Origin of the sequence: Olavius algarvensis spirochete endosymbiont, from assembly GCA_900608495.1 — a bacterium.
GTDB lineage: Bacteria > Spirochaetota > Spirochaetia > DSM-2461 > DSM-2461 > UBA2779.
In genome coordinates, this window is the sequence record UWYT01000278.1 from 1 (window position 1) to 57,671 (window position 57,671).

At 46.4% G+C, this 57,671-nt stretch carries 55 protein-coding genes, 4 tRNA genes and 1 riboswitch (1 of these 60 running past the window's edge); of the genes, 49 read left to right on the forward strand and 10 right to left on the reverse strand.

The window, feature by feature from the left end:
• Positions 1–104 (reverse strand): SBBP repeat-containing protein (locus S1OALGB6SA_RS10955; protein ID WP_371686055.1); only part of this gene is annotated, 104 nt, incomplete at its 3' end.
• A gap of 1,317 nt (positions 105–1,421) precedes the next feature.
• Between S1OALGB6SA_RS10955 and S1OALGB6SA_RS08340 the strand changes: the two genes are divergently transcribed.
• The 6 genes from S1OALGB6SA_RS08340 to S1OALGB6SA_RS08365 all read left to right on the forward strand — a co-directional run bounded on the left by S1OALGB6SA_RS08340 (position 1,422) and on the right by S1OALGB6SA_RS08365 (position 7,250).
• Entirely contained in the window at positions 1,422–2,534 is a 1,113-nt protein-coding gene (locus tag S1OALGB6SA_RS08340) for a branched-chain amino acid ABC transporter substrate-binding protein (protein ID WP_124033151.1), read from the forward strand.
• Positions 2,535–2,639: 105 nt separating this feature from the next.
• A complete protein-coding gene (locus S1OALGB6SA_RS08345) occupies positions 2,640–3,545 on the forward strand; it encodes a branched-chain amino acid ABC transporter permease (RefSeq protein WP_124033152.1) in 906 nt (301 codons plus the stop codon).
• Positions 3,542–4,753: an ABC transporter permease subunit gene (locus tag S1OALGB6SA_RS08350; RefSeq protein ID WP_230204509.1), complete on the forward strand. Its 1,212-nt coding sequence runs from the start codon at positions 3,542–3,544 to the stop codon at positions 4,751–4,753. The genes S1OALGB6SA_RS08345 and S1OALGB6SA_RS08350 overlap by 4 nt, the downstream gene beginning before the upstream one ends.
• The gene (locus S1OALGB6SA_RS08355; protein WP_124033153.1) at positions 4,750–5,529 is read left to right on the forward strand and encodes an ABC transporter ATP-binding protein; all 780 of its coding nucleotides are present in this window, start codon (positions 4,750–4,752) and stop codon (positions 5,527–5,529) included. Before S1OALGB6SA_RS08350 ends, S1OALGB6SA_RS08355 begins: the two co-directional genes overlap by 4 nt.
• Positions 5,530–5,532: 3 nt before the next feature.
• Positions 5,533–6,240, forward strand: coding sequence for an ABC transporter ATP-binding protein (locus S1OALGB6SA_RS08360; RefSeq protein ID WP_124033154.1), 708 nt, complete (start codon positions 5,533–5,535; stop codon positions 6,238–6,240).
• 53 nt (positions 6,241–6,293) lie between these two features.
• Entirely contained in the window at positions 6,294–7,250 is a 957-nt protein-coding gene (locus S1OALGB6SA_RS08365; RefSeq protein ID WP_124033155.1) for a ribonuclease Z, read from the forward strand.
• 124 nt (positions 7,251–7,374) lie between these two features.
• Here S1OALGB6SA_RS08365 and S1OALGB6SA_RS08370 read toward each other — a convergent pair whose 3' ends face one another.
• Positions 7,375–9,165, reverse strand: coding sequence for an ABC transporter ATP-binding protein (locus tag S1OALGB6SA_RS08370; RefSeq protein WP_124033156.1), 1,791 nt, complete (start codon positions 9,163–9,165; stop codon positions 7,375–7,377).
• Positions 9,162–10,940, reverse strand: coding sequence for an ABC transporter ATP-binding protein (locus tag S1OALGB6SA_RS08375; protein WP_148084057.1), 1,779 nt, complete (start codon positions 10,938–10,940; stop codon positions 9,162–9,164). The genes S1OALGB6SA_RS08370 and S1OALGB6SA_RS08375 overlap by 4 nt, the downstream gene beginning before the upstream one ends.
• A 235-nt stretch (positions 10,941–11,175) precedes the next feature.
• On the opposite strand from S1OALGB6SA_RS08375, the gene S1OALGB6SA_RS08380 reads away from it, so the two are divergent.
• The 26 genes from S1OALGB6SA_RS08380 (at position 11,176) to lepA (ending at position 34,864) form a co-directional block, all read left to right on the forward strand.
• Positions 11,176–11,982, forward strand: coding sequence for a flagellar hook-basal body protein (locus tag S1OALGB6SA_RS08380; RefSeq protein ID WP_124033158.1), 807 nt, complete (start codon positions 11,176–11,178; stop codon positions 11,980–11,982).
• Between the two features lie 78 nt (positions 11,983–12,060).
• Positions 12,061–12,855: a flagellar basal-body rod protein FlgG gene (gene flgG, locus S1OALGB6SA_RS08385; RefSeq protein WP_124033159.1), complete on the forward strand. Its 795-nt coding sequence runs from the start codon at positions 12,061–12,063 to the stop codon at positions 12,853–12,855.
• Positions 12,856–12,866: 11 nt separating this feature from the next.
• Entirely contained in the window at positions 12,867–13,214 is a 348-nt protein-coding gene (locus tag S1OALGB6SA_RS08390; RefSeq protein WP_124033160.1) for a rod-binding protein, read from the forward strand.
• A gap of 223 nt (positions 13,215–13,437) precedes the next feature.
• Positions 13,438–14,283 (forward strand): sigma-70 family RNA polymerase sigma factor, encoded by an 846-nt coding sequence (locus S1OALGB6SA_RS08395; RefSeq protein WP_124033161.1) that lies wholly within the window; start codon positions 13,438–13,440, stop codon positions 14,281–14,283.
• Positions 14,284–14,480: 197 nt separating this feature from the next.
• A complete protein-coding gene (gene tsaD, locus S1OALGB6SA_RS08400) occupies positions 14,481–15,491 on the forward strand; it encodes a tRNA (adenosine(37)-N6)-threonylcarbamoyltransferase complex transferase subunit TsaD (RefSeq protein ID WP_124033162.1) in 1,011 nt (336 codons plus the stop codon).
• 180 nt (positions 15,492–15,671) lie between these two features.
• On the forward strand, positions 15,672–16,211 hold the full coding sequence (locus S1OALGB6SA_RS08405) for an adenine phosphoribosyltransferase (RefSeq protein ID WP_124033163.1): 540 nt from the start codon (positions 15,672–15,674) through the stop codon (positions 16,209–16,211).
• 89 nt (positions 16,212–16,300) lie between these two features.
• Positions 16,301–16,372, forward strand: a tRNA-Gln gene (locus S1OALGB6SA_RS08410).
• An 18-nt stretch (positions 16,373–16,390) separates the two neighbouring features.
• Positions 16,391–16,462 (forward strand) — tRNA-Glu (locus S1OALGB6SA_RS08415).
• Positions 16,463–16,675: 213 nt separating this feature from the next.
• Complete coding sequence (locus S1OALGB6SA_RS08420; RefSeq protein ID WP_124033164.1) at positions 16,676–18,397, forward strand: DUF5312 family protein; 1,722 nt, start codon at positions 16,676–16,678, stop codon at positions 18,395–18,397.
• A complete protein-coding gene (gene argS / locus S1OALGB6SA_RS08425; RefSeq protein WP_230204510.1) occupies positions 18,394–20,136 on the forward strand; it encodes an arginine--tRNA ligase in 1,743 nt (580 codons plus the stop codon). Before S1OALGB6SA_RS08420 ends, argS begins: the two co-directional genes overlap by 4 nt.
• Positions 20,137–20,368: 232 nt before the next feature.
• Positions 20,369–20,755, forward strand: coding sequence for a 50S ribosomal protein L21 (gene rplU, locus S1OALGB6SA_RS08430; protein ID WP_503465890.1), 387 nt, complete (start codon positions 20,369–20,371; stop codon positions 20,753–20,755).
• Between the two features lie 10 nt (positions 20,756–20,765).
• On the forward strand, positions 20,766–21,110 hold the full coding sequence (locus S1OALGB6SA_RS08435) for a ribosomal-processing cysteine protease Prp (protein WP_124033165.1): 345 nt from the start codon (positions 20,766–20,768) through the stop codon (positions 21,108–21,110).
• Positions 21,100–21,354: a 50S ribosomal protein L27 gene (gene rpmA, locus S1OALGB6SA_RS08440; protein ID WP_124033166.1), complete on the forward strand. Its 255-nt coding sequence runs from the start codon at positions 21,100–21,102 to the stop codon at positions 21,352–21,354. Before S1OALGB6SA_RS08435 ends, rpmA begins: the two co-directional genes overlap by 11 nt.
• Before the next feature lie 6 nt (positions 21,355–21,360).
• Positions 21,361–22,356, forward strand: coding sequence for a GTPase ObgE (obgE, locus tag S1OALGB6SA_RS08445; protein ID WP_124033167.1), 996 nt, complete (start codon positions 21,361–21,363; stop codon positions 22,354–22,356).
• The gene (gene nadD, locus S1OALGB6SA_RS08450; RefSeq protein WP_124033168.1) at positions 22,353–22,931 is read left to right on the forward strand and encodes a nicotinate (nicotinamide) nucleotide adenylyltransferase; all 579 of its coding nucleotides are present in this window, start codon (positions 22,353–22,355) and stop codon (positions 22,929–22,931) included. The genes obgE and nadD overlap by 4 nt, the downstream gene beginning before the upstream one ends.
• Positions 22,912–24,090 carry an LCP family protein gene (locus S1OALGB6SA_RS08455; RefSeq protein ID WP_124033169.1) on the forward strand — a complete coding sequence of 393 codons (1,179 nt, stop codon included), beginning with the start codon at positions 22,912–22,914 and terminating at the stop codon, positions 24,088–24,090. Before nadD ends, S1OALGB6SA_RS08455 begins: the two co-directional genes overlap by 20 nt.
• Positions 24,068–24,439 carry a ribosome silencing factor gene (gene rsfS, locus S1OALGB6SA_RS08460; RefSeq protein ID WP_124033170.1) on the forward strand — a complete coding sequence of 124 codons (372 nt, stop codon included), beginning with the start codon at positions 24,068–24,070 and terminating at the stop codon, positions 24,437–24,439. The genes S1OALGB6SA_RS08455 and rsfS overlap by 23 nt, the downstream gene beginning before the upstream one ends.
• A 178-nt stretch (positions 24,440–24,617) precedes the next feature.
• Entirely contained in the window at positions 24,618–24,896 is a 279-nt protein-coding gene (spoVG, locus tag S1OALGB6SA_RS08465; protein ID WP_124033171.1) for a septation regulator SpoVG, read from the forward strand.
• A gap of 35 nt (positions 24,897–24,931) precedes the next feature.
• Positions 24,932–25,003: transfer RNA gene (locus S1OALGB6SA_RS08470), tRNA-Gln, on the forward strand.
• A gap of 32 nt (positions 25,004–25,035) precedes the next feature.
• Positions 25,036–25,668 carry a 50S ribosomal protein L25 gene (locus S1OALGB6SA_RS08475; protein ID WP_195910386.1) on the forward strand — a complete coding sequence of 211 codons (633 nt, stop codon included), beginning with the start codon at positions 25,036–25,038 and terminating at the stop codon, positions 25,666–25,668.
• Positions 25,658–26,248, forward strand: coding sequence for an aminoacyl-tRNA hydrolase (gene pth, locus S1OALGB6SA_RS08480; protein ID WP_124033172.1), 591 nt, complete (start codon positions 25,658–25,660; stop codon positions 26,246–26,248). The genes S1OALGB6SA_RS08475 and pth overlap by 11 nt, the downstream gene beginning before the upstream one ends.
• Positions 26,238–27,518, forward strand: coding sequence for a tRNA lysidine(34) synthetase TilS (gene tilS / locus S1OALGB6SA_RS08485; RefSeq protein ID WP_124033173.1), 1,281 nt, complete (start codon positions 26,238–26,240; stop codon positions 27,516–27,518). The genes pth and tilS overlap by 11 nt, the downstream gene beginning before the upstream one ends.
• A complete protein-coding gene (ftsH, locus tag S1OALGB6SA_RS08490; protein ID WP_124033174.1) occupies positions 27,508–29,400 on the forward strand; it encodes an ATP-dependent zinc metalloprotease FtsH in 1,893 nt (630 codons plus the stop codon). Before tilS ends, ftsH begins: the two co-directional genes overlap by 11 nt.
• Before the next feature lie 49 nt (positions 29,401–29,449).
• Complete coding sequence (locus S1OALGB6SA_RS08495; protein WP_124033175.1) at positions 29,450–31,216, forward strand: hypothetical protein; 1,767 nt, start codon at positions 29,450–29,452, stop codon at positions 31,214–31,216.
• A gap of 54 nt (positions 31,217–31,270) precedes the next feature.
• The gene (locus S1OALGB6SA_RS08500; protein ID WP_195910388.1) at positions 31,271–32,971 is read left to right on the forward strand and encodes a S1C family serine protease; all 1,701 of its coding nucleotides are present in this window, start codon (positions 31,271–31,273) and stop codon (positions 32,969–32,971) included.
• Positions 32,972–33,049: 78 nt separating this feature from the next.
• A complete protein-coding gene (gene lepA, locus S1OALGB6SA_RS08505; protein WP_124033177.1) occupies positions 33,050–34,864 on the forward strand; it encodes a translation elongation factor 4 in 1,815 nt (604 codons plus the stop codon).
• 68 nt (positions 34,865–34,932) lie between these two features.
• On the opposite strand, the gene S1OALGB6SA_RS08510 is transcribed toward lepA, so the two are convergent.
• Positions 34,933–36,486, reverse strand: a complete 1,554-nt coding sequence (locus S1OALGB6SA_RS08510; RefSeq protein WP_230204511.1) for a 6-hydroxymethylpterin diphosphokinase MptE-like protein — start codon at positions 36,484–36,486, stop codon at positions 34,933–34,935.
• Positions 36,487–36,584: 98 nt separating this feature from the next.
• Positions 36,585–37,994, reverse strand: a complete 1,410-nt coding sequence (locus S1OALGB6SA_RS08515) for a peptidylprolyl isomerase (protein WP_195910389.1) — start codon at positions 37,992–37,994, stop codon at positions 36,585–36,587.
• A 295-nt stretch (positions 37,995–38,289) separates the two neighbouring features.
• Here S1OALGB6SA_RS08515 and S1OALGB6SA_RS08520 point away from each other — a divergent pair.
• The 10 genes from S1OALGB6SA_RS08520 to S1OALGB6SA_RS08560 all read left to right on the forward strand — a co-directional run bounded on the left by S1OALGB6SA_RS08520 (position 38,290) and on the right by S1OALGB6SA_RS08560 (position 48,527).
• Positions 38,290–38,361, forward strand: a tRNA-Pro gene (locus S1OALGB6SA_RS08520).
• A gap of 102 nt (positions 38,362–38,463) precedes the next feature.
• Positions 38,464–38,601: a hypothetical protein gene (locus S1OALGB6SA_RS10375; protein ID WP_195910390.1), complete on the forward strand. Its 138-nt coding sequence runs from the start codon at positions 38,464–38,466 to the stop codon at positions 38,599–38,601.
• A gap of 72 nt (positions 38,602–38,673) precedes the next feature.
• A complete protein-coding gene (locus S1OALGB6SA_RS08525; RefSeq protein WP_124033180.1) occupies positions 38,674–39,531 on the forward strand; it encodes a LysM peptidoglycan-binding domain-containing protein in 858 nt (285 codons plus the stop codon).
• A 9-nt stretch (positions 39,532–39,540) separates the two neighbouring features.
• Positions 39,541–40,506 carry a sigma-70 family RNA polymerase sigma factor gene (locus S1OALGB6SA_RS08530; protein WP_124033181.1) on the forward strand — a complete coding sequence of 322 codons (966 nt, stop codon included), beginning with the start codon at positions 39,541–39,543 and terminating at the stop codon, positions 40,504–40,506.
• 558 nt (positions 40,507–41,064) lie between these two features.
• Positions 41,065–42,819 (forward strand): phospho-sugar mutase, encoded by a 1,755-nt coding sequence (locus tag S1OALGB6SA_RS08535; protein ID WP_124033182.1) that lies wholly within the window; start codon positions 41,065–41,067, stop codon positions 42,817–42,819.
• A gap of 2 nt (positions 42,820–42,821) precedes the next feature.
• Positions 42,822–43,289 carry a ribonuclease HI gene (gene rnhA, locus S1OALGB6SA_RS08540; RefSeq protein ID WP_124033183.1) on the forward strand — a complete coding sequence of 156 codons (468 nt, stop codon included), beginning with the start codon at positions 42,822–42,824 and terminating at the stop codon, positions 43,287–43,289.
• 48 nt (positions 43,290–43,337) lie between these two features.
• Complete coding sequence (locus S1OALGB6SA_RS08545; protein ID WP_124033184.1) at positions 43,338–44,861, forward strand: YifB family Mg chelatase-like AAA ATPase; 1,524 nt, start codon at positions 43,338–43,340, stop codon at positions 44,859–44,861.
• A gap of 83 nt (positions 44,862–44,944) precedes the next feature.
• On the forward strand, positions 44,945–46,150 hold the full coding sequence (locus S1OALGB6SA_RS08550) for a S1C family serine protease (RefSeq protein WP_124033185.1): 1,206 nt from the start codon (positions 44,945–44,947) through the stop codon (positions 46,148–46,150).
• Positions 46,150–48,141 carry an excinuclease ABC subunit UvrB gene (uvrB, locus tag S1OALGB6SA_RS08555; protein ID WP_124033211.1) on the forward strand — a complete coding sequence of 664 codons (1,992 nt, stop codon included), beginning with the start codon at positions 46,150–46,152 and terminating at the stop codon, positions 48,139–48,141. Before S1OALGB6SA_RS08550 ends, uvrB begins: the two co-directional genes overlap by 1 nt.
• Positions 48,138–48,527, forward strand: a complete 390-nt coding sequence (locus S1OALGB6SA_RS08560; protein WP_124033186.1) for an SH3 domain-containing protein — start codon at positions 48,138–48,140, stop codon at positions 48,525–48,527. Before uvrB ends, S1OALGB6SA_RS08560 begins: the two co-directional genes overlap by 4 nt.
• Here S1OALGB6SA_RS08560 and S1OALGB6SA_RS08565 read toward each other — a convergent pair.
• Genes S1OALGB6SA_RS08565 through S1OALGB6SA_RS08575 form a run of 3 tightly spaced genes read right to left on the reverse strand, consistent with a single transcriptional unit; the run spans position 48,468 to position 52,257 of the window.
• Entirely contained in the window at positions 48,468–49,601 is a 1,134-nt protein-coding gene (locus tag S1OALGB6SA_RS08565) for an ABC transporter ATP-binding protein (RefSeq protein ID WP_124033187.1), read from the reverse strand. The two genes, S1OALGB6SA_RS08560 and S1OALGB6SA_RS08565, sit on opposite strands and share 60 nt — an antisense overlap.
• A complete protein-coding gene (locus S1OALGB6SA_RS08570) occupies positions 49,598–51,247 on the reverse strand; it encodes an ABC transporter permease (protein ID WP_124033188.1) in 1,650 nt (549 codons plus the stop codon). Before S1OALGB6SA_RS08570 ends, S1OALGB6SA_RS08565 begins: the two co-directional genes overlap by 4 nt.
• Positions 51,244–52,257, reverse strand: a complete 1,014-nt coding sequence (locus S1OALGB6SA_RS08575; RefSeq protein WP_124033189.1) for a thiamine ABC transporter substrate-binding protein — start codon at positions 52,255–52,257, stop codon at positions 51,244–51,246. The genes S1OALGB6SA_RS08570 and S1OALGB6SA_RS08575 overlap by 4 nt, the downstream gene beginning before the upstream one ends.
• 29 nt (positions 52,258–52,286) lie before the next feature.
• A riboswitch (TPP riboswitch) is annotated at positions 52,287–52,378 on the reverse strand.
• Positions 52,379–52,509: 131 nt separating this feature from the next.
• Here S1OALGB6SA_RS08575 and S1OALGB6SA_RS08580 point away from each other — a divergent pair.
• The 3 genes from S1OALGB6SA_RS08580 to S1OALGB6SA_RS08590 are packed head-to-tail and all read left to right on the forward strand — an operon-like array spanning position 52,510 to position 54,564.
• Positions 52,510–53,181: a YggS family pyridoxal phosphate-dependent enzyme gene (locus S1OALGB6SA_RS08580; RefSeq protein ID WP_195910392.1), complete on the forward strand. Its 672-nt coding sequence runs from the start codon at positions 52,510–52,512 to the stop codon at positions 53,179–53,181.
• A gap of 50 nt (positions 53,182–53,231) precedes the next feature.
• On the forward strand, positions 53,232–53,621 hold the full coding sequence (locus S1OALGB6SA_RS08585; protein ID WP_124033191.1) for a DUF8521 domain-containing protein: 390 nt from the start codon (positions 53,232–53,234) through the stop codon (positions 53,619–53,621).
• Entirely contained in the window at positions 53,614–54,564 is a 951-nt protein-coding gene (locus S1OALGB6SA_RS08590) for an RluA family pseudouridine synthase (RefSeq protein ID WP_124033192.1), read from the forward strand. Before S1OALGB6SA_RS08585 ends, S1OALGB6SA_RS08590 begins: the two co-directional genes overlap by 8 nt.
• Here the strand turns inward: S1OALGB6SA_RS08590 and S1OALGB6SA_RS08595 are convergent.
• Together S1OALGB6SA_RS08595 and S1OALGB6SA_RS08600 are read right to left on the reverse strand one after the other, a co-directional pair.
• Entirely contained in the window at positions 54,528–55,124 is a 597-nt protein-coding gene (locus S1OALGB6SA_RS08595; RefSeq protein WP_124033193.1) for an MBL fold metallo-hydrolase, read from the reverse strand. The genes S1OALGB6SA_RS08590 and S1OALGB6SA_RS08595 overlap by 37 nt on opposite strands.
• Positions 55,121–55,714, reverse strand: a complete 594-nt coding sequence (locus S1OALGB6SA_RS08600; protein ID WP_124033194.1) for a pentapeptide repeat-containing protein — start codon at positions 55,712–55,714, stop codon at positions 55,121–55,123. Before S1OALGB6SA_RS08600 ends, S1OALGB6SA_RS08595 begins: the two co-directional genes overlap by 4 nt.
• 225 nt (positions 55,715–55,939) lie before the next feature.
• Between S1OALGB6SA_RS08600 and S1OALGB6SA_RS10380 the strand changes: the two genes are divergently transcribed.
• The 4 genes from S1OALGB6SA_RS10380 to S1OALGB6SA_RS08615 form a co-directional block, all read left to right on the forward strand.
• Positions 55,940–56,080: a hypothetical protein gene (locus tag S1OALGB6SA_RS10380; RefSeq protein WP_230204512.1), complete on the forward strand. Its 141-nt coding sequence runs from the start codon at positions 55,940–55,942 to the stop codon at positions 56,078–56,080.
• Entirely contained in the window at positions 56,073–56,933 is an 861-nt protein-coding gene (gene murI, locus S1OALGB6SA_RS08605; RefSeq protein ID WP_195910394.1) for a glutamate racemase, read from the forward strand. The genes S1OALGB6SA_RS10380 and murI overlap by 8 nt, the downstream gene beginning before the upstream one ends.
• 79 nt (positions 56,934–57,012) lie before the next feature.
• Complete coding sequence (locus tag S1OALGB6SA_RS08610; RefSeq protein ID WP_124033196.1) at positions 57,013–57,621, forward strand: hypothetical protein; 609 nt, start codon at positions 57,013–57,015, stop codon at positions 57,619–57,621.
• A 10-nt stretch (positions 57,622–57,631) separates the two neighbouring features.
• Positions 57,632–57,671: the 5' portion of a hypothetical protein gene (locus S1OALGB6SA_RS08615; RefSeq protein WP_124033197.1), read on the forward strand. Its footprint extends 368 nt past the window's final position; only the first 40 of its 408 coding nucleotides appear in the window; its start codon is at positions 57,632–57,634; its stop codon lies off the right edge, out of view.

Consider the following 57,671-nt stretch of genomic DNA (forward strand, 5'->3'; position numbering starts at 1 on the left):
TGGTTGTTAGCATCTGCCACATAGACATTGCCGGATGAGTCCACAGCCACTCCGGTGGGGTGATTAAACTGCGCCGTGCTGCCGGCGCCACTGCCATCCTTCAATAGCCCCCGTTTTACCGGCAGAAGTTGTTACCCGCTTGAATCTGGAGTCCTTGTGAGAATGCTGATGAAGGAGTATAAGGACTAGAGTCAAGATGATGTAACTGGATGTCTTTTTCGGTAGGTATCCCCAGCACGCTATGTGTCTACACCTTCATGCAATGGGTTGTCGATTATAATCGTTTCGGCCATTCTCCGAAAAAGCAGACAGGTTTTGCTGTCCATGATATCGTAGATTTGCAGAATGAATGAATACCAAGACGCTACAAAGCGGAGATAAATCCTAAGATTACTCGTTTGGTTCGTAAGATTTTGTGAAAATGGACACTGATTATGCGTCAAGCAAAATCGGAGTATCAAAGGAGCTGGAAAAGCGGAAAAGATAAACCCACCATATAACCGGTTCAAGAAAACCTCCCGAGTATATCGTGTGAGCTTCAGCGCAATCTTCTTATCAGAACCTCCTGAAGTACCCCCCGCTGGAAGATTATCCCCTCTGTCACGGATTCACTTTCCTAAGATATTGCGCCGGAAATTCTCATCGATCTGTGGAGAAATCCAGAGCAGCGAGAATCGTTAACGAGCTGGAAAAAACCCCAAAATCCCTCCTCAAAGTGCTTTCGTCTAAGTTGTAACTATAGGATGAAGATGCTGACGCAGTATGGATGCAGTCTTCCAAAACAGATGATGAGGTATTCTGTATCTTTCGACCAGATGCCATTGATTGTCGTAAATCGCAAAGAAACACACTTTAGTGAGAACCTTTGCGTTTTTGCATGAACTTGCGCATCTGATACTTCGATTAAGCGGCCTCTGTGATTTATCCGAAGAAAACACCGCTCGCCCACGCGAATTTGAGGTTTTCTGTAACAAAGTAGCGATACTTGCGCTTGTGGCGGATAAATTGCTACTTCGACTCAGTTCAGTCAACTGCTCCTGAAGATTGGGTCGATGCGATTCTGTCATCAATCGTATAAAGATTTCGGCGTAAGCAGCGAAGTTATCCTGCCAAAGGCGTCTACTGAAGTTGAGCACTACATTGAAGTGTTGAGATGAGTAAAAAACCCCTTAAAAGCGACTAAACGGCGAGCCAGTTTTCCAATACTCGGGAGGCTGGGAGTTCAAAAAGACTTGTGCAAATATTGTTTTCCAAAAAGATGCAGGTAACAACTACGTTTTGCGCGTTAAGAAAACTACCTTTGCAGTTGACATAATTCCAGTTTTTATGTTTATAAAGATATCTTAATCAAGACTTTGATACAATTCGATATAATGAGGAAGATATCAATATAATGAGGAAGATATAAGGAGGAATACTGAATGAGAAAAATAGCCTTGATTTTCACTTTGATTCTTGTGGGCACCGCGCTATTTGCCAATGGTGCAGACGATGGCGAAACAATCAAGATTGCGGTTGTTGGGGTCCATTCGGGCAATCTTGCATCCTATGGCATTCCAACAGTTAAGGCGGCTGAACTCGTTGTTGCCGATTGGAACGCAAAGGGTGGTGTATTAGGAAGGCAGATTGAGCTCATTGTGGAAGATGACGTTTGCAAGGCCGAAATTGCGGCAAATAGCGCCGCCCTGGTTGTGGGGAAGGGTGCAGTAGCTGTCATTGGCCATACCTGCTCTGGGGCAACAAAGAGTGCTCTGGGTATCTACAAAGAGGCCGGCATTCCTGCGATTAGTCCCTCCGCTACTAACCCTCCACTTACTCAGAGCGGAGACTATCCGAATTTCTTTCGCACTATCGCTCCGGACGATGCTCAGGCCTTAACCGTCTCAAGCTTCATAGTTGACCAGCTTGGATTGAAATCGGTTGCTGTACTTCATGACAGGCAGGATTATGGGAAGGGTTTTGCGGATTTCACGGTAAGCTATCTTGAAAAACAGGGAGCAGAGGTAGTGCTTTATGAAGGTATTACTGAAGGAGCCGTGGATTATTCGGCCGTATTGAATAAGGTTGCCAAATCAGACGCCCAGGTACTTGTCTACGGTGGGTATCACCCCGAAGCTTCAAAACTGGTACAGCAGATGAATCGCATGGGCCTGGATATACCTTTTGTTTCCGATGACGGTGTAAAAGACAACACCTTTGTTGAGGTTGCGGGAAAGGACTCCGAAGGCGTCTATGCATCCGGTCCTATGGATACGACGGATAACCCCATGAACCAGGAGGCAGCTGAAAAGCATAGGTCTGAATTTGGAGAGGAGCCAGGCGCATATTTCCCCAATGCATATGCTGCTACCATTGCGCTGCTTACAGCGATAGAAAACGCCAACAGCACTGAAGGGCAGGCCATAATGGACGCACTGCGCGCAAACTATGTTGATACACCGTTCGGCAATATTACTTTCGATGAAAAGGGCGATACAACTGGTATGGGATATTCGATTTATCAGGTTCAAAACGGTGAATATGTAGAACTGTAGAGAAAACCTAACTCAATCAATCCTATTTTGAGGGTGGCGGCCCACTGGAGGGCAGGTTCATTTTTTTTGACGCAGCGTTATGGCGACTGTCCTAGGAGTTGCTAGTTGGAGTACTTTCTACAGCTTGTGCTTGCCGGGCTGACTAAAGGCAGCATCTATGCCCTGATAGCTCTCGGCTATACGATGGTGTATGGCGTCTTTAAACTCATCAACTTTGCTCACGGTGAGATTTATATGATTGGCGCTTTCACCGCGCTTATCGTAGGTGGCGCATTACAAATTACCACAGATTTGGCTCCCTCTATGATTTTTCTCATATCCCTGGTTGCCGCGATATTTTTCTCCGCTGCTCATGGTGCTACAATGGAACGAATCGCTTACCGCCCGCTCAGGCAAGCGCCTAGACTCACTGCTCTGATAAGTGCGATAGGTATGTCGTTGATACTCCAAAACTACGTCCGCCTAGCACAAACATCTGATTTCCTGCCATTTCACTCGATGATTCCGGATATTCCCTGGTTAACTCCAGGGGTTTCACCAATCACGACTACTCAACTGACTATAGTGGTTACAACTGTAGTGGTAATGATTTCGTTAACTCTGTTCATCAAGTTTACCAAGATGGGAAAAGCAATGAGAGCGGCGGCCCAGGATAGGATTATGGCCCAACTGGTTGGAATTGATATGAATCGAGTGGCAACATACACGTTTGTTATTGGTTCGGTGACCGCGGCAATTGGGGGGGTGCTGATTGCAAATCACATGGGACAAATAAACTTCTATATCGGCTTCCTGGCAGGTATCAAGGCCTTTGTAGCGGCTGTGCTTGGTGGGATTGGAAGTATACCTGGAGCAGTACTTGGCAGTTTCGTGCTTGGTATGGCAGAGAGTTTTGGTGCAGGATATATTTCCAGTGCTTATGAAGACGCATTTGCCTTTATAATTCTTATAATTGTTTTGATTTTCAAACCTTCCGGTTTGCTTGGACGTAACGAGGTGGAAAAGGTTTGAAGGCAAGTTTTTTCAAGACACTGAGAACCACACTTCTCAATGCCCTTTGGATGATGCTTATCACCTTTCCAATCATGGTTATTAAGGTGAAGCCAAGGGAATCCCTGGTAAGCTGGCGCTGGATGAATTTGCTCTGGGTTGGTATCGGAACCTTTAGTCTATCATGGATTTGGAGGTATTTGCTATCCCGTCGTGACAAGGGATCGAAATTAAATGCTGGCAGGGGAAGAGAAGTACTCGGTTTGCTGTGGGGGAAGAAGAAAATTAGAGCAGTTTTGCTTGCCGCCTTGACGCTGTTGGTTATCTGGTTTCCATGGATAGTGAATCTTTACCAGGTTGGCATAATCACCAGTGGTCTGATGTTCGTGATTCTAGGACTCGGGTTGAATATCGTTATCGGCTATGGTGGTCTGTTGCACTTGGGTTATGCTGCATTCTATGCCATGGGCGCCTATAACTACGCTCTCATGTATCTGTATTGGGGCATGCAGTTCTGGCTTGCTCTTCCGCTTGGTGCCGTCTCTGGCGCACTTTTTGGCATACTCATTGGTTTCCCCGTTCTACGGCTAAGAGGTGATTATCTTGCTATCGTCACCCTGGCATTTGGGGAAATCATGAGATTGCTGCTTCTGAATTTGTCAGATTTCACCAAAGGGGCCGAGGGTATTGCTCAGATACCGCGCGCGGCTTTTATACGTGCATTATCCCTTCAGGAAGCCACAAATTATTTGTTCTATATTTGCGCGGTGTTGGTGGCTTTCAGCATTTTTATTATCCGGCGCCTTGAGAATTCCAGGATAGGCAGAGCACTGGAGGCCATGAGAGAAGATGAAATTGCAGCTCAGTCGATGGGAATCAACCTTACAAGAAATAAACTGATCACCTTTGCTTTGGGAGCATTTTGGGCTGGACTGGCTGGTGTCATTTTGGCGGCAAAAACCACTTATATCAACCCGGGAAGTTTCACTCTGCTGGAATCTGTAATGATACTTGTTGCTGTGGTACTAGGCGGTATGGGCTCAATTCCCGGTGTAATACTCGGTGCCCTCTTAGTAACTCTGATTCCGGAGTATTTTCGTGCTCTTTCCGACTATAGGATGCTTATGTTCGGCGTTGTCCTTGTAATAATGCCCATATTCAGGCCACGAGGAATCATTCCGAAGCTGAGGAAGCACTACACTGTCAAAGAAGTAGACTGCAGTTCATGAGTGATACCATTCTTGATATAAGGAATTTTTCAATGATTTTTGGTGGACTTCACGCGGTCAATTGCGTGAATATCCACATCGATAAGTGTGAGATAGTCGCTCTTATTGGGCCAAACGGAGCGGGTAAAACAACACTGTTCAACTGTATCACGGGCCTATATACACCTACAGAGGGTGATATAACAGTTTACAATAGTAACAAAAAAACTGTGAGGATTAACGGGCTGAATCCCAACAAAATAACCGAGTTGGGACTAGCTCGCACCTTTCAGAATATTCGCCTCTTCAACAGTATGACTGCTTTGGAAAACGTAATGATAGGTTGCCATACGAGATTGAAGGCAGGAATTTTGGGAGCAATACTGCGTGATGGAAAGACGCGCGCTGAGGAACAGGGTGTTATCGATACAAGCATGGGAATACTGAAAAAGCTCAAACTGGAAAGGTATGCCAATGAAACTGCCTCAAATCTTCCATATGGCCCCCAGCGCCTTCTGGAAATAGCTCGGGCTATGGCAACAGAACCTCAACTTCTGTTGCTGGATGAGCCGGCCGCCGGCATGAATCTCGCCGAGACAAAAAGGCTTGATTACATTATCAGTAAAATCCGCGATGAAGAGCAAATAACAATATTGCTGATTGAGCATGACATGAACTTGGTTATGAGTATTGCCGAACGTATATATGTTCTTGATTATGGGGAATTGATTGCTGAAGGAACTCCTGCCGAAATAAAGGCGAATCCTGCCGTGATAAAGGCATATCTGGGAGAATAGAATATGCTCAAGCTTGACTCAGTTCACACCTATTACGGGAATATCAAGGCTTTGAAAGGAATCAGTCTCAAAGTGAACAAAGGAGAAATAATCTGTCTTATTGGTGCAAACGGCGCTGGCAAGTCCACAACCTTGATGACTATCAGCGGAATCAAGACTCCGCACAGCGGCACTATAGAATTTGACGGGATTGATATCACTGATATGGCACCACATAGAATTGTCGCCATGGGAATGAGCCAAGTACCTGAGGGCAGGCGCATGTTCTCATCTCTTACAGTTGTGGAAAATTTGGATATGGGGGCATATCTTCGTTCCGATAAAAAAGAGCGCAAAGATGATATTGAATACGTGTTCAGTCTCTTTCCAATTCTCTCGAAGCGTAAGAACCAAACGGGCGGCACGCTTTCCGGCGGTGAACAGCAGATGCTGGCGATAAGTCGGGCGCTCATGGCTAGACCGCGGATACTTCTTCTTGATGAGCCGTCGCTTGGACTTGCTCCGCTAATCGTGCAGCAGATTTTTGAAATCATCACCAGGATTAACAAGGAACAAGGAACAACCATCTTCCTTGTTGAGCAGAACGCCAATATGGCATTGAAAATCGCCGACAGGGGATATGTCATCCAAAATGGTAGAATAGTGAAAGCTGATTCGGCGGGGGCTCTTTTGGAAGATGAAGAAGTGAGGGCTGCATATCTTGGAGTTTGAACAGAAATTTCCTTGCTTCCCAATCACTTAAAAAATCGTTACATTCCCTCACAATGGAAAGCTTCATACTTGGCACAGGTGGCATGATGCCCCTCCCTAACAGAAATCTTACCTCCATGCTTTTACGTCGGGAAGGAGAGTTATTCTTATTCGACTGCGGTGAGGCAACTCAGGTCAGCCTCCGCCAGCTCAATTTGAAGTGGAAGAGAATTACGGCAATTCTGATTAGTCACACTCACGCTGATCACGTAACTGGGCTTCCCGGCATCCTGATGCTGAGTTCACAAGTGGAACGCAATGAAGCACTTGTAATAATCGGACCGCCGAAAATACAGGAGTATATCGAAACTAATCGCAGAGTTCTAGATATGCACATCAATTACCCAATCGAAATTAGAGAGATAGCCCGGCCCCATATTCCTCAGGAAGTTTACCGCAGGGAAGGCTACAAAATTCGTTCATTCCCAATGCGTCACTCGAAGATTTGTGTTGGATACTCTTTTGAGGAAGATGCCAGACCAGGTGTATTCCTTCCCGAAAAGGCTGAAGATATCAGAGTGCCCAGAGGTCCTCTATGGGGCAGACTGCAAAGGGGGGAGGACGTACAACTTGAGGACGGAAGGATTATAACCCCGGGTCAGGTAATGGGGGCGCCGCGCGAAGGTCGCAAAGTTTCCTACGTAACTGATACCACCTGGCGCAACTCCATCCCATCGGAAGTTAGTGGTTCAGATTTGCTCATATGCGAGGCGATGTTTGGTGAAGTCCATGCCGACACAGCAGTTGAGAAACGCCATCTTACCGCGCGTCAGGCCGGTCAATTAGCAGTCCGGGCAGGGAATATCCATCGGATGGGTCTTATTCACTATAGTCCGCGTTACACCGACTACGAACTCAAAACACTTCAAAAGGAATGTCGTGATTTTTTCCCCAATGCATTCCTATGCCGCGATCGAATGGTAATCCAAATACCCTACAGCGATAGCAAGAAAAACGCCACCAAGTCTTAGCTCGCAGAATACTTGAAGAAGGTATGAGTAAAAGATTTGGCGGTTCGGATAAGCAATGCCTGGCATTAAATGCAAGCCCCATTTTCGCCTCCGTTTAACAGAAAGCCGGCATCTCAATCTTGCCCTATTCGAGTAGCCTGGTTTCACTCTCCAGTCTAAGCTGCCTTGTATAAAGCTCCCAATAAGCCCCACGGCGCCGAATCAGCGTTTCATGCGGCCCCTCCTCGATTATTCTTCCTTTGGAAAGAAGCACAATCCTGTCTGCTTCTCGAATTGTAGAAAGCCGATGAGCAATTATGAAACTGGTTCTCCTTTCCAATACTCTATGAATAGCCTTCCTAATTGCCTCCTCCGTTTGAGTGTCCACGCTGCTGGTTGCCTCGTCCAATACGAAAACTGCTGGATTTACCAGAATTGCTCTAGCAAAGGAAATCAGTTGTTTTTCGCCCATACTCAGTTTTGCACCTGAGGTTCCTACATCCGACGCATAGCCATCTACCATATTCAGTATGAAATCGTGTCCTCCAACCAGCTTGGCTGCCTCAATCACCTCATCATCGGAGGCCTCCAATCTCCCATAGCGAATATTCTCCATAACAGATCCACTAAACAGGTGGGGAGTTTGGAGAACATAACCCAGTCTAGATTGCAACCAGACTTGAGAGTGCTTCCGATAATCGATGCCATCAATCAGAATACGCCCCCTGGTGGGCTCATAGAAGCGGCAAACCAGATTAACTACAGTGCTTTTCCCGGCTCCGCTTTCCCCTACAAGTGCGAGAATTTCCCCCGCCTGAACCTCTAGATTGAAATCTTGAAGTACCACCTCGCCCTTTCTGTATTGAAAATCAACCGATTCAAACCTAATTGCCCCTTCAATTCCAGGCAATCCTGACTTCAAAAGAGGTTTCGTTCCCTCTTCTCTGATATCCGGCACTTCCTCCAACAGAGAAAGAACTTTCTCCGCCGAAGCCTGTGCGTACTGCAAGTCGGCAAAGACTCGACTTAACTCCATTACAGGCTCGAAAAAGCCGGCTGTAGCAAAAACGAAAGAAACCAATGCACCATAGGTAATCCCCGTTCCGGCTAATAGGGCGCTGCCTCCGCGCCAGAGTGCAAGGGCGGTTCCAACCGCTCCGAAAGTTAAAACCGCTGGCAGATAGAAGGCTGCAACAGTCGCGGTTCGAACGGTGCGTCGCCGCATAGTATTCGTGATTTCTTCGAATTCCCGGGTGTTCCTTTTCTCGCGAACTAGTGTTTTAGTAGTGCGGGCTCCCTCTATGCCTTCATTATATCCGGCAGTAAGACGGGAATTGACGTTTCTAATTTTTCGATAACCTCTCAAGAGCTTCTTCTGAAACCAAAGAGTTATCAGAATTAGGGGTGGGATGACAGAGAGGCTCACCATTGCGAGGCGGAAATTCACAGCGAACATCGTTATCGCCATGATTAGCATATAGGCTAAGCCCCAGGAAATATCGACAAACCCCCAGGTAATAACATCTCCCAATCTAGTTATGTCCGAGGTCATTCTTGTCATAATCCAGCCTGTGGGCGTTCGGTCGTAATACGAGAAACTGAGTTCCTGTAAGCGATTGAAACCCTCTTTGCGAATATCGTAGCAAATACCAACTTCAAGCTTCCCCGCAATCACGATGAGAACGAAGATGTTTGCCGCCTGTATAATTCCCAGCAAGCCAAATACGATAACAAACAGGTACATGTATTCAAAATTCTCAGGTATAATCACTCTATCTATAAGCCAACCGACAATGAACGGTTGAACCACCTCTATAGCCGCAACGATTATCATCAAAACAACCATTGCGGACATATATTTCCTACGCAAGTTAACAAACCGGAATAACTTGCGCCAGGTAAGGAAATCGAAGCGTCGTTTCTTCTGAGAGTTCATATCAAATCCGTTTCCGGAGGCACATTCTGGATATCCCAGATTCGTCTGTATAGATTGTCTCCCCGAATCAGTTCTTCGTGGGAGCCCTCATGACTGATACCGCCATTCTCGAGTATCAGAATGCGATCTACCTCTTTCAATGTGCTCACCTGATGCGTCACTATGAAGATGGTTGTATCGATAAAGCGTTTTCTGATTTCTGCCAGGATATTGGCACCTGTTTGAGTGTCGACAGCGCTAAAGCAATCATCAAGGATAATAACCCTGGGGAGTCGAATAAGGGTTCTTGCTATAGCAACTCTTTGCTTTTGTCCTCCAGAGAGTGTAACACCGCCCTCTCCAACCAGAGTTTCATAACCGTCCTCAAAATTCTCGATTACCTCCCCAAGATATGCGGCCTCCGTGGAGGTTTCAATTAGCCCATCCGCAATCTCGGGCGCGGCTAAGATTATGTTTTCCCTCAGGCTTCGGTTAAACAAGAAAGTCTCCTGCAGAGAAATACACACCTGGCTCCGCAAGCTCTCACTTCGCCAACTGCCAGCATCAACACTGTCGATTAGAACCCGACCTTCGTTGGGCCTGTATAGGCGTGGAAGGAGATGAACCAGCGTACTCTTGCCGGAGCCGGTCGGTCCAAGTATGCCAACAATTTCCCCCGGCCCAACCTTGCAGTTTATGTTTCTCAATACCGGACGTTGGTTCTTGTACTGAAAACTGACGTTCCTGAATTCTATTTCTCCCCGTATTTTTCTCTGATAAGCACCAGTTTCCCGCTCAGGAGGGATGTCAAACACTTCCTGAATGCGTCTGAGAGATACCATTGCCTTGCCCATTTCAGTTAGAGTTCTACCCATTTCCCTAACGGGCCAGAGGAGGCGGCCCACATATGTGAAAAACACGATAGCAGTGCCCAAAGTTATTTTGCCACCAGCTGCCCACCAGCCGCCCACGGCCATGACGATGCCTATTTGAGAAAAGCACATTATTTCCGAAATCGACCAGTACCAGGCCAGAAGCTTAGTTAAATGAAAGGATCTATCTCGATATTCGATGTTCTTCGTATCGAATCCTTCAATCTCATAATCCGCTCTTGCAAAAGCTCTAACTACTCTAATTCCATGAATATTTTTCTGGAGAGTTTCACTCAGGCGAGCCTCGGCTTCATCAGTCGCACTAAAGAGAATTTTAACCTTTGAGAAAAAGATATAGCCAAAAAGAAATAGAATAGGGAATACTGCCATCGAGAAGAAAGTTAGCGGTTTATTCAGCGAAGCCATAAGCACCGCAGTTGTTATCACAAGAAATATGCCACTTCCCACTTCATTGGCCTGTGTCGATAGAAAATTCCTTATCGTATCGACGTCGCTGGTGCATCGCTGAATTAAATCGCCCGTGTTGGATTTTGTATGGTATTCGTAATCAAGATTCTGCAAATGGTTGTAGAGACGTTCTCTTATTCTTTTGGATGTATCCTCGGCGACGATGGCCGACCACCGATATTGAAGATACATGAAAAATCCTGAAATAGCCATCAGTGCTATCGAAAACAGGGCTCCATACAGTATTAAATTTTGAGAGTTGAGCCTGTCAAACTGCGCGGCTAACCAGGGAGCTCCCGTCCATGTCTTTTTCCCGATACCAACATCGATTACTATGCCGACAACCTGAGGTTGCAGCAGACCAAAAAACGAGGCTGCGGCTGCGGCGATGAATGTGGAGAAATAGAGTAGACGCCTACCCCTTAGATGTGTATTTAGCTGCCTAAGTCCGTTCATAACAGGGTGTTTGATTCTATTCAATAAGGCGTCAGCGTCTATTCGTCAATCACTTTGTGAAGAAAACTGACTAACGACGTTTTTTTCGGTTTTGTTCCGCCTGTCTGATAGACGAAAGAATGTGATTAATAATATCAAGAGTCGACATCTCTCTTTCATCTCATTATCAAGTTGGAAGAAGTAATTCCGATGATAAGGTGTAAGGTTCGTTGAATTAAACCTTGGGGATGTGCGGATGATTAGAGGATTGTACACGGGTGCAAGTGGCATGCGTGCCCAGGAGCACCGTTTGAATGCATTATCAAACAACTTGGCTAATGTCGATTTGAATGGATACAAGCGAGATATCTCAGTTCATAAAGCATTTCCCGAACTTCTTATCCGACGTTTTGAGGACGATGGAGTGTTTCGGTTTCCCGCTGGAAGTGTGGATGTGGCGCCGCTTGTAGGAAAATTGGGTACGGGTGTGGAATATAACGAATCCTATACCGTGTTTGAACAAGGTTCCTTGAAGGTTACCGAAAACACCTTCGATTTGGCGCTCGATGATGCGGGATTCTTTGTGATAGACACACCGCAGGGACTCCGTTATACACGCAATGGGTCGTTCTGGCTTGGTAAGGAACAGATTCTGGAAACCAAGGATGGTTTTCCGGTGTTCGGAGAGGGGGGTATTATCCGAATAAGTAAGGATGTTGTTTCGATTGACAAGCTGGGTAGGATTTGGGAGAAGGACGTGGGAGATGACGATGCCGAATTGGTCGACACTATTAGGGTTGTAGGCTTCCCACGGCGACGATACTTGCAGAAGCAGGGTACGAGCTTCTGGACCGATAATGAGAATTCCGGATTCGCCCGAAACTTAGAGGGAGCGGACCGACCGGGTGTTTTGCAGGGCTTCCTTGAGAGCTCTAACGTGAATCCGGTAACTGAAATGGTGAATATGATTGAAGTTAACAGGGCCTATGAAGCGAATCAAAAGGTTGTTTTAACTCATGATTCTTTGCTGAATCGCTTGATAAGCCAGGCGGCACGATACTAGACACTTTTGTGCTTTGCCACGGTTGGAGTGTATGGCGAAGCTGGTGGGGAAAATCTTGCGATTTAGGAGTGACGCGATATGATGAGATCTTTATGGGTGGCTGCTACGGGGATGCATGGACAGCAGTTCAATATTGATACAATTTCTAACAATCTTTCCAATGTGAATACTACCGGCTACAAGCAGATACGCGCAGATTTTGAGGATTTGATTTATCATAACGCTCGCATCGCTGGAACGCCTGCCACAGAACGTACTGTCACTCCCACTGGAATTCAGGTGGGTCATGGCGTTCGAGTTGGCGCCTCTCAGCGGATTTTTACACAGGGCTCATTGAGACAAACCGATGGTGTCGGTGATATGGCTATTGCCGGTGAGGGATTTTTTCGTGTGTTAAATATAGACGGCAGTATCGGATACACTAGGGACGGGTCGTTCAAGATTGACTCTAACGGCCAATTTGTCAACTCGAATGGTTATCGGTTGTTGCCAGAATTAATTCTACCGGAGAACTATTTGCCCGAAAGTTTAGCGGTGAATCAGCAGGGACGGGTTACTGTTAGAATCCCGGAACAGGAGGATCCCATCGCCGTGGGACAGATGATGCTTTTCCGCTTTGTTAACGCAGCCGGATTGGAAGCGATTGGAGAAAACCTTTTTGTAGAAACTGGAGCATCCGGGGATGCTGTTAGAGGGATGCCGGGTGTAGAGGGCATGGGCAAGCTTCATTACAAATTTCTTGAGATGTCGAATGTGTCGGTGGTTAAGGAGATGGTTGGAATGATTGTTGCCCAACGGGCCTATGAGCTTAATTCCAGGGCGATTCAAACTTCCGATTCAATGTTGGGCACCGCGAATGGATTGAAACGATAGGAGGTTTCAGAATGGATATCGGACTACTGCAGAGTGCGGGAGCAATCTATGAAGAGAATAGAATGGCCGGTCGAATAACCAGTTTGAACCGTCGTTCGAATGTCGATAGCCAAGATGAACTTCGGGCGCTTAGTGGGGAGTTCGAAGCCTTATTTGTCGAAGTAGTGCTGGATTCAATGCGCGATACGCTCAACGATGACAGCTTGATTCCAAAAAATGCTGGTGAGAAGCTTTTCGAGGACAAGCTCTATGATGAGTATGCAGAAGCTGTAAGCAAAGTGGCTAATCTGGGTATTGCCGAGATGATATACAAGCAGCTTTCAAACTATATACCTCGCGGGAGTGTTGATATAGGCTAGTTAAAATGAGCTTCCCTGCTAGAATTCTATGGGCTTTGATACGAAGTAGTTAGTTGTGTGGCATTAATAGACTATTTGATGTTATAAAAAAGCATACAATACTTATCTTGAATATAAGCTGCCTATTGCCGTTTTGAATTTAATTTCTTTTGACATAAATAAATATTCTAATTCAAAGTAGAATCCGGATTTTGGCACGCAACTTGCTTCTATATCTGATGTGATGGTAGATAAAGACAAGATGAGTGATGATTCAAACTTTGTGCCCAGCTCCTATTTCAGAGAAATCGGTCGTTTTGCGCTGCTTAATCACGATCAGGAACTGGAATGCTCACGTCGTATCAAAAGGGGTGATGAGGAGGCTTTTACTACCCTTGTCAATGCGAATCTTCGTTTAGTGGTAAGACTTGCAAGGCCCTTTGTCTGTTCCGAGTTGTGCCTTATGGATTTAATTCAGGAAGGTAATACCGGCCTGTTGAAAGCGGCTGAAAAATTCGATTATCGAAGGAATATCAGATTCAGCACTTATGCAGCCTATTGGATTAAACAGGCAATACGTCGCGCTTTGATTAGAAAAAAAGGAACAATTAGGATTCCTCATCGGAAGCAGGCGAAACTGAGTCATATCCAGAAGTGCAGAGAAGATTTTTCACAGCAGTACTGCAGAAAACCTAGCGTAGAGGAACTTTCCGTGCATGCGGATATGGATAAATCTGAGATTATTTCGCTCATTGATTTTACGTATTCTACTGTATCCCTGGATACTGCAGTTAGTAGCAGTAGTAATACTCTGCTTGATATGCTAGAGGATGATTCGTATAATCCGGACAAAGCTCTGGATGACAAAGCTCTTAAGGAAGAAGCTATGCGTGTTCTGAATATGCTAAGAGAACGCGAACGCAAGATTCTAATATATCGATTCGCCATTAATCGTGCGAAGCGACTTTCCTTGAATTCGATTGGCAAAAGAATGGGGATTTCCTCCGAAACCGCTCGGCTGATTGAAATTAAAGCTTTGAAGAAATTAAGAAGAAAAGCCGCGCCGATTCGCGAACTGATGTATAACTAAGGAAGCTGTCCAAGTCCGATGAGCTGGTACCGAGAATTTCTTCATGCCCTTCAGAGCTCACTATTAGTCAGACTTTCGAACTTGCCGAATCTGCCCGGAAGTTGCTCTGCTTTTTTCGGGAAGAATCCTTCCAGTTTTTATACACACTTTGCTAAGCTTCTGAATTTGGCCTTTCCCACTCCCTTAGTGACAATCCGATGAATATACTTGGCATTGAAACAAGTTGCGATGAGTGTTCGGTAGCGGTTGTCGCTGAAGGCAAAACCATACTGTCAAACATTGTTGCGAGTCAGGTGGAACGACATGCGCCGTGGAATGGCGTTGTTCCAGAGATAGCTTCAAGATTACATGTTGAGTGGATTGACGAGGTGACCTCTCAAGCGCTTAAAGCTTCAGGCCTGTCTCTTGAAACAGGAATAAATGGCATTGCCGTTACATACAGACCGGGACTTATTGGCTCTCTGCTAGTGGGACTTTCCTATGCCAAGGGTTTGGCCTGGGCTGCGGATAAGTCCTGGATAGGAGTAGACCACATCATGGCACATCTGTATGCGGCGCATCTGGAAAATGAAATTGCTTATCCCCATTTGGGTTTAATAGTTTCAGGGGGACATACAATACTGTGCAGAGTGGAATCGCTAGACGAAGTAAGCATTTTAGGCGCAACTATCGATGATGCCTGTGGCGAAGCCTTCGACAAGGTGGCGAAACATTATGAAATGGGATATCCCGGCGGAGTCAAACTAGATGCTTTGGCAGAAAATGGCGATTCTGGTGCCTTTAATTTTCCCCAGCCCAGATTGGGCACACGTCGATACGATTTTTCATACTCTGGATTGAAAACCGCCGCCATCAACCAGCTTGAAAAATTCCGCACTAAAAGAACGGAAGCAAGTTCGACGAATATAGCGGCCTCTTTTCGCAAAGCGGCAATCGACATGCTGATAAGCAGACTTAAATTGGCTGCAAAGGATACTGGCATAAATCGCGTAGTCTTCGGAGGCGGCGTTTCGGCTAATCGCTATCTTCGCCGCGTTGTTGATGAGGATTCTTCGCTTGAGGGATATTTCCCATCCTTAGATCTTTGCGTTGACAATGGAGCGATGATAGCTGGGCTTGGATACCACTTGCTCCTTAAAGGGAAGCGATCGCCCCTTAATCTAAATGCTCAGGCTCGGGTCTCTAAATTCAAATGCCCCTATCCATAAGCTACATCTCCTGGTGAGCCTGTCGGTGCGAGAACCGGCCCATAAGATTTAGAATGGAACTTACAATCAGCTTAATCTCAGTTGCTGCCGAATCCGTCGGAATCCTTATTGACTGCCCTTCTTCTTACAGGCATATTGTGCGAGTTTGGTTGTTATGAAAGGCAGTCAAAGGAGATAACTATGGAATCCGAGTTTGATCTTGATAAGGTGATTCGTAAAATCCCGAACTATCCCAAAGGAGGGATACTGTTCTTTGATATCACAAGTATACTGACAAATCCTCAAGCCTTCAGTTACTGCATAGACAGAATGGTGGAGATATATAAGGGCACAGACGTTGCTGCAGTTGCCGGGATTGAATCCCGCGGATTCCTCTTTTCTGCACCACTCGCGGATAGACTTGATATACCTTTGATTCTCGTTCGCAAGGCCGGCAAACTGCCCGGAGACACTTGGAGACAGGATTATCAATTGGAATATGGTATGGAAGCGGTTGAGATTCATAAATCCGATATTCCGCGAGACAAGGAAGTGCTGTTAATTGACGATCTTATTGCAACGGGCGGCACGTTGAGCGCGGCGAAAACCATTCTTGAAAAAGGTGGTGCCACGGTAAAAAACGTATTCGGTGTTATTGGGTTGACTTTCCTAAGCTTTCAGAAAAAGCTCCAGGGAGTGAAAGTTACGACACTGATTAGCTATAGCGACGAAAGCTTGTAGTCTGAAACAGGTTTCAAAGTGTATCGATGATAATGCGAGAACTTGACTAGCCTCTTTCTCTTGAGATAGATTGCTCTCGAAATAGACGGTTCCCGGTAGTGTAATTGGTAACACTGCAGATTCTGGTTCTGCCTTTGGGGGTTCGAGTCCTCCCCGGGAAGTCTGAATCGATATAACAGGGTCCCTTCGTCTAACGGTTAGGACCGGAGATTCTCATTCTTCAAATAGGGGTTCGATTCCCCTAGGGACTATACTTCATTCAATTGGTTCGTCTATTCGAGTGAAGCGCCTATCTTAAACGCTTATAGGTTTGCTGACGGTTATCATGCTCAGTGTCTCTCATATTGTTTTTTTCTGTCGCGTGCATGAAATTTGCCGAATTAGAATGCCTAACGCCATATTTTTCCGAGAGTTTTGTATTAGTTAGAAGCTTCGACAGGGACAACAGTGCTATCCTATAACCTATGGAATCTGTTTTTGATCGGTTGGCTAAGGAAATTTCAGGGAAAGAGAGGCTCGCTCTACTGAAGAGAATTAGCAAATTGTATAAATCGGAGCCCCTGCATAAAGGTATTGCCTCCAGCGATGAGCCATATATACCAGAAAGGCAATTCGCCCGATTATCCATATTCGCACGCCTTCAAATCATTATACTGGGCTTCCTGCTGGGTATAAGCAGAGATAAGGCGATAGAGAGATTTCTTCTTCGCAAAATTCATCGCAAGATAGATTACGTTGCTCCAGGACTGTTAGACCGTAGAAGAGGTTTGATAAATCCAAAGTTATATCAAGTAATAGCAAAGCTGCGTTCAGCTATGAACGTTTTTAAGGAACCCATACTTAAGGCCCTGGAAGATGAGAAGGGTGAGTTCTATGCCTTCCTGGGAAAGCTAGAATTTGAAGATGTTCAAACCCGACTTGAAACACAGTTGCTGCCAAGCAGCAATGACATCCCAAATATTCCTCATTCTAAAATAAAAAAACAATTGTTTTTGAGATTTAACGATATATTGAATGACATCGAACTCACTCAGCGTAAACGGATGAATATTCACACAGAAGTCCTTTTCCAACTAAGATCCTTGGCCAGATTCCCCTACAACCGCATATTGAATCTCTTTCCACCAGGCGAGAATGGTGCAGCAGCGGGTGCGACGATTCGCGTGCTGAGAATACCTCTTCTGGAACTCGGAGATGTACTCTTTGCTTTCCAGACTCCTCCAACTTCCATTTTACTTGAAGCAATTTTCCTGTTCGATTTACAGGACAAGATTAGCGAGGATTCCGAATGGCTTGAGAAAGAACTTCGCGAACGGATGAATCTGGCAGTTCACAGTTTGAATGTTGTACGAAAGGTAAATACCGCCATCCCCTGGGAACTCTTACTCAAGTCTCTGGCAGTAGATATTCACTACACGCCGACTACTGCCTCAGGCGTGGACGACTGGTTCAGAATATTTAAGCTATTCTGGACCAAGCGGCTCAATGCCAGATTTCGAGAATGGTCTAATCAAAAACATGTTCAAGAACTCCTGGAAGGGTTAAAGGAACAATATGAATTGACGGAAATTCCTTCGGTTCCAGGATACAGGGGAACTGAGTTTCCGGATCATTACAAACCTCGATACGAGTTAAGTTTCGCCGTCGTGAAAGTTCTCTTTCTGGAGATATTTCAAGCGAGACTCTATCATGTGCTGAATATCATTAAAATAGATGGTAAGTTCTATAAAAAGACCAATAGGGAGGATTTTGAAGAGGCCTTCAATAGATTCGTAAAAATCCCGGATAAAATTCGTAGTTTTGAAAACAAATTGCGCCCAGATGGTAACTATGGCATTCGGCTTGAAAACCTATGGAAAGAAACCAATTCAGGAACAGACACCTCAAAGCGTTTTTTCGAATTGCTTGGTCAACTCGATCGGGAGAGTCAGATTATAACTGTGCCGTTGATAGGAGACTTGAAAACAATGTCAGATATCCTGGGAGGTGTTTTGAGCGGCAGCGGGGGAACCTATGATTCGCTTTCAAATATGTCAGAGATAGGCGGTCATGGAAACCAGATATTCTTGGAAAACCTAAAGGAAGTTAGAAACATATTTAACCGTAGTGCGGAAAATCTCAAAAAACTATTGGAATTTGAAGAGAAGAGAATTCTTCCGGGACAGAGTAAGGAGACTCGCAATTGACAGGTGTAAAGGAAATCTGGGCTACCAGAATTTTGAATGAATTGCATGAACTTGCAACAAAGGAGGGGGACACTTCAGATAACTTCTCAAACATTATGAGTGTGGGAAGGCCGCCCGAGAGCACAATGGGTGATATCTCTTTTCCTCTTTTTCCCTATGCTAAATATCTCAAACTGAGCCCTGCACTAATTGCTTCAACCATAGCTGACAAGTTAATTGCCGAGGGTATTAGGGCTAATGCGGCAGGTGGCTATCTAAACATACATGTAGACAGGGTGGTTGCCATAACCGAGTTGTTCGATAGCATTTTCACCTTGAAAGAAAGCTGGGGAAATGGCAATGAACTCTGCGGGCAGAAGGTGATGATAGAGTATTCCAGTCCGAACACCAATAAGCCCCTGCATCTTGGTCATCTGAGAAACGACATACTTGGCGAAAGTTGCGCACGGATATTTTCCGCGAGAGGGGCAAAGGTGCTAAGGGTTAATCTAGTAAATGATCGTGGAGTGCATATCTGTAAATCAATGCTCGCATATCAGGAATTCGGCAATGGCGAAACTCCTGAAAATTTGCGTGTGAAAAGCGATAGATTTGTGGGTGATTTCTATGTGAAGTTTGTTGAGTGGGCCAGGACAGATAAATCAGCCGAAGAAAAGGCCCAGAAGATGCTTAGGGATTGGGAATCTGGAGACAAAGAAGTAAGAAAGCTATGGAATACCATGAATAAATGGGCACTCTCTGGAATTGAAGCAACCTACCGAAGGACGGGAATCAGCTTCGATAGAATTTATAGAGAAAGTGAAACCTATTTGCAAGGGCGTGCGCAGGTATTTGAAGGTTTGAAGAAGGGCATATTCCATAAAGACAAGGATGGTTCAATCTGTTTTGACATGGGCGAGATTGGCTTGGATACAAAGGTATTACTTCGTTCCGATGGCACCACGGTGTATATAACGCAGGATTTTGGAACAGCTGTCAGCCGTTATGAAGACTGGCCCTTCGATCAGCTCATCTACGTTGTTGGCAGCGAACAAGAGTATCATTTCAAGGCTCTTTTTCATGTTCTGGATAAACTCGGATATTCGTGGGCAAGTAAGCTCAGACATCTCTCATATGGCATGGTCAATCTTCCGGAAGGAAAGATGAAATCCAGAGAGGGAACAGTGGTTGATGCCGATGAGCTGATCGACAAGCTCTCTATTCTGGCACTTGCCGAAATAAGATTGAAAGGTAGGGAAGGGTTGGTGGAGGATGCACCGGATATCGCTGAGAAAATTGCGCTGGCTGCGCTTCATTATTTCCTTCTTCAGGTATCGCCAACTAAGGATATGATTTTTAATCCCGATGAATCCCTATCTTTCAACGGGAATTCGGGCCCCTACCTCCAATACACAGCTGCTCGTATCAACAGCCTAATTGCGAAGGCTTCCAGTGATGTGTTGGATATGGATGCGGATCCAAAACTACTCAATCGGAACGATGAATGGGAATTATGCCGGAAGCTTGGCGATTTTCCTGATTTGGTTTCAAGGTCCGCAAAAATTCTGGATCCTTCAATTTTAGCTGTAAATCTTCGCGAAATCGCCAGGGATTTTAGTCACTACTACCATGAGGTTCCGATCGCCAAAGCCAGGAACAAGGCGCTTGCCGCAGCCCGTTTAAGCCTCGCCCGTGCGGTATTGACAGTGCTCAAAAACGGTTTTAAACTGCTGAACATTCCCTTTATCGAATCAATGTAGGCCTTCTTCTGATTTTCCGCATCCGGAATCTTACTTCGCACCCGGCTTCCTTGAGAAAAATAGACATACGTTGACGGGCATAACTCTTGTTGTTAATCTTCTGGCTATAGACATCTGGGAAGTATTCTATTAGTATAACATAGTGGATGTTCATCTGTGTTAGGCGGATGAGTAGGCTGATTGGCATGCTGCTGCGTCGTGGTTCCGGATGAAATCCTGACTATGAGCAGCGATGGCGAGGCTAGCGAGATGCCTTGTTGAACTGTCACACACTGGAACGATTTTTGTTAGCGGGGGATTCATGATGTATGCTCTGGTGGAAATTCTGGGGAAGCAATACAAGGCGGAAAGGGGTAGTCTTATAAAAGTTGACTTGCTTGATGGTAAGAAGGCGGGTGACAGTGTGGAATTCGACACTGTGCTGATGATTTCAGACGGTGAGAATACTAGAATTGGTCAGCCCTATGTTGAGGGAATGAAGGTTTTGGGGACTGTTGGTGAATCAGTTCGAGAGGCCAAAATTGGAGTGACAAAGTTCAAGAAACGCAAAGGGTATCATCGTTTTCTTGGCCATAGGCAGAGATATTCTCTTGTTAAGGTGAACGAAATCACCTCCTAGGACTGTAGCGGTGATTGCGGTTGTAGTGGCTCTTGATGGCCAGGGTGCCTTAAATCGGATGAACCTCAGCGGTCATGCGGGATATTGGAGTAGAAAAGGAGATCCGGCCTGTGCGGCTACGACACTGCTGGTGCGTTCGGTTGCTAAGTTGGTGGCATCACTGGATGGTTGGACCGTTAACGGTGGAGCGCGGAAACTTGGCAAGTTAACCATGGAGATAGAAAGTCGCCCAGTGGATTCGGAAGACTGGCTTCGCGGAGTAACCGATACTCTTTTACAAGGCCTTGCCGATATTGCAAGAGAATATCCGAATTCAATAAACCTAAAATTGGAGAAGATAAACGATGGCTCATAAGAAAGGTGGCGGTTCCTCGAAAAATGGCCGTGATTCCAATGCTCAAAGATTGGGTATAAAGCGATATGGAGGTCAGTTTGTGTCTGCGGGTACCATTTTAGTTCGTCAGCGCGGAACCAAGGTGCATCCGGGGGATTTTGTTGGTAGAGGCAAAGACGATACCCTGTTTGCAAAAAATTCGGGAACCGTTTTGTACCATTTCAAGAAAGGTAAGAAGCGGGTGTCAATTATAAGCGATAGCTGACACCTTATGTCTTCCTTCATCGACGAGGCCTTCCTTGAGGTTCGATCAGGCGACGGCGGATCCGGATCTGTCTCGTTTCGCCGTGAGAAATATGTTTCGCGGGGCGGTCCCGACGGAGGTGACGGCGGGAAGGGTGGAGATGTCATATTTGTTTCTCGGCGGAATCTATCGACACTGGCCCATATTCGACGACGAGCTGCTTATGCGGCAAAAAACGGAAAGTCCGGCAGCGGTAGGAGAATGTGCGGCAAAGATGGCGACAATCTCGTCATTTCCGTACCGCCGGGTACCAGAGTGATAGACATAACCATTGGGAAAACACTTCACGATTTCGACAGGAAATCGGAAGGTGAGGAGTGGATATTCCTTACGGGCGGACGCGGGGGATTGGGGAATTGGCATTTTCGAACCTCCGGTAATCAGACTCCAACTCATGCGCAATCTGGTAAATCGGGTTCCTTGCGAGAAATCTCTCTAGAATTGCTGCTCATTGCGGATATCGGCCTGGTAGGAATGCCAAATGCCGGTAAATCCAGCCTCATCAATGCCTTGACATCGGCAAAATCGAGGGTTGCCGACTATCCATTTACCACCAGGGTTCCATGCCTGGGTGTACTTCGGCGAGGCGAACAGGAAAGGATAATTGCCGATATCCCGGGGCTTATTGAGGGAGCCTCAGAAGGTGTTGGACTAGGACATAGATTCCTGCGTCACATTAGTCGATCCGCATATTTGGTGTATATGAGCGATTTAAGCGATGCTGATCCGATTCATACCCTTCGAGTACTCAAGAAAGAGATAGAACTATTCGATTCCAACCTATTGAAGAAACCAAGCATAATCATTGGTTCCAAAGCCGATCTTGATGAATCAGGTGCAAAGCTAGATCTGCTTATTGGAGCATTTCCGGATGATGAAGTTATTGGTGTATCTGTTTTTTCCTCGGAGAAACTGGAACAATTCTGCGATCGACTGTTTAATCTCAGCAATGACAACTTGTGAAAACAGCAATACTTGGAGGATCCTTCAATCCTGTTCACTCTGGCCATTTATCAATAGCTGAAGAAGTCATAAAAAACGGCTATCAGAAAATCCTGTTTATTCCGGTTGCAATTCCACCTCACAAAACTCTGGCCCGTGGAGCTAGCGATGCGGATCGTCTTGCCATGTTGAAGCTGGCCCTTCAGGATTTCTCTTGGGCTGAGCTTTGGAGAGGAGAGATATACCGCAGTGGACCTTCTTACAGTATCGATACTGTCCGGGAACTAAAGGAAAATGGGATACTTGATTCCAGGGCAGCCATTATAATTGGCGATGACCTAGCGGACGATTTTTCGTCATGGAAAGATGTCCCGAGACTATTAGACGAGGTAAATATCATTCTTGCTCGACGAGATGTGAAAAGAGAGGTTGAGTTTCAGTACCCTTGTTTCAGGCTGCCTAATACGCCGGTACCCTATTCATCGAGCGAGATAAGGCAGAGAATCGAAAACGGTTTGAGCATAGGCAGGCTAGTACCGCTTCCCGTTACCGAATACATTGAGAGAAACAGGCTTTATGGTTTTGCGCAAACCTGAAAATCCTTATTGGTTTTTCGCACTAATTGTGATTCTCGTGGCCTTCCTGGTTGTATGGGCGGTTTTGAGCCTGAGAATAGATTTATTTACAGAGGCGATTAAAGAGGGTGTAACGATTAGCATACTTATCGTGATTGACGATAGGAACAAACCTCTAATTTCGGAGGTTCTCTATTACCATCCGAAAACACAGAATGCAGCCTTAACAGCGATACCCATTGAAACCGGCACTCTGCTTTTGGCGGTCGATAAAATAGATAGATTGGAATCCATATACAATAGCGACAATCTGGAACCCTATCGGGATGCAGTCGAGACACTGCTTGGATACCCAGTTTCATTTGTAATTCGCTTTGATTCGGACAATTTCGAGCGCCTGGTGGACCATTTGGGGGGGATAGATGTTTTCATACCCAATGCAATTGACGATACAGTCGATGGAGTAAGATACCTCTTTCCGCCGGGGAGTGTGAAGCTTGACGGGTCCAAAGCGCTTTCTTACGTTGAATACAAACCAACGGGAGAACCAATAACTGAAAGGATGGAGCGAGAACACAGGGTTGTCAAATCCCTGCTGCGCTCCATAAGCGACAGTGGGAATCGCCTTCTCTCATCAGAAGTGTTCCCCTATATTCGAGATATATTCAACTCCAATCTCGATGATCGCAGTCTATCAACTCTCATTGAAACTTTGACTGCGATTGATTCCAAAAGTCTTGTTTTGCAAGGCATTATTGGCGACCAGCGCACGCTTCAAGGTAAGAACATACTCTTCCCCTTTTATGATGGAAATTTGATTAAGGAAACGGTTCAGAAGATTAACAAAACTCTTGCCAAGATTGATGTTCTTGACGACGATGCGCTGTCGATTAACGTGGAAATCTTGAACGGAACTAATCTGTCGGGGCTTGCATCCAGGACGGCGCAGCTATATAAAAGTTTTGGCTTCAAGATTGCCGCTATCGCGAACGCTGAACTTAACGACTATAGCAGAACCATTGTGCTGGACAGAAAGGGAAATCCGGAGGCTGCGAAAAAAGTGGCAGAATTGATTCGCTGTGATCAAATCCATTCGCAGATAGACGAAAATCGGGATGAAACCGTAGATGTAACGGTTATTCTGGGAAGAGATTTTGATGGAAGATACGTTAAGAAGTAAGGCGCGAGAACTCTGCGAGCTACTTACTAAAAGGAAAGCGGGAAACGTAATGGGCTTGGAAATGAGCAAGATATGTTCGTGGACCTCGCACCTCGTTATCGGAACTGTGTCCAGCCGAATACACATGAAGGGACTCGGTGAGGCGGTTACCGATAAAATGCGGGAGCTGGGAATTGAAACTCGTTTCACTGGCAAAAGAGCCAATGAGAGCTCGTGGCGAATAATTGACGGCGGTGATATTGTTGTCAGCCTAATGGACTCAGTATCTAGAGGATTCTATGCGTTAGAGGAAAGATGGTTCGAATCTGAAGTTTTTTACAATGCCAGTAGGACGATACACTTAGGTTAATCATCAGGCAAAATAGACTTGCCGTAAAACGCTGCCTTCGTCATCGCTGTATAGACGACGCCTAGCAAGTTAGTTCCACGGTAGAAGTTCACATGAATCCCAATTTCCACTTGATTACTTGATTGACAATGGTGGCACGGCTTATAATGGAATCGTGCAACCGCTCCAGGAGGACGGTATGGAAATTACTGATATTCGCATCAGAAAAGTTGAAACAGATGGAAAGTTGAAAGCCTATGTCACGCTGACTTTTGATGATTCTTTTGTCGTACACAATGTTAAAATCATTCAGGGTACAAACGGAGTTTTTATTGCCATGCCGAGCCGAAAAACAAAAAATGGTGAATACAAGGACATAGTACACCCTATAAATTCAACATTTCGCACTCGATTGCAGGAGAAAATTCTGGCTGAATATGAAAATATGGGTGATGCTATGGAGCATACTGCGAAGTAGAATTGGGGAAAACCACTAGAACGGTTGCTATAGATTAGGACGTCGGCAAGCGGTAAGCCACCGGGTTTTGATCCCGGCATTCGCAGGTTCGATTCCTGCCGTCCTAGATTCCCCGCACACAGTGGAGGTGAGCAAAATAGTGGAAAGCACACAACTAGTGGCGAAACGACGCGAGACGATAAATAAGGGTTCGACCCGGGCGCTTAGAAGAAGTGGAAGAATTCCTGCCATTCTGTATGGTGACGGCGTTCTAAGAGCTGTTAGCATCGATGCTAAGGAATGGGCGCATAGTTTTCAATATGCCTCAGGCAATAAGGTTATTGGATTAAAGCTGGATAACGATGAATACAAAGTATTGGTAAAGGATACCCAGAGAGACATACTTTCGGGCGGTGTCATGCATATTGACTTCTATGCAATTCGCGCGGGCAAGAAGCTTAGCACCGTAGTGCCGATTCATCTTGAAGGTACCCCTAAGGGTATAATAGAAGGCGGAATTCTTGAGCAGAAAATTGAGGAAATCGAGGTAGTATGCCTGCCTGAAGACATTCCGGATTTTTTTGCAATCGATGTTTCGCAACTCGAGGTTGGCGATTCTTTACATGTTAGCGATATCCCAACGCCCCGGGAAGTTGAGATTCGAACCGACGTTCATTTGACTGTGGTAGTTATAACTCATGCCAAGGCAGTAGAGGAGCCTGTATCGGAGATAGAAGAGGAAGTTGTAGAGGAAATCGCAATCGGGGACGGAAGCGAGGAAGGTGCCGAATAGCGGGAGCCCTATAATAATCTTGGGGTTGGGGAATCCTGGAATTGAATTTGAACGAACTCGACACAATGTTGGCTATCATGTCGTAAACCTCGTTTTGGATGAGAAAAATGGAAGGCTGCGACGAGGATTTCTTCGCAGGTACAGCTATTGTGTATTGACTGTTAAACATCATTCGCTGGTGTTGGCAAGATCGAATTCATATATGAACAGATCTGGGGATGTCGTACCTGAATTGCTTCGACGTTATGGAGTGATGCCTGATCGATTCATTGTCGTGCTTGACAATATGGATCTCGCACCTGGAATATGCCGCATAAAGAAGGGGGGGGGAGATGCTGGACACAATGGTTTGAAATCTGTTATCGGAACCTTGAGGCATGGAGATTTTTACCGATTTTATATCGGTGTAGGCCGCCCTCCATCCGGCGCATCCCAAGTTGATTATGTGCTGAGTGTGCCAGACATGAACGAACTAGCTGATATCAACAGCGCGTGTATGCGTGCCAGCCAGGGAATACTTAAGCTCCCATACAAACCTATCGCTGGAGTGATAGAAGAAATCAACAGCCGTGGAACTTGATGAACGATTCATTGCATCATTACGAAGCTTGGACATCAACGCTGATTCCAGTTGCATCATAGCGCTCTCCGGGGGGGGAGACTCAGTTGCCCTCCTGGATTTAGCAGCCAAGGCCCATCTTAATTGCAGTGCAGCAAGGGTTATCCATCGGATTCGTGATTCAATATCCGAAAAGATAGAGAATACTCTCTGCGAAAGACTCTGCGCGGAACGAAATATCTCTTTTCATGTTCTATCTGCTGAAAATGACACAGTTCACGACATCAGAAGACGATTTGGATGCGGCATTGAGCAGGCGGCTCGGGTGTTGAGGCATAGGCTTTTAAGGGATCACATGCGAGTAAGAAAGGCACAGTACATTTTTTATGGTCATACTTCCGATGATAGTTTGGAGACTATCTTCATGCGCTTACTTTCAGGATCCGGCGCTGAGGGACTTGGCGGTATTCCAGCGCTGCGCGGAGAAACAGTGCGGCCTCTTCTAAGTTTCAAGCGAGCGGAACTGAGGGAATATCTGGTGTCCAACAGTATTGACTGGATAGAAGATGCAAGTAATAGTTCGAAAATACATAGACGGAATCGTATCCGAAATGAATTGATACCTCTCATATCAGACATCTTTCCGGGATGGCCCAAAGCCTTGAGTGTGCTGGGAGAAAGATCGCAAGAGGCAACACTGGCGTTGAAGAAGCTCTGTTATAAGGAACTAAATCCCATTGTCGAGTGTGACAGGTATATGTGGAACGAAGGAGATTGGGATTCTGCAGCAAAGTATTCGAAGGCCCTTGCCCTTTGGAATGCGTTTAACTATCTTGATAACTCCAAAATACCTGACAGACGGATTCCCTGGAGAGCCTTAAAAGAGGCGAGGAAGGCCGCCGATTCACGAAGGGCTTGGAATTCTCATGGTTTTAAGCTAATTCGGAAACCTGGCGTTATTGAGATTAGCCGAGCTTCGCGGGATGCATTGGGGAATTCGGGCGGCAGAATTATCTTGAGCCGAAGCGAAGTTAGAAGAGGTTTTGTTGCGAATATTGGCTCTTATGATATTGTTGTATCGTTGCAAAAACCAAACTATCCTGGAATTGTCTCCTCTTGTCATATAGAAAATTGGCCGCTGGAAATACGCTTCGGCAGTTATGGGATGGAAGTGGGGCCTCTCGCGGAACGCAGGACAAAAACGTCTTTTCCAAAAGGAATAGCTGATTCTGGAAAAGAAATGATTTATATTCTTATTGAGAAGAGTAGAGTGGAACTAGATGTCAGATAAAAAGAATAAAAGCAACGGCAATTTCAAGCTCGAAATGGACGGCAAAACGACTATTGCCCTGATAATAGGTGCCATTCTTCTATTTTTCTTTGTGATATCTCTAGTAAAGGACAATATCACTTCGAGTCTTACTTATTCCCAATTCATTCAGGAACTGGAGTCGGGGAACGTTGAGGAAGTGAAAATCATTGATATGAGGGAGATTCGCGGGAAGCGTTTTGACGAGAATGGTAAACGCGTGAACTTCACTACAATAATCCCGTATTTTGATGACAGTTTGTTAGGGCGTCTGGAACAAGTTGGAGTCTCAGTTATCGGAGATTCCAAGGGTATTTCCTTAGGAGATGTTTTTCTGCAGCTTCTTCCGGTTTTGCTGTTATTCGGAGTAATTGTCTGGATGTATCGCAATATTCAGAACGGCGGAAAGAACGCGCTCTCTTTTGGGCGGAGTAAGGCGAAACAATATGATAATTCAGGGGACAACGTAGTCTTTAAAGATGTGGCAGGCCAGCTGGAGGCTAAGTATGAGCTTCAGGAAGTGGTGGAATTTTTGAGGGATCCGGAAAGATTCACTAGACTGGGCGCTAAAATCCCCAAGGGTGTACTTCTGGTGGGACAACCTGGTACGGGCAAAACCTTGCTGGCCAAGGCCGTAGCAGGGGAAGCGCGTGTTCCATTTTTCCACATGTCCGGGTCCAATTTTGTTGAGATGTTTGTTGGAGTAGGTGCGAGTCGTGTAAGAGATCTTTTCGAGCAGGGTCGAAAAAACGTGCCTTGCATTCTCTTCATTGATGAAATAGATGCCGTGGGACGTACTCGGGGCGCTGGATACGGCGGCGGTCATGATGAGAGAGAACAAACCCTAAATCAGTTGCTCGTGGAAATGGATGGCTTCGATACCGATAAGGGAGTAATTATTATAGCCGCCACAAACCGTCCGGATGTTTTGGATCCCGCTCTATTGCGACCAGGACGATTTGACAGGCAGGTAGTCGTCGCAATGCCTGACGTCAAGGAGCGAGAAGCCATTTTGGCGATTCATGCCCGAAATCTAACTCTCGATTCGGATGTGAAACTGTCGATATTGGCTAGGGCCACGCCTGGCTCCTCGGGTGCGGATATCGCCAATATAGTAAATGAAGCGGCACTTTTTGCTGGCAGAATTGGTAGAGAGTGCGTAAAAATGGTGGATTTCGAAGAGGCTCGGGACAAAATACTCATGGGAATTGCGAGACGCAGCATGGTGATGAGTGAAGAAGATAAGTGGATGACAGCATATCACGAGGCAGGACATGCAATTCTTCACTATACCCAGGAGAAGGCGGACAGAATTCATAAGGTTACCATCATTCCAAGGGGCAGATCTTTAGGTGTTACCTTCAGCTTGCCTGAGAAAGACGAATATAGTCGACGTGTCGGATGGCTGAAAGCACAGTTGGTAATCCTTTATGGGGGTTATGCGGCGGAAGAACTTATATATGACGAGACTACTACAGGGGCTCAGAACGACATTAAACAAGCCACCGAACTAGCGCGTAAAATGGTTTGTGAATGGGGGATGAGTGGTCTTGGACCTGTTGCCCTGGGCGCTGTCGATGAACCAATATTCATCGGAAAGGAAATAGCGCAGCATGCCGATTATTCGGAGGAAACGGCTTTCAGAATTGACAGTGAAATTCGTAATTTGCTCACCGAGGCACTTGATAAGGCTCGCGATACTCTGAGGAGGGAAAGGGGAAAATTGGAATCGCTCTCTAAGGCACTCATTGAAAGAGAGACCCTTGACAATGATGAGATTAGAAAACTCTGGGGACTTGAGTTGCCATCGGAACAGAAATTGCCAGAATTGCCCTCTGATTCTGATGTCGACTCGAAATCTTGAGATGATAACACGCAATCACAGCGAAACCTGTCTGGTGCAGATGCATTAAATGAAACCTCGTATTTGCATTAGATGTGAACGGCTGGGTTGGGTAACTCTGCCCCTACTGATTTTAGCAGCCGCAAACGCCTTTCCGCAGAGTGACAGGGCGGTTTCCAGGATATGGCTTGAAAGGGCTGAAGCCTTGTTGAGATTTGATTCCTTGACTGAGAATCAGCTTGAAGAGGCAGTTCGTGCGTTGAAAATTGCCACCGAATTTGATGAGGCCAGCAGTGATGTACTTTATCTACAAGCCAAACTGCTTCTGGTTGGGTTTAGACCAAAGGCAATGGAACGGGGTGAGTCGCATATCATTGCGGCATATCAGCTTCTAACTGACTCGCTGGATTCCGATGATCGATACCCTGAGCTTATACGATACGAGGAAAGGGCCGTTTTGTGGGCATCCACGGCTCTGCGCTTAAAAGACTATAAGAACTTGCTGGATGGCTACCGGCGAATGTCAAGGGGACAGCGTGAAAATGCCTTGCTGCTTTATGCCACCGCCAGGGCTGCCCTTTATCTGGGGTTTTCGGAGGTGGCCGCCGAGTTGGCTGTTCGCGGTGAGGCACTTGTTAATTCCAGTACGGATATTACTCGACTTGGAGGCAATCTTACAGGGGAGGCCAGACCACATTTCAAAGCTTTGGCGATTGCGGCAGGCCATGAGAATTCTATAAAAACCCTCGATTCAGCTTGGCGTTATTGGGGTTTGGCGCTTGAGGAAGCACTCATTCCCTGGATATTCTATGGCGCTGTCGATATCAGTAGTGCGGGAACGCTTTCAAACTTGTTCAGTCGACAAATGAGGGATGTGCTGTTAGCTGAACAAAGTTATCTTCCTCCTGAATTTCAAAATGATTTGGCATTGCTGAAAAAGATGAGGGCAGTACAGAGTGAATCAGTGAGCATGTATTTGAGAAATTTCAGCGGATTGCTGGAAAATGATTCAAATTATGATGGATACCCGGAAGAGGTGTTGGAACTAGCAGACGGAGAGCCTGTCAGGCGCATCATCGATATGAATCAGGATGGATTGGCAGAATGGCATATCAAATACGATGGACTGCGCCCCGGCAGCATTCTAATCGATGATGGCAGTCTGGAGGTGTTATACCAAACTAACGCATACCCCGTTGTGCTGTCCTTGAAGGAGATAACCGAGAACTCTATAACAGAGATATCGATGAATCCCGGTGCTTTTGTATGGGATATCGAGGGAAATGCGGGATTCTGGGGCAATCCATCTTCGGAGAACTATAACGAAGATAAACTCTGGTACGGTGCCAGAAGAGTGCGTGTATTCAGCAGTGATTTTTCGGATGGCACAAGTGGCGAGGCGATAAGTTCTTTGGTTGATGGATACCCGATTCATGCGGTAGAGAAACGTTATCTCGATGGTAATCTAGAGAAGCTTCTTTGGATTAGGGAGATTGTTTACCAGGATGGAATCCCTGCCGCCGGCAGACGATCGTATCGCATGGACCCAGAGAGTCCGGATAGATATCTTTGGGAATTATATGAACGTTTTGAAGAAGGTGTCATAGTGGGAATCGCGTGGAATCCTGAAATGAGCGGATCCCCGCTATATCTTCGCGATTGGGCCTTGAAAAAATATCTTGAAACCCAAATCTGGGATGTGGATGGATGGATAAAAGTTCAGCGAATTGTCCTTCCTGATAACGAAATTCTGGCTTCCGAACTGCTGATTTCGGAGGCAAATATCTACGATCTCCTTCCCTGGACCATGGATGATTGGACATTCTGGGGAAACTGATTATACTAACAGTAACTTATGCAATGTAAGGTTAATTCTGCTTGCGTTAATGAAATGCTGATTCTTCTTCTTACAATCATCAGTGGTTGTCCCAGTTCTCCCGAACTTATACCGCAGCCAATAAGCGATTTTTCACTCGAGCATATTGATGAACTTATCGAGAATGGGGAGAACTTACGGGCATTGCCGCTGATAGCCAGCCGTGACAGGGACGGCAAATACACCGAGGGACGTTATATGCGTGCACTGGAAGGACTTGGTGATGAATGGGAGGAGGCTCGCAAAGTTAAAGACTGGCGCAAATCGCTAATGTATCTGCGTTCCTTTCGCACCTTGGGAGAAGAGAAGAGAATATCGGAAATAAGCGAACAAGATCTCTTACTTGAGGGCGTATACTCCTATCTGGATGCGAATGCCAGCGGCGCGGCCCTTGCACTTATACAATCTGAGTTGGAACTTGACTCAATTGACGCGAAAGACAGGGAAAATTTGGCCAGGCGATTTGAGCTACTTGGATATAAACAATTTGTATCGGAGTTACGCGGGAAATCAAGGACGGAAGCTCCGGGATTAGAATCCTCTATCGATGGCACTGTTACGGTTTGGGTAAACAGAGGAATCAAACTTGTTGGCAATGTGGGAGTTCCCGATAGGGGAATTGGATCGGGCTTTTTTATTGATCCTGAAGGATATCTGCTTACAAATTATCATGTAATTGAGAGTATGGTGGATCCAACTTATCAGGGATACTCCCGTTTGTTTGTAAAGACTGATGATGAAACCGGTAATAGAATACCGGCCAAGGTGATTGGGTGGGATCGCAATCTCGACTTGGCTCTTTTAAAAACCGAGATGGAGGTGCCATATGTTCTTACTTATTCCAATAAGGAACTTCCCCCGCTCGGTTCAACGGTTTATGCGATTGGCTCTCCAGGAGGGTTAGCCAAAACACTTACTTCAGGCACTGTTTCAGCCTACCCCCGATCGATCCAGCCGATGGCGGGATCCTTGCAAATTGATGTGCCCATCAATCCAGGCAATAGTGGAGGTCCCTTGCTGAATAAGGACGGTGAGGTTATAGGGGTTGTATTTGCCGGGGTTCTCAGCTATGAGGGAGTCAATTTTGCGATTCCCGGAGCCTACATAAAGAAGCTGGTTCCACTGCTGTTCGAGGGCGGTGAGGTCCAATTGCCGTGGCTGGGATTGTCCGCCTGGGATGCAACGGGGAGAATCAAGGTTACCTATGTGGCGCCCGATTCTCCGGCCGCAGATGCGGGTCTCCTACCGGATGATGTAATTGATGTCATAGATGGCTTTCAGTTCTCGGGAATTCGTGAAGTTCAGGAATACTTGCTTTCGCGCACACCCGGAACGCTCATTTCTATTGACTGGCTCAGAATGGGCGAACGTGCCGATGGCATCGCGGCTCTTGGCGTGCGTCCAAGCATTCCTCTGGAAACTGCTCTGATGAATGATGCAAGGGAAAACCTGATTACGCCACTTTTTGGTCTCAAAGTTCAAAGAATCAATGGATACGGTCTAAACAAGAGATATCGAATTACATCAGTACTTCCCGGGTCAGTCGCTGACGAGGCAGGTTTTCGTGCCGGCGACAGTTTCCTGCTCCGGCGCTGGATACACGATGAGGAGGATGATGTCGTTGTCATCCAAATGGTGCTTAAGGGACGAAGAGCCGGTTTCTTGGAATCCGCGATACAAATCGCCACTCATTTGAACATCAATACCATTCTCTGAAAACATCCGTGCATAACCATCTGGAAATTCTAACCACGTTGAATCGACACCGCTTTGCTCCATAGATATAATTGCCCCGTGTCATTTCAGCAGTCACTCATAAGAAATTTTTGCATCATAGCTCATATCGACCATGGGAAATCCACATTGGCTGATCGTTTCCTTCAGCATGCCAAACTGGTTTCAGACAGAGATTTTCATGATCAGATGCTTGATTCTATGGATATTGAACGCGAGCGGGGTATAACCATAAAAAGCCAGGCTGTTACACTGGATTTCGACGCGCGAAATGGCAAAACCTACCGTCTCAACCTGGTGGACACTCCCGGCCACGCTGATTTCTCGTACGAGGTTAGCAGAGCAATCAGTTCCTGCGAGGGCGCGCTTCTCTTAATTGATGCTTCACAGGGAATAGAGGCTCAAACGCTTTCCAATATGTATATGGCCTTTGAGCACAGTCTGGAGATTATTCCGGTGGTTAATAAGATGGATTTGCCCAGTGCCAATTTAGAGATGGTGCTCAATCAGATAGAAAACGATTTAGGTTTAGTCGGCGATATAGCCGTTCCGGTTTCAGCAAAAACAGGTTGGGGTATAACCGAGTTGCTCAATTCACTTGTGGAACATATACCGCCGCCAAAGGGTGATTCAAACGATCCCCTTGAGGCTTTGATATTCGATTCCCATTATGATGCCTATCGAGGCGTAATAGCCCACATTCGGGTTTTTGAGGGTAAGTTAAGGGAGGGAGACTCAGTTTGCTTCATGGCCGGATCGGGCGACTACGAAGTTGGAGAAGTAGGAGAATTCCGTCTCGCGCTCAAGAGGACCGGCGAACTTTCGGCAGGTGAGGTTGGATGGTTCATTGCCGGGATAAAAAACATCAATGATATAAAAGTCGGCGATACAGTTACTCATACCGCGCGCCCAGCGAGTAAAGCTCATGCGGGTTTTCGAGAATTTAAACCAGTTGTGTTCTCGTCCATATATCCAGTTGATGCCGATCAGTACGAAGAGCTGAAAAGCGCATTAGATAAACTCAAACTCAACGACGCATCTTTGATTTGGGAAAAAGATTCCTCGGAGGCCCTTGGCTTTGGCTTTCGATGTGGATTTTTGGGTCTGCTACACCTCGAAGTGATTCAAGAACGTCTCGAACGCGAATTTGGACTCAACATTGTTCTAACCAGCCCATCGGTCCGCTACAGGATGATTCCGAAAAAGGGTGAGCCTTATTTCCTAGATAACCCGAGCCAATTCCCTGAACCTGGAAGCATAGATAAAACCGAAGAACCCTATATCAGAGCATCGATAATAACACCGGTCGAATACCTGGGGGCTCTGATATCTCTTTGTGTAAGTAAAAGAGGTGTTCAAAAAAGTCTAACTTATCTGGATGAGAAGCGAATCGAATTGCTTTACGACATGCCGTTGGCCGAGGTTTTGTTCGATTTCTACGACAAGCTTAAGTCTGTCAGTCGAGGTTATGCCTCCTTCGACTACGAAGTTGCCAATTACCGGGAAAGCGCCCTGGCAAAAATGGAGATTCTGGTAAATTCTGAGCCGGTAGATGCCTTAAGCCTCTTAGTATTTCGTGACAACGCCCAGAAACGCGGCAGACAGATATGCAAAAAACTTCGCGGTAAAATCCCCCGCCAGCAGTTCAAGATTCCCATTCAAGCTCTCGTTGGTGGAGAAATCATTGCCCGGGAGACAATCTCTGCCCTACGCAAAGATGTAACCGCCAGATGCTATGGCGGCGACATTACCCGAAAACGCAAGCTTTTGGAAAAGCAAAAGGAGGGGAAAAAGCGTATGAAAATGATAGGCAACGTGGAGTTGCCACAGTCCGCGTTCCTGTCGGTGCTTAGAAGCGACGATGAATCAGGCTAGTTTGCTGTTAATCTCATAACCTACAATTTTCCAGGCAAGTCTTCGGGTACACACTTTCCGCCGCGCGTCTACTTATTTCCAGCCGCCCGAACACTACTCCTAACCCCCTCAATATAGTCGAGTAGAACACGCGCTCGATTAACTACCCGAACCAGAAATGATTCATTTTCTTTCGACAAAGGATCTGTATCGGGAAAATCCACATATACTTCATCCATCTTTTCAATAACACTGATTAGCTTGGATTTCTCTTTCGTATCTTTCGCATATACCTCCCAGGAATCGATAATTTCTTGCAATCCGTTCAATTGAGCATCAATAAACCTCGCTGTTTCAGCCCTCCAGTTCGGAGCCTCTCCGTTCCGGGTTATTCCCTTCTGATTTTCCAATAGAATAGTCTCGGCATCCTCCAGCAACGGCAAATTCAAATCCGTTCCCGAAGTTGGAAGAACATAGAGGCGTCCAGTTTCGGAGAAGCGTCTGCGTAGAAGCGCTGCATATCCATTTAGAACAGAATCCGTATCTTGTTTTTGGTTTCGAGTCCTAAGCATTAATGTTTCCCAGCCAGGATGCGGGTTTAGACGATTCAGATGCAACATCTGCCATCGGTGATACGCGGTGCCCCTCGCATGAGTTTTTCCATGCGAGTATCCAAAATCCAATCCTGCAAGCAATACCGAACCTTTCCATCGCGCAAGAGCTATTTCTATGGCAACCAAACCCACAGACCCCAAAGGATCGAGGGTGAAATCTCTCACTCCGCAAGCCTCGAGTTTCCTAAGAAATTCCAGTTCGGCAAACGTGGAAGAATATAAGTAACAGGGGCCTCCGATATGAGTTAGAGACGGGGGATAGGAACTCAAATCCGCTACGATGGCAATCCCACTTCCCTCGGTATCATGAAAATCCAGCAAATTCCAGGGTTGAGTTTCTAGAACCACCGCTGCGTCGGGTTTGATACCGTAGGTTAGCAATGCTGAAACAGCGGTATCGGCGGCCATAACCCAAAGTCTTTTCCTATATTTCCGAATGAACGGCAGGGCTTCCTCGAGTGATGGACCGGCCCCCACAATAACAGGCACCCTGTCGATAATAAGGTTATTAACGCTCTGAATATCTAACAAGCCATATGCGAGCTCACAAAGATTGGCATAAACATGTCTTATCCACTGCCTCCCCAGTCTTAAAAGAGTGTTTCGATTACGCCAATAATTTATTAGAGCGTCGATGAGGAAGGTGATTAGTTCATCGTAAAGCTTTGGATTCAATGAAGAACCGGCACCCAAATCCACCCTTCTAACCCTTCTGTAATTCCAAGGTCCAATGGAATTGAAGACTTCGTTTAAGGCAGCGAAGTCCGAAAGTCGAACATGAATCGCGCGATCATTCTTTTCCGCATAAGGAGCGCAAAGATTCATTAGCGACTCGAACACCTCGATGGCGAGGATAAAGGAATCGTTTGGAATTCGCTTGGCAAGAGTATTCAAGCCATACCCAAGTAAAGGTGAAGGGACCACATAAATGCAGCGGTTTTCGATTGGCGCCAGTTCTGCCGCACGCTTCGGCCGCAACATTGGTTCGTATTTCGAGTAGAGATATCTATTTTCGAAGAAAACAGTCAAACCTCTACCCGTATTCTCCAAGCGGGGGTTGGTGGTCGGCGAAGCGATATTGGGTGAAAGTGGTGTTGTGTGTTGGCTAAATTGTCGAAACCTCGTCATCACTGCTCTGGGAAGATTTGTTTGTAAGCGCTGCTAAATCGATCGTCGAAGAGTTTTGATTCATCTAAAATGGCGGTGCTGAACTCGTTCTGCCTCGATCGTGCGATTTCGGATTTAACTCTCTCTTCCCAGAAGTCATCTTTTTCCTTGCTATTTAAAGATGTCAGGGCAAATATACCCACCGCATTGTTCAGCACAACTGGTTGGGATATAGCCCCCACTTTGGTTAATCCCACGATACTCTTCCAAAATTCATCAGATGAAGCCGTACCGTTCAAGGCCGCATCATCAGAGTCCTCGGGGCTTCCGCCAAGCAATGAATCTGCGGCATAATTAATGGGGAACGAATGAGATTTCTTAACTTCAAATCCTTCCTCTAGCATGGTGGATAGAAAAGAGTTGGCGTTGTTTGCATTGGCTCGCAACTCACTTGCCTTTTCCAGAATCGCATCTTCTACAATGCCCAGCTCATTTTCCATCATGTATGTTCGGATATCCTGGCCTCGCCCAGTAAGACTCAATGGAGATACTGAGCCATCCGCACGAAAGATAATCCAGCCGTATTCACTCTCAAAGGGTCCGGCAATTTCCCCTTCTTCCAACTTGTAAACACTCTCGGCGTTTTCTCTGCCGATTAATTCGTCGATAAGGTAGAAGTCTGTTTCGCCTATACTGCCACCTTCCTCCGCATAGGAATCCTGAGAAATTTCTCGGGCAAGAAGAGCGAAGGATTCGGGTGTTTTTTCCTTTTCTCCATATCTATCTATCAATCTCTTTGCTTCCTCCTCGCTCTCCACTGTTATTCGACTGAGCGGAAGTGTTGTGAAGAGGTAAGAATTCTCTTGTCCATATTTGATTACTTCCTGTTCTGGAAAATCGCTGAAGGGTATAATCACATAATCATAGCTGTTCTCTTGGGTGGCCATATCCCAGAGGAAGTTCAGCTGGGCTTTTGAATGATATTGTGAATCGAGAATATCTCCCGCCCAAATGGACATACTAAGCTGATCTCTTGCAAGTTCCCTATCGTTGTCTTTTACTTCGGATGATACGGAGCGATAGCGTCTTTCGTCAAATTTACCATCAGTTTGATAGCGGCTATGTTCTATTATTCGCCGGTCGACCGCTCTGGAGGAGGGTTGATAACCACTCTGATCAAGGTAGTACTCGATTGCGGTGAGATAAACGGCGGAATGATAGGCTTCCCGCCACGCCAGGCGACGCACGAAAGAGTAGATTTGGTTATCCTGGCTTAAATCACTATAGTTACTCAATGAATGTCCGACGGCGTTGCCAAAGGAGTTGTTGTACGTATACACAATGTCCTTATTGCCGTAAGAACCGAATACGATTTCATTTGAGGTATTTGAGCCACGCGAAAACACCGATGTGAATACCAGTCCGATCAAAGCGAATCCTACAATCACGAGACCAATTATTTTGAATGCAAGGTTTCGCTGGGGTTGGGTTTTTATGCTGCCTCTTCTTTGGGGTGACATGAATCAAAAGCTATCATGGCCGTTCGGATTGGTCAACGAGAGGGGGGGCTATGCTGAACTGAATGGAGCCTTCAGTCCACACGCTTTGCTTGACTGTGCCTCCTGCTTCGGATATGGTTACAAAGGTGGTGTTGCGAAGAGATTTATCATGCTGACCTGCCAAACCGAAGATTGCAGATTGAATCCCCCTCACTTCCGATAATTTCGGGCTGTAGCGCAGGGGAAGCGCACCTCGTTCGGGACGAGGAGGTCGTCAGTTCAAATCTGACCAGCCCGATATTGCCGCGGTCTTTCTACCCGGAGCCAATCTAAGCTTCGATACCGCCTGAAACCTCTCGCGGGTTGGCAGGATAGGCTTGGGTAAGGCCCACAGGGCCCTGTGAATAAGATTGGCATTGCAACAACAGCGCTGACTTCCATGGGCATCGAAATACTTCCGCTTAGATTTTCGGAATCGATTGAGTTCTTCGAGTCACACAACCAGCTCAAACTCCTGGTGCATAACCGTGATGGGTGATAGCACTAAAGTTGAGTATCTCATAATACTTGATTTCATTATTGGTTTAATTCCATCCGATTATGAAGCAGTATGGGAAGAAATATGCTGCTTTTTAGCTTTTTCGTGTTGACTGTGAGTACGGTGGAAGCCGATGTCGTACATATTGTTACCAAGGGGGAAACAATTTATTCTCTTTCAAAACGCTATGGTATTAGTCCGGAGACTATAATTGAGAATAATTCGATTACCAATGTGTCTGAGATTGGGGTTGGTACAAGACTGCTGATTCCGAGCGCAGATGATTCTGTATCCGGCGATGAGAAAGATGACTTTTATGAAGTGAAACAGGGAGATACTTATTATAGTATTTCGAGAAAACTGGGACTCAGTTTGGAGCAATTGCTGGCTCTCAATGGGCGAGATGAGAATCGCCTACTTCGCGTTGGTGAGGTACTTATTGTTGACGCTTCCCGGGTAATTTCTAAAGAGCAAATGCCTGGCAATTCGGGAAGGGCAGCAAAATCGCGTGAAGAGGAGAAGTCCTCGGTGCACCAGGGAGCTGGGAATGTCGCCCAGGAGCTGGCGAAGGTACCGTGGTGGCCGGTAAATGGAAGGAAGAAAATTCTAAATGGCAAGCTTGTTGGGGTGAGTATAGAAACGGAGCCTCTAAGCTATGTTTATGCGGTTGCCGGGGGGAATGTAGTTTGGACGGGCCCCTATCGAGGTTTTGGATATGTTGTCTTGGTTGATTCAAAGGGGTATATTTATCTGTATGGGGGGAATGAAGATTTGTTTGTAAATGTTGGCCAGACAGTTGAGGTTGGTAGTCGGATAGGTAGACTGGGGATGTCTGCCTCTAACGGAGTTTCGTATGGAAGGCCGGAGATGATTTTTGCGGTGTTTAGAGATGGAGTCCCGGTACCTCCCAGCAATGCGCCGCGTGGTTGATGTTAGGCAATGGGGAAGCTAAATACTGCTTTTTCGGATTTCTCGGGCTCGGCTGATACCGGGGAGGAATTTAATCCACTCGCACATTATTTGAAGCAGATTTCTAGATTTCCACTTCTTACTGTAGACGAGGAGAGAGTTATCGGTGAGCGGATAGCCGAGTATAAATCTCAGATTGCCAGGATGAACCGTAATATGGGTGGAGTTGTCGGGGAGGAGTATTCCAGGAAGAAATCGAATACTATCCAACTTCTTAATGAACAGAAAAATTTGATGATTCAGTCAAACCTTCGGCTAGTTGTCTCGATTGCAAAGAAGTATCAGAACAAAGGTCTGAGTTTTTCAGATCTTATCGATGAGGGGAATATCGGTTTGATTGAGGCCGTTGAACGTTTTGATTACACTCGTGGTTTCAGGTTTTCAACTTATGGAACATGGTGGATTAAACAGGCGATTATCAAGGCTTTGGCTGATAAGGCAAGGGTTATTAGAATTCCTGTTCATATGCTGAATATAATAAGAAGAACTTTGACGGCCTCCAGATATCTGGCACAGGATTTGGGGCATGAGCCGACTGATGTTGAATTGGCGAATTATATGAGCGTATCTGTTAGGCAGATTAAAAGGATTGTTCAGATATCTCAGGATACAACCAGCTTGGATTCAACCGTGGATGAAGAGGATAACACGAGACTCGAGGAACTGATTAGTGATGAAAGTACAGTCGCGCCCACCGAAACTGTGTTCAATTCTGATTTGCAAAGCATTCTGGAAGAAATTCTTGGAGTGATAGAGGAGAGGGAACGCCGAATTCTTCAACTGCGTTATGGTTTGACAGGGAAGAGACCGCTAAGCTTGAACGAAACCGGGAGATTAATGGGCATCACTCGGGAGAGAGTTCGACAATTGCAGAAGAAGGCGATTCTTAGGCTGAGATCGTTCCCGGCGATTCGAGAATTGAAGGATTATCTGTAGTCAAAGCTCTGATGATTCAGAGCTTGCATTGATTTTGAGGATAAGCTGAATTATTTGCTTCGATTCTGCTTGGATTGTAACTACCGAGATTTTTTGCCCCATGAAGCTTGCGGGAATCAGAATGATTGCATCTGAATAACATCCCCAATGGGCAGCGATTTCTGCATCGCACGGGTTAACAATTCTTGAACCTGATTTTTATGAAGAAACCATGTTCAGGAGGGTGATTGCCAGCTATGCTGGAAGCCCAGCGGGAAAGGCTTATTCTGAGATAATTGATTTATTAGATTGCGCCACTATGCGAATCCCGGCGATTACGGCATAGTTTGAGCTGTTTGCGTGAGCACTATCGATTCATTTTTCCCGGGAGGGATATTCAGGGGAAAATTGGCCTTAGGCATCATGTTCAACCCAATACTCATACACGAATAGCTATGAGGCGGAAGCATAGTGGATGTCTGGAAGCAGTTTTCACCTGAAGGCTGTGGGGCTGAAATTGGATAGGAGGCATCTTTAGATTTGATGAGCTGACTTATAAGCGATGAATGGAGATGATAGATGACAAGGCAAGAAATAAGGGAAAAGGCTGTTTCCTACATTGAACGAGAAAAAAGTGAATTGTTTAGAGAGGAGATTAGGAAACTTCTCGAGAATGAGGACTGGGATGAACTTGAAGAGAAGTTTTGGCGGGGCTTGGATTTCGGAACCGGAGGCCTGCGAGGGATAATTGGCGGCGGTACAAACCGCATCAATCCGGCATCTATCGGCAAAGCTTCCCTGGGATTGGCGAATTACATCCTATCCTGTTTTCCGGAATCCGAACGAAGCGTGGTTATCGCATATGACAGCCGTCATTACTCGGATGAATTTGCCTTGGAGGCGGCCAGGGTTATGGCGGCAAAGAGCATTAGGACTTACTTATTCAGTTCGCTTCGGCCAACACCTGTTCTTTCGTTTGCCGTTAGAACTAAGAATGCATGCGCGGGGGTTATGATTACTGCGAGCCATAACCCGGCTGCCTATAATGGCTACAAGGTTTTTTGGTCGGACGGAGCCCAGATTGTTTCGCCGCACGATAAGGGTATTATTGAAGAGGTAGGAAAGATTACTGGCTCTGTGGACGTCATGGATTTGGAAGAAGCCTTGGAAAGCGGACTCATAACGATGATCGACAAGGAAATTGACGATGAGTATACGAGGCTTGTTGTAAGTCAATCCCTGAAACCTGAGCTTATGAAGAAGCATGGAAGCGAACTCAAAGTGGTTTATACTCCGCTTCACGGTGCCGGACTCATCCCTGTGACAATGGTGTTGAGTAAACTTGGAATCAGCGTGTACACCGTTCAGGAGCAAGCAGAACCTAATGGCGACTTTCCGACAGTAGAATTCCCCAATCCCGAAGTGGCACCGGCACTTGAGATGGCAATAGAACTGGCTGAGAAAGAAGATGCGGATTTAGTGATGGCTACCGATCCTGACGTGGATCGACTGGGAATCGCTGTGCCTGAAGAAGGAGAATGGATTCTGATAAGCGGGAATCAACTAGGCGCTATGCTGACGGATTATATTTTCAGAACTCGAAAGGAACAGGGTAGCTTGCCGACAAATCCGGCATTTGTCAACACAATTGTAACTTCGACTTTGCAAAACAAAGTTGCCGAGTTTTACGGGGCAACAAGTTTCAGGGTGCTAACTGGTTTTAAGTACATCTGCGAAAAAATTCGGCAGTTCGAAGCTGAAAACAGTTACAGCTATGTTTTTGGCGGTGAAGAAAGCTATGGATACTTGGTGGGTACCTCCGTGCGTGACAAAGATGCAGTTTCGGCCGCTGCTATGACGGCGGAAATGACGCTTTGGAATCGAGTTAAGGGGAAATCGCTGATTGAGTATTTAAGGGAGTTATGGAGTCGATTCGGGTACTGGAAGGAAATTTTGATTAGTCGAGATTTCGAAGGACAGAGGGGTCAGGAAACGATGAATGCCTTGATGAACAGTTTGCGTAATGAACCACCGGGCAGTATTGGATCAATTGAAGTAACCATGATGCGAGATTTTCGGGATGGAACTACTCTGAACATTGCCAGGGGCTTTCGCGAAAAGAACATCGCATTGCCATCTTCGGATGTTATACAGTTTGAGCTAAAAGGTGGCGGTTTGGTGACTGCCCGGCCCTCAGGGACCGAACCGAAGATAAAATTCTATGCATCCCTGTGCTCGGAGAACGGTGTCGAGTCTGAGCAGGCTGAGTTTGAGGGTGTGTTCGATGAAATTAGGAGCTGGATTGACGAAAGGATAGTGGCTCTGGACGGTTAGTTATGACCCTTTTTGAAGCTGAGCTCAAAATTTATACGGATGGCGGTTGTACGGGGAATCCGGGACCGGGTGGATGGGCGGCAATAATTATCGCGTCGAATCATGAAACCTGTGAGATATCCGGCGCTGAGATTTCGACAACGAACAATCGTATGGAATTAACGGCGGTAATAAATGCGCTGGAAACGGTAAGGCGGAAGTTTCCTTGCGAGAATTCTATCGAGGTGATTACCGATTCCAAATATGTTCAGAAAGGCGTTAGTGAATGGATGAGCAGGTGGATTGCCAGACGATGGAGAACTGCTTCCGGCAAACCAGTGAAAAATCAGGATCTCTGGATGAAGCTAATGAAAACCAATAGAGAGTTGATGATTGATTGGAAATGGGTTAGGGGCCATGCGGGGAATATGTGGAACGAGCGCTGCGATGAACTTGCTGCAAGAGCGCGCGCACAGCTATACCCAAACTGAACTCAAGCGAGTTACGATTTCATACCGTTATAGTGACTCGGGGAAATAGTGAAAATTTACGCGTATGCAGCAAGCGGTTTTACAGGGCGATTGGTTTCAGTGGAAGTTGATATTCGTCGTGGGATTCCCGGATTAGACATTGTTGGCCTTCCCGATAACGCCGTACGCGAATCGCGAGATAGGGTGAGGGTAGCCTTGAAGCGAAGCGGCTTCAATTTTCCGACAGATCGAATTCTGGTAAATCTTTCGCCGGCCGGACTGAAGAAAGAGGGTGCATCTTACGATCTGCCAATTGCAGTGGGCATACTGTGGGCTACCGAACAGGTACAATGCTCAGGTATTCCGGCTGTGCTCTGCGCTGGAGAATTGCTTCTGGATGGCACTGTCTGCCCTGTGAGCGGGATATTGCCGGCCGCTGCCGCGGCGATGGCAGATGGCATCAACAGGTTTATCGTCCCGGAAAGGAATATTGAAGAGGCAAAGACTTTGCCCAATGGCAAAACTCTGGGTATTGCTCATCTTAGTGATTTGCCGTCCTTGCTGGAAGACGGTTGGAATTCTACAAAGCGAAGAGATGAATCGGACGATAGCGATTCTCATTATCCGGAGCTATCCGATCTCCGTGGTCAACCTGTTCTAAGAAGGGCTTTGGAAACTGCGGCGGCCGGACGGCATCATTTGCTTATTTTCGGACCCCCGGGAAGTGGTAAAACCATGGCGGCCCGGGCTTCTGCAAGCCTATTGCCCAATCTCGAATCCGACACGTCTCTGGAAGTTTCTCGAATTTGGTCTCAGGCTGGCAGACTTAGTGCCGAATCAGGGCTGGTACGGCGACCTCCGTTTCGGGAACCTCATCATTCTGCCACTATGGAGGGACTCATTGGCGGCGGATACGGTAGGCATCCGGGGGAGGTATCGCTTGCGCATGGCGGGATTCTCTTCCTCGATGAGGCTCCAGAATTTGGTCAGAAGGCTTTACAATCTCTTAGGGAACCCCTCGAACTGGGTAGGATCGAGATGGCCAGAGCCGGCAGAAACTGGTGGTATCCGGCAGATTTTCAGCTTCAAATGGCTATGAATCCCTGTCCATGTGGAAATCTAGGTAGAGAAGATGCCTCGTGTCTATGCAGTATTTCAGAGATGAGCCGATATTGGAGGCGTCTGGGCGGTGCCTTGCTGGACAGGGTGGATATAAGGGTTCCAGTATCGGTGATAAACCCCGAAAAACTGCTGGAACCTGCCGGGGAAGATAGCAAGACTGTGCGGCTAAGAGTTGTCGCGGCGCGAGTTAGTCAGAAGGAGCGTTACGCCGATAGTTCGTGGAGCTTCAATGCCGACATTCCACCCGGAAAAATAAATCACCATGTTACTCTTGATGAAGCCTCCACCAAGTATTTTCTGGAGGCTATACGAAAACTTGGATTATCATCAAGGGCCGCTCATGGTGTCCTTAGGGTTAGCAGAACCTTGGCTGATTTGGACGGGCGTGCGAAGGTTGAGATTAGTGATGTCCTGGAGGCGCTTCAGCATCGAAGATATGGAGATAGAGATATTTTCTGGGCAACTCTGTAAGAATAACGTTCCTCAAATAGGTTTTTCCATCCAAAAATGCATTCCTGGTTCCTTCATCGCAATCAAGAATTTATAATGCTTCTATGGTAACACGGAATCGAAGCAACATTCTTTTTGCCCTAATCATAATCTTACTGCTGGGGATTATTCTGCTAATGGGGATCGGCGTAATCACGCCGAAGACGGAGCCACCCGAAATCAGACAGGCCAACGATGGAACTGTTGCCAAAGAATTCGTGTATCAAGAGAGCAAAAAGGTAGTCACTGAAAGCGTTGGTTTCACAGCGGATGAGATTGAGAATATTGCTGTTTATGAGCGCTATAACAAGGCGGTGGTGAATATTGCGACCGAGGTGGTTGGTTACAACTGGTTTCTTGAGCCGGTGCCAAGAAAGGGTTCGTCGGGATCGGGTTCGATATTTGATGAACGTGGCTACATTCTAACAAATAATCATGTTGTGGAAAATGCGTACAAGGTTAACATCACCCTGGCGGACGGCGAGCTTTTCGAGGGTGAGGTTGTGGGTGCCGATCCGGAAAATGATCTTGCGGTTATTCATTTCGATCCCGGTTCACATCCTCTTGTAACAATTTCCTTCGGCAATTCGGATTCTCTCAAGGTTGGCCAGAAAGTACTTGCAATTGGAAATCCCTTTGCTTTCGAACGAACGCTTACAACGGGAATAATTTCGGGGTTGGGGAGGCCTTTAAAAAACGATAAGGGAATTATAATCAGGAATTTGATCCAGACTGACGCCTCGATAAATCCTGGAAATTCCGGAGGTCCTCTTCTAAATTCCAATGGGGAATTAATAGGAGTGAATACGATGATTTATACGCCGTCTGGGGGATCGGTTGGGATTGGCTTTGCCGTGCCAGCTGCCACTGCAAGGCGCGTCGTGCCAGATTTAATGGAGTTTGGTTTCGTTCAGCGGGGATGGATTGATATTGACCCCGTTCCAATTTTTCCATCTCTTGTGCGATACGCGAAATTGCCTGTTAATCAAGGGATACTGGTTTCGCGAGTGAAACCGAACGGGAACGCCGCTGCAGCTGGTTTGAAAGGAGGATCTCCGGATCGGATTGTCCGCAGTGGAGACAGTATAATCTATCTGGGAGGGGATATCATTGTTGGTATCGATGACGAGCCAGTCGCTTCTATCGAAGATTTTTATGCGGCCTTGGAACAGAGCCGTCCGGGGGATGTAATACGCGTGAAAGTGATACGCAACCGTCGTGAACATATCTTGAATATAGCCTTAGACGGTAGAACTGGAGGAACTGATTGATAGGAGAATTCAGAGTTCACGCTCCATACAATCCTGCCGGCGATCAGCCAAACGCCATCGAAGCGCTTGTTAGCGGACTGGACGCAAAACACAAGTATCAGACTCTCTTAGGTGTAACCGGTTCGGGAAAAACATACGCTATGGCAAAAACCATAGAGAGGACACAGCTACCTGCCCTGGTTATAAGTCATAACAAAACACTCGCCGCTCAACTTTTTCGCGAATTCACGGATTTTTTTCCGAATAATGCGGTTGAGTATTTCGTTTCTTACTTCGACTATTACCAGCCCGAGGCCTATCTCCCTTCCCGAGATTTATACATCGAGAAGGATTCCAGTCTGAATGAAGAAATCGAGCGAATGCGGTTATCGGCGACTATGAGCCTGATGGAACGCCGAGATGTCATCATTGTAGCCACGGTTTCCTGTATCTATGGACTAGGTAGTGCGGAAACCTACCGCGACATGAAATTGCAGGTTCATGTTGGTGAAAAAACCGATTTTCATTGTCTGAGAATGAAACTGATTGGGATGCAGTACCAACGAAACGATGATGTCCTGGAACGTGGTAAATTTCGAATGCGGGGTGATGTAATGGAGATATTTCCAGCCTATCTCAGTGATATCGCTTATAGAATCAGCCTTGATTTCGATACTGTGGAAAGTATCGACCGCATTCATTCTCTGACAGGCGAGGTTTTAGAAAGCCTTCAAACCACAACTATTTACGCTGCAAAACATTTTGTAATGCCGGAAGAACGTATCCGAATGGCCTGCGGTGCTATCCGAGTGGAACTTGGGAATCAATTAGAATTCCTGAACAACACCGGCAAAGCAATTGAGGCGCAGCGTCTCAAAACCCGAACCGAATATGACATTGAGATGCTCCTGGAAATGGGCTACTGCCCCGGAATTGAAAACTACAGCCGACATCTCACGGGCCGCGAAATGGGAGAACGGCCAGAGGTGTTATTAGACTACTACCCATCGGAATTTATCACCTTTGTGGATGAATCGCACGTAACACTCTCCCAAATTCGTGCGATGTACAATGGCGATAGATCCAGAAAAACCAACCTGGTAAACTATGGATTCCGCTTACCTTCCGCCCTCGATAACAGGCCCTTGATTTATGATGAATTCGAAAGCCGAGTGGATAGGGTGATTTACGTTTCCGCAACTCCTGGCGAGGAAGAGAGGCGAAAATCCAATGCGATAGTCGAGCAGTTGATACGCCCCACCGGTCTTCTCGATCCATTTGTCGAAGTTAGACCCTCCGAGGGTCAGATAGAAAATCTATATGCCGAAATCCGCAAGAGAATTCAGGCGGATGAGAGGGTATTGATTACCACCCTGACAAAAAAAATGGCTGAGAACCTAACTGATTATCTTGTCAATTTAGGCATAGAAGCACGCTATCTTCACAGTGAGGTTAAAACAATTGAAAGAGTGGAGCTAATACGTGATTTGAGAAAGGGCGTCTTCGATGTGCTTGTTGGAATAAATCTTCTCAGGGAAGGCCTCGATATACCGGAGGTATCCTTAACAGTGATAATGGACGCTGACAAAATTGGCTTCCTAAGGAGCAAAACCAGTCTCATCCAAACCATTGGACGGACAGCGCGCAACATAAACGGTCAGGTGATAATGTATGCTGATGGTATGAGCGATGCGATGAAAGCAGCCATTCTGGAAACAGAAAGACGACGCGGCATCCAAATTGAGTACAACAGGGAACATGGCATCGAACCTGAATCGATCAAAAAGGAAGTTCAGGATATTTTAGTTCGCCGAGAAGAAGAAAAACGCGCCGCTGAAAAGATGAGCATTGAAGTGATGAAGAAGTCGACCAATTTACTTGATTCCAAGCAAAAAAAACGTCTAATCAAGGCACTCGAAAACGAGATGCTTGAACGAGCAAAAAACATGGAATACGAAGAAGCTGCTGTACTGCGCGATGAGATTAGACAGCTTAAGGAAGGTGATGTATGAAAAGATTTTTACCTTACATGCTCTGTCTCGTCTTTTTTTTGTTTATCTCTTGTCGTGATCAGAAGGAATCCCTGTCCCTGGAGCTACCTGCAACTCCAATGCTAACCTCTGAATATCTATGGGGAGTAGCTAACCGTTCTTATCTGAAAGTCCTCGAATCGCCCGATTTGAACGCGGCTCCCAAGGAAGTGCTGCGCTATGGCGATATTGTAAGAATTGTATCGAAGGTGGCGGCTGGAAGGAATCGTTCCTACTGGTTTGAAATTCAAGTGCCCGAATCGGGAAGAACCGGATGGACGCTGGATGAAAATATCAATATTTACGAATCATCTGCCCAGGCTCGTACAGCTCAGGCAGGCATCCTGGGAACAGCCATTCGACCTTAGCCAATCCTCCATAAGCCCGGATAAAAGACGTGCAGATCCCGGCTTAATCGACAACCTGAGTTTCTCGCCAATCATAGGTGGGGTTGTCTTGGACATATTGCAATCGATTAAATTCGTCTTGTCTCCTACCGCGAGTCGTATCTTCCAGTATCCTCCCGCATACTCGGTTTCTTCCACCAGGCCCTCAATTTCGGCTTCGACGTGCTTCCCTTCAGACACTTGTAGATTTTCCGGTCTAACGACAAGTGTTGCGGGCAAATCAACATCGCAAAATTTATCTTCCAGTGAAATCACGCCCGCATCTGTCTCCACTCTGCTAATGCCAGGGGTTCTCCGAGTGATTTTTTTCACGCGAAGTCGGGTGGTTCTCCCGATAAAGGTGGCTGCAAAAAGGTTGACTGGATTATCCCATAGATTTCTACTCTTTCCTGCCTGAACTATCCTGCCTGCCCTCATAAGCGCCAAATTATCGGCCAGGGCCAGCGCTTCACTTTGATCGTGCGTAACCAGGATGGTGGTGATGCCCGTATTTTTTTGGATCCTTGTAAATTCGCGGCGCAGTTCCTCTCTCATGGCAGCATCAAGTGAATTAAATGGCTCGTCCATCAGAAGATAATCAGGTTCGGTTGCCAATGCCCTGGCTAGGGCAACGCGCTGTTTTTCACCGCCGGAGAGCGAAGATGGCTGTTTAGAGGCAACACTCCTCATGCTAACTATATCCAGATAGTGATTTGCGATTGAACGTGCCTCTCTGCGTCTGAAACCACGCATCAGGGGACCGTATGCAACGTTATCCATTACGTTAAGGTGGGGGAATAGCGCGTAGTCTTGAAAAACCACACCCATCTTTCTCTTATCCGGCGGTGAAGCCGTAACATCCCTGTCGCCTTCCAGAATAATTCCGGAGTTTGGGCGTAGAAATCCAGAAGCCAAGTCGAGCATCGTGGTTTTCCCGCAGCCTGAGGGTCCTAACACTACTGTCAATTGAGCCTTTGGGAAGTGAAGATTTATATATAAATCAAAGCTGTCCCGCGTATACCGGATGTCCTTGAATACCAGTGACTGACTACTCAAGTATGACTATCCCCGATTCTGTCAATGGCTAGAAATCCAATAAGAAAAATACAGATAAGAATGGCTCCAAGTGCGGAGGCGGCAAAGATATTGTAGGTGCCTATCATTCTATAAATTGCCATGGGAATCGTAGTGAAGCTATTTGGAGCAAGAATAATTGACGCGCTCAGTTCACCTGCGGAGAGTGCAAGAGAGAACACGGCCGCAGTAATGAGGGATTGCTTTGCCATAGGCAGCTCCACGGTGAGGAATGATTTAACGGTATTCGCGCCGGATGAACGGGCGGCCTGCAGCACCCTGGGCGATATCGTTTTCAGTCCACCGGCCACAATTCGGTAAGCAAAGGGCAGTGCTATTATTGTGTGTGCGCCAATTAAAGCCATCAGGCGTATCATTGTCGTGTGTGGAATTCTTTCGATAACAATGAGATAACCTAGTCCCAGGATTATGCTGCTAACCCCCAGCGGAAGAACCATGAGGGCATCTAGAATCCAGGCTCTCTTTTTGCGCGTTGTATACCAGCTCACCAGAGCCGCGTTGATGGTGGAATTGATTGCAACGATGCTGCCTAGCAACATTGTGCGGATAATTGAAAGCATTGAAACCGAGAGAATTCCGCCATTTACGTGCAGCAGGTCTCGCCAGTGGTTGAGGGATAGGGCAAGTGTGCCGGCTCTGGTAGATCTTGCGAGGAAACTGTAGCAAATAATAGATAACAGCGGTGTCAGTATCAATACAAAGATGGGTAACAGATAGAGTGAAATCGCGATAAGCTTTCCAGTGCTTATGCGTTCAAGCTCCCTCCGAACAGCAGGGGAGTCGTCCAGGTTCCGGCGCCGCAGCCTGGAATCTGTCCAGCCTAGCGCGAGTATAATCGCTACCGTGAAGGTGGTTTCGATTATGGCTAATGCGGCAGGGCCGCTAAGATCGAATTGATACTTTGTCAGACGAAATATTTCCACTTCAAGAGTGCTTAGTTGAGGGCCACCACCCAGCACAATGATTACCGCAAAACTGAGAAAGCAATAAAGAAAGGTTATTACCGCGGAATTGAGAATTGCCGGGGCAAGACGTGGGAAGTCAACCGAGAAGAAGGCGCGAATCGGCGAGGCGCCAAGCGATCGTGAGGCAAGATATGTATTTCGCGGGAGGGAAGACCAGGCATTTCCGACTACTCTCAGAGTAATTGGGAAGTTGTAGAAAACGTGAGCCATAACTATGGCCCTCAGGGAGTACAAAATTTTCCACCCGTCGGCATCGGAGACAATTAAGCGTAGCAATGAATTGACTAAACCGGAATTCCCAAATACGAGAATGAATCCGAGGACAACAAGGATAGACGGCAGTACGAAGGGAATTGTACCAATCGACTTGAGCAATCTCCTGCCGGGAAATTTCAAACGCCCAATCATGTATGCGCCCGGCAAACCGAGAATGACTGCAAACAGCGTGCTCAATCCAGCCTGTTTGAAAGTCAGCCCAATTATTCCCCGGTAATACGGGGAGGATATCAATTGCATCATGGTTTTGGGTACCATACCGGTTTTTGTCAGTACGGACGAAATAGGCAGCGCGAACGCCAGGCCCCAAATCAGTATCGGCCCGATGAGTATCCAGCCCCCCCCCCATTTAGACTTCGAATTCACTGGCTGAAAATTTCGGTCCAGTTATCTATTATGCGCTGAAATTCCTCGCTGTTTGTCGCTAAGCTGGGGTAGGGGATAATCTTCCCTGGCTGCAAGGCGGCATCAAACGAAGCTGGGAGCGAAACGTTCTTCATAACAGGCAGCATTATGTTATTCATCGCAAGGATTTTTTGAGAGAATTCGTTCAACATGAAATCGATGAAGAGTTCTGCTTCCCGGCGCATTTCAGTACCCTTGACAATTCCCATGCTCTCGATTTGCATTAGGTGCCCATCGCTGAATTCGGCTGCCTTGTAGCGTGTATTCCCTTCGTATTCCACATGATATACGGGGCTGGTTCCGTAACTAAGTGCCATCGGCGCCTCTCCTGTAACCAGAAGGGTATAACCCTGACTCCATCCATTTGTAATCGTCAGTATTGTTGGTTTCAATCTTTCCCAGTAATCCGGCCACCGATCCCCATAGACGGCTATGGTCCACAATAGAAACCCGAGTCCCGGGGTTGAGGTTCTCGGGTCCATCAAAACGAGCGATTGTGCATAGGCTTTGGAGGTTAAGTTTTCGAGTGATGTCGGCGGAGTTTCGAGTAGTTGTGAATCGTAACAAATAGCGAAATAGCCATAATCGTATGGAATCAGGCGGTTTGATTTGTCAATTACATATTCAGGCGACACAAGCTCCAGCAATGGAGTTTCATAAGGTTCCAGTATATCGGCATCTAGCGCCCGACTTAGCAAACTGTTATCGAGTCCAATTATCAAATCTGCCCGCGATTTATCCCTTATGAGCTGATTCAGTGTGGTGATGGCATCTCCCGGCGCATTGAACTCTATGGCTATTCCGGTTTCTTCGAGGAATGCTGCCGCAATTGCCGAACCTGGTCCCCATTCAGAACTAAACGAATCGTAGGTATACACTACCAGTTTGCCCGCGACATCCCCATCACCTCTGGGAAAAAGAGGTTGACAGAATGCAAATAAGAACAGAAATAAAATATGGGTTCGTTTCATAAGAACCGCTCCTTTTGAGTAAGGATGGTTCAGGGGTTTGAGCCCGTTCCTACGCCGGTATAATCCGGATCAGGTTCACGGGTATAATCTCAGGCTGTACAGGCCACCCCGGAAGCTCTCCGCAGGCAGGCTATTATGATTTTTCAGGCTGAGTCAAGCAACGAATTCGGTTTACATCCTTAAGATTGGAGAATTTTGCGTAGAGTATGTTACTGTCGCACAAAATTCCTTTGAGCCGTGTATAATACTCCCGTGTCGATAAAAGATAAGTGGTTAGCATTTAAAGATAGACTTGAGGAAGCCGGGGATACATATGGCCGCGACACTTCGAAGATTACGATAATGGCCGTATCAAAAATGCGAGGCATTGAGGAAATACTTGAGGCAAATGCATGCGGTCCTTTTCTTTTTGGAGAGAATCGCATCGAGGAAGCATGTGATAAGTTTTCCACGCTGGAAGGACTCAGTTTATACTTGATCGGACATTTACAGAGCAGGAAAGTAGGAAGAATCAATACACGCTTTGACGGCGTGCACTCTGTTGACTCGCTAAGAATTGCCAGGAAGCTTTCTCAGCGAGCCTTGGAGAATAAGAAAATTCTTGAAATTCTTCTGCAAGTTAATACTTCAGGGGAGAAAACGAAGTTTGGTTTCGATGATTATTCGAGTTTCGCGGATACAGCTGCAGAAATATCACAACTCCCCTTTCTGAACTTGAGGGGATTGATGACCATGGCTCCCTTCACGAGTAATGAATTTGTGGTTCGCAGCTGTTTTTCGAAGTGCCGTCGTTGGGCGGAAGGTATTGCTGATGTGATTGAAGGCGAAGTGGTACTGTCGATGGGGATGAGTTCAGATTTTCAGTGGGCAATTGCGGAAGGCAGTAATCTTCTTCGGATTGGGAGCGCAATATTTGGAGAATGATGACGAGTGAAAAGTGGTTCCTGCTCGGCAATGCTCCGAGGAGGGGGTTAATGTTGAAGAGTTGTCTTTTCTTTCTATTTTGGATTGTGGCAAGTGTGGTGACAATTTCGGCGCAGGAACTCCCACCCAGGGAGTCCACAATGCCCGAGGAGTATGACCCAAGCGAATTCCCGCTCTGGATGCAAGATCTCAGGCGCTTCGAAGTTGTTACCGTGGGCACATTCCCAGTTACGTATCTCTTTGTTTCGCTAATTTATGATTTCTCGATTTATGCAGCCAACAACTTCAAAACCCAGTATTCAATCGGCTCGCAGCGGGATTCACGGGATATTGGCATTATTGTTGGCAGTGCCGGCGCTGCTTCGTTCATTCTGGCCACCGTCGATTTGTTCATCAACTTGAATAAGAGAGCTCCTCAGGACCCGGTCGAGGATGATTAGTAAAGAATTCTTAGTTCGTCTGACTGGTAATGAATCGATCCGAGTTGATCGCTTTGTCGCCTCTTTGGGTATGTTCAACAGAAGCCAAATCACTAAGCGCAGTGTCAGAGTTAAAAACAATTACGGGGTGAGTCTCAAGCATTCGAAACGTCTAAAAGATGGTGATGTTGTGATGGTTGAGTGGCAGCTTCCTCCCATGTCAGAAATCAAACCCGAACCGCTCAATCTGAATGTCGTTTTTGAGGATGAGAACTGTGTTGTAATAAATAAGCAACGAGGTGTAGTTGTGCATCCGGCGCTTGGGAACATGCATGGAACCCTGGTGCAGGGACTGCTTCATAGGTATTCGGAAATAGAACATCAGTTTGGTGGCGACAGGATTCGCCCCGGCATCGTTCAGCGGCTTGACAAGGATACTTCGGGTGTAATGATAGTTGCGAAAAATATGCACTCTTTGGAATATCTTTCCGCACAGTTTCGAAACAGAGAGGTGCAGAAAACCTATCTAGCCATATGCCGCGGCCGCCCTCCAGGCAACTGTGGAGAAATAGATGATTCTGTTGGGCGCGATCCTCGAAATCGGAAAAAATTTGCAGTTGGTGTAAGGAATTCGAAGCCTGCCGTCACTAGATATCGTTTGCTTGGAGAATCGGGGAACTACAGTTTGCTGCAGCTTGAGATGCTTACCGGCCGAACGCATCAGCTTCGGGTTCATCTTCGCTCGATAGCCTGCCCGATATTGGGCGATCCAGTTTATGCAAGGAGGGATTCGATTGTCGGTGATTGTGGTTTAATGCTTCATTCTTGGAAACTAGGCATAGATTTGCTGATTCTCGGGATTCGGGAATTCCAGGCGGCAGCTCCGAGGGAATTCGTGAAAATGCTGGATAGGTTGAGTATTGATTTTCATAAAAGTGTATTTGGTTTAACGGCGCAGGTTTGACGTTGCGGTTGAAAACACGGATTCCAACGTAGTTCGGCGCTTATGGTGGAAGGAGGTCCGCAACTCGGTAGTATCAGAAGTTCTTCAGATATTGCCATGATTTTCTTCTGTATATCGTCTATCAACAGAGTTCGTTTCTCGGGTGGAATGGAATCCTCTATGTATCCAGCCGAGAGTATGTTGCCGGTGAATAGGAGATTTCCGATTCGAAAAATTCTGCCCTCCGCCAACCATTCCTCCAGGTTGAGAGTTTCAATACCGATTCCAGACGCTTCTATTCTATCTCCAACTCCCGCGAATTCGGATTTAAAATCGCCAATTTCTTCATAGCCGGAGATTATCCTTATGTTGTAGACCCTTTTGAGGATTCTCAATCCCCTGATATAACGTTCGTGGCTATGAGTAACAAGGGCGGTAGTGATGTCGAAGTTGTTTGCCTCTATTAAACCTAAAAGGACCACATCAAGCTTATCAGGATCCACCAGAATTGCCTCACCACCATCATCTTGCCCAATTATGTAGGAATTACTTGTACCTGAGAAATAACTTAGCAATTTCATTGCATGGAGCCTGTCGTGAGATAGAATTCGTTGGAATCACGAAAATCAGTGTTTCGGAGACTGGCGTTCGCGAAATCAACCATTTTTAGATTGCAATCCTGAAACTGGGCGTTATTCAACGATGCGGCGATGAAGCGACTGGAGAAGAGATCGGATTCATCGAAAACCGCGAAATCGCCCTTGATACCATTGAAATTTACGTTTATCAGTCTGGAACCCTTGAAATTAGTGTTGGTGAAGTCACTACCGGCCGCTATCACGCTCATCATTTCGCTGCCGCTGAAATTGCAGTTTATCACGCTGATATCGTCCAGAAGGCACATAAAGAATTGGGCATTTCGAAAGGATACACTGCTGAAAACCGCACCAGTAAATCGACAAAACTTGAAATCGAAATCTTCCAAATTCGTATTGGAAAGAGTGATTCCAGATAAATCACGACCGTCTAACGCTTTTTTGTTCTCGACAATTTCGCTGATTAGCTTCCTCTGATAATCAACAGGGTTGGAGTGGTGTTCCTTGCAGGATTCGGAGCCTGCCCATACTCTTTCGAAACAGCCGCTTCGTGAGCAGGTACTGAAATCAAACACTGCTCATAGAATATTCCGGCGTTTGTTTAATTGCAATGCTTTTTCATATCTGATTATTATTTACTGATGCCGGATTGTGCTAATTGTGGTGCCTCGTACGAGATACCTGTTTACAGGAATACTCTGTGTTCTTTCTGTGGTAAGGAGCTGAAAACTTGCCGGAATTGCATGTATTTCATGCCCGGTTTTGCGAATGACTGTCGCGAGCCGGTGAGTGAGCCAGTTTTGGATAAGGATAGGGCCAATTTCTGCGATTGGTTTAAACCAGCTCTCGCCGCCGATTCGAACGAAAAGGATGAGGGAAGAAAAGACAGACAGCGTCAAGCTTTTAACAGACTGTTTAATGACGAATCCGACGATGATTGAATCCTCCGTTGTCTTTATTGATTCGGGAATCGGAGGACTGCCTTATCTTGATTGGCTCAAGGAGCGACGGCCAGAGCTGCCCCTATACTATTTCGCGGATACGGCGCATTTCCCCTACGGTGATTTGAGCGTGCAAATGGTTCGAGGTGCCATTGTTGAAATGGTGCGTCTCCTACAAGGTTTGGGAACCCCGCGATTAATAGTGATAGCTTGTAACACCGCTTCCGTACTCGCTCTCGATAACATAAGGAAAGTTGCAAAATGCCCCGTTGTTGGCACTGTTCCGGCGCTTAAATCGGCGCTTAGTTCTCAGGGGCCTATTGGCGTACTTGCAACCGCCAGGACAGTGCAATCACCTTATCTTGATGAACTGGTGTCCACCTTTGCATCAGGTCGCGAAGTTGTGAAAGTTGCAGCAGGGGATATCGTTAACTATGTGGAGGAAAATTGGTTTGCCGAAGAAAAGGAAGGGGTGCTTGACGTGATAAGGCCTGCAATTGAAAAGCTCAAGAAGTTTCACGTTGGATCGGTGGTTATCGGGTGCACTCATTTTTTCTATGTTATGCAATCAATAAAAACGCTCATAGGCGCAGAGATTCCAATAGTCGATTCAATTGATGGAGTGGGTAGGCGCATACTTTCACTTCTGAGCTTGGAAAAATCACAACTTGAGTTTAGGGGACGTGGCAGTTTCCAGAGAAGCGGCGCGAATGTGCAAGATAACCTGGATTCGAACGCTCCCCGGGAGAGTCATAGCGGCGGGTTCATGGTTAGTCGAGGGGGTATTCGTGATGGCCGCTACCGACGCTTTGCTCAGGTTCGGGGCTTGGATTGGATTGGGGAGATTTCCTAATGGAACTCAAAGAGGGCACAGGGAAAAAGTATCACTAGTTCCGGTTTACTGTGCTTGTATTGACAGTTAGGATAGGACTATGGGAAAGAAGTTAATCATTTCCTTGGCATGTGTTTCGGCATTGTTTCTGACATCGTGTTTGAGGCTGGAGACGATTATTCGGCTGAAAAAAAATGGTGCTGTTACAACAAGACTAGTATACGTAATTGCGCCTGAAATGGTGGATTTTGGCAGGAGCTTCGGATCGGACGAACCTTGGCCATTACCACTAACCGAAAAAGATTTCAAGCAGCAGGCTTTACGGGTGGGAGGTGTTGTTGTTGTACGTTACAGGACGCATAAACTAGCCGACGGAAGCGAGAGAATAGACGTTAAGATTGTCGCGGATTCATTCGAAGACATTTCAAACTATCTTGCCTTGGATTTTGACATTGAGAGACAAGGAGAGAGAGGTAGTTTGATTTTTACGCTTCCGGATGTCGATGACTACGAAAAAGCCGATACGGAGAGGCGCGAGATTCTTGATGCATTTGCTGAAAAATCCACTTTCAGGTTCAGTTTCAAGCCGCCGGCGAAACCCATATCAGTACTGCCAGGAGAAATTGATGGAAGAACGGCAAGCTTCGAGATATCCCTTTGGGAATTACTTTATAACAAGGCTCCCAAAACTTGGGAAGTGCACTGGTAGGTGACTTGCTTTGAAACATCCTAAGCTGGTTGAGTGGGAGAATCGGATGA

What these genes read in the sequence shown, in the direction of transcription:
- S1OALGB6SA_RS08340 (WP_124033151.1), top strand. Translation starts at nt 1,422, where the DNA reads ATGAGAAAAATAGCCTTGATTTTCACTTTGATTCTTGTGGGCACCGCG.
- S1OALGB6SA_RS08355 (WP_124033153.1), top strand. Translation starts at nt 4,750, where the DNA reads ATGAGTGATACCATTCTTGATATAAGGAATTTTTCAATGATTTTTGGT.
- S1OALGB6SA_RS08360 (WP_124033154.1), top strand. Translation starts at nt 5,533, where the DNA reads ATGCTCAAGCTTGACTCAGTTCACACCTATTACGGGAATATCAAGGCT.
- S1OALGB6SA_RS08365 (WP_124033155.1), top strand. Translation starts at nt 6,294, where the DNA reads ATGGAAAGCTTCATACTTGGCACAGGTGGCATGATGCCCCTCCCTAAC.
- S1OALGB6SA_RS08370 (WP_124033156.1), bottom strand. Translation starts at nt 9,165, where the DNA reads ATGAACTCTCAGAAGAAACGACGCTTCGATTTCCTTACCTGGCGCAAG.
- S1OALGB6SA_RS08375 (WP_148084057.1), bottom strand. Translation starts at nt 10,940, where the DNA reads ATGAACGGACTTAGGCAGCTAAATACACATCTAAGGGGTAGGCGTCTA.
- S1OALGB6SA_RS08380 (WP_124033158.1), top strand. Translation starts at nt 11,176, where the DNA reads ATGATTAGAGGATTGTACACGGGTGCAAGTGGCATGCGTGCCCAGGAG.
- flgG (WP_124033159.1), top strand. Translation starts at nt 12,061, where the DNA reads ATGATGAGATCTTTATGGGTGGCTGCTACGGGGATGCATGGACAGCAG.
- S1OALGB6SA_RS08390 (WP_124033160.1), top strand. Translation starts at nt 12,867, where the DNA reads ATGGATATCGGACTACTGCAGAGTGCGGGAGCAATCTATGAAGAGAAT.
- S1OALGB6SA_RS08395 (WP_124033161.1), top strand. Translation starts at nt 13,438, where the DNA reads ATGGTAGATAAAGACAAGATGAGTGATGATTCAAACTTTGTGCCCAGC.
- tsaD (WP_124033162.1), top strand. Translation starts at nt 14,481, where the DNA reads ATGAATATACTTGGCATTGAAACAAGTTGCGATGAGTGTTCGGTAGCG.
- S1OALGB6SA_RS08405 (WP_124033163.1), top strand. Translation starts at nt 15,672, where the DNA reads ATGGAATCCGAGTTTGATCTTGATAAGGTGATTCGTAAAATCCCGAAC.
- S1OALGB6SA_RS08420 (WP_124033164.1), top strand. Translation starts at nt 16,676, where the DNA reads ATGGAATCTGTTTTTGATCGGTTGGCTAAGGAAATTTCAGGGAAAGAG.
- rplU (WP_503465890.1), top strand. Translation starts at nt 20,369, where the DNA reads ATGGCGAGGCTAGCGAGATGCCTTGTTGAACTGTCACACACTGGAACG.
- rpmA (WP_124033166.1), top strand. Translation starts at nt 21,100, where the DNA reads ATGGCTCATAAGAAAGGTGGCGGTTCCTCGAAAAATGGCCGTGATTCC.
- obgE (WP_124033167.1), top strand. Translation starts at nt 21,361, where the DNA reads ATGTCTTCCTTCATCGACGAGGCCTTCCTTGAGGTTCGATCAGGCGAC.
- S1OALGB6SA_RS08455 (WP_124033169.1), top strand. Translation starts at nt 22,912, where the DNA reads ATGGTTTTGCGCAAACCTGAAAATCCTTATTGGTTTTTCGCACTAATT.
- rsfS (WP_124033170.1), top strand. Translation starts at nt 24,068, where the DNA reads ATGGAAGATACGTTAAGAAGTAAGGCGCGAGAACTCTGCGAGCTACTT.
- spoVG (WP_124033171.1), top strand. Translation starts at nt 24,618, where the DNA reads ATGGAAATTACTGATATTCGCATCAGAAAAGTTGAAACAGATGGAAAG.
- ftsH (WP_124033174.1), top strand. Translation starts at nt 27,508, where the DNA reads ATGTCAGATAAAAAGAATAAAAGCAACGGCAATTTCAAGCTCGAAATG.
- S1OALGB6SA_RS08495 (WP_124033175.1), top strand. Translation starts at nt 29,450, where the DNA reads ATGAAACCTCGTATTTGCATTAGATGTGAACGGCTGGGTTGGGTAACT.
- S1OALGB6SA_RS08500 (WP_195910388.1), top strand. Translation starts at nt 31,271, where the DNA reads ATGCTGATTCTTCTTCTTACAATCATCAGTGGTTGTCCCAGTTCTCCC.
- S1OALGB6SA_RS08525 (WP_124033180.1), top strand. Translation starts at nt 38,674, where the DNA reads ATGGGAAGAAATATGCTGCTTTTTAGCTTTTTCGTGTTGACTGTGAGT.
- S1OALGB6SA_RS08530 (WP_124033181.1), top strand. Translation starts at nt 39,541, where the DNA reads ATGGGGAAGCTAAATACTGCTTTTTCGGATTTCTCGGGCTCGGCTGAT.
- S1OALGB6SA_RS08535 (WP_124033182.1), top strand. Translation starts at nt 41,065, where the DNA reads ATGACAAGGCAAGAAATAAGGGAAAAGGCTGTTTCCTACATTGAACGA.
- rnhA (WP_124033183.1), top strand. Translation starts at nt 42,822, where the DNA reads ATGACCCTTTTTGAAGCTGAGCTCAAAATTTATACGGATGGCGGTTGT.
- S1OALGB6SA_RS08550 (WP_124033185.1), top strand. Translation starts at nt 44,945, where the DNA reads ATGGTAACACGGAATCGAAGCAACATTCTTTTTGCCCTAATCATAATC.
- S1OALGB6SA_RS08560 (WP_124033186.1), top strand. Translation starts at nt 48,138, where the DNA reads ATGAAAAGATTTTTACCTTACATGCTCTGTCTCGTCTTTTTTTTGTTT.
- S1OALGB6SA_RS08575 (WP_124033189.1), bottom strand. Translation starts at nt 52,257, where the DNA reads ATGAAACGAACCCATATTTTATTTCTGTTCTTATTTGCATTCTGTCAA.
- S1OALGB6SA_RS08585 (WP_124033191.1), top strand. Translation starts at nt 53,232, where the DNA reads ATGTTGAAGAGTTGTCTTTTCTTTCTATTTTGGATTGTGGCAAGTGTG.
- S1OALGB6SA_RS08590 (WP_124033192.1), top strand. Translation starts at nt 53,614, where the DNA reads ATGATTAGTAAAGAATTCTTAGTTCGTCTGACTGGTAATGAATCGATC.
- S1OALGB6SA_RS08595 (WP_124033193.1), bottom strand. Translation starts at nt 55,124, where the DNA reads ATGAAATTGCTAAGTTATTTCTCAGGTACAAGTAATTCCTACATAATT.
- murI (WP_195910394.1), top strand. Translation starts at nt 56,073, where the DNA reads ATGATTGAATCCTCCGTTGTCTTTATTGATTCGGGAATCGGAGGACTG.
- S1OALGB6SA_RS08610 (WP_124033196.1), top strand. Translation starts at nt 57,013, where the DNA reads ATGGGAAAGAAGTTAATCATTTCCTTGGCATGTGTTTCGGCATTGTTT.